The organism is Bacillus massiliigorillae (genome assembly GCF_000380245.2).
Lineage (GTDB): Bacteria > Bacillota > Bacilli > Bacillales > DSM-1321 > Bacillus_AD > Bacillus_AD massiliigorillae.
In genome coordinates this window covers 627,897-685,567 of record NZ_HG428741.1, presented here as the reverse complement: position 1 = coordinate 685,567, position 57,671 = coordinate 627,897, and the positions used below count along the sequence as shown (strand labels likewise).

50 protein-coding genes, 3 pseudogenes and 1 other annotated feature (2 of these 54 cut by a window edge) are annotated in these 57,671 nt (G+C 35.6%); of the genes and pseudogenes, 9 read left to right on the top strand and 44 right to left on the bottom strand.

Translation table 11 applies throughout. The features are described from left to right. The 3 genes in view from TX86_RS03150 to TX86_RS03140 are tightly spaced (at most 28 nt apart) and all read right to left on the bottom strand, a layout consistent with a single transcriptional unit that may run on beyond the window. A protein-coding gene (locus TX86_RS03150) for a hypothetical protein (RefSeq protein WP_042346176.1) crosses the window boundary here: on the bottom strand, positions 1-429 show its 5' portion. Its footprint begins 72 nt before the window's first position; 429 of the gene's 501 nt are visible here — the first part of the coding sequence; its start codon is at positions 427-429; its stop codon lies off the left edge, out of view. A gap of 28 nt (positions 430-457) precedes the next feature. Beyond that, the gene (locus TX86_RS03145; protein ID WP_042350120.1) at positions 458-1,249 is read right to left on the bottom strand and encodes an SDR family NAD(P)-dependent oxidoreductase; all 792 of its coding nucleotides are present in this window, start codon (positions 1,247-1,249) and stop codon (positions 458-460) included. Positions 1,250-1,267: 18 nt separating this feature from the next. Next, complete coding sequence (locus tag TX86_RS03140; RefSeq protein WP_042346174.1) at positions 1,268-2,230, bottom strand: MBL fold metallo-hydrolase; 963 nt, start codon at positions 2,228-2,230, stop codon at positions 1,268-1,270. A gap of 179 nt (positions 2,231-2,409) precedes the next feature. Continuing rightward, positions 2,410-2,627, top strand: a binding site (T-box leader). An 88-nt stretch (positions 2,628-2,715) separates the two neighbouring features. Between TX86_RS03140 and proC the strand changes: the two genes are divergently transcribed. The 4 genes from proC to TX86_RS03120 all read left to right on the top strand — a co-directional run bounded on the left by proC (position 2,716) and on the right by TX86_RS03120 (position 5,527). After that, a complete protein-coding gene (gene proC / locus TX86_RS03135) occupies positions 2,716-3,561 on the top strand; it encodes a pyrroline-5-carboxylate reductase (protein ID WP_042346172.1) in 846 nt (281 codons plus the stop codon). A gap of 190 nt (positions 3,562-3,751) precedes the next feature. Continuing rightward, complete coding sequence (namA, locus tag TX86_RS03130) at positions 3,752-4,768, top strand: NADPH dehydrogenase NamA (protein ID WP_042346170.1); 1,017 nt, start codon at positions 3,752-3,754, stop codon at positions 4,766-4,768. A gap of 108 nt (positions 4,769-4,876) precedes the next feature. Further along, complete coding sequence (locus TX86_RS27120) at positions 4,877-5,203, top strand: hypothetical protein (protein ID WP_052343521.1); 327 nt, start codon at positions 4,877-4,879, stop codon at positions 5,201-5,203. A gap of 12 nt (positions 5,204-5,215) precedes the next feature. Next, on the top strand, positions 5,216-5,527 hold the full coding sequence (locus TX86_RS03120) for a spore coat protein (RefSeq protein ID WP_042346168.1): 312 nt from the start codon (positions 5,216-5,218) through the stop codon (positions 5,525-5,527). 54 nt (positions 5,528-5,581) lie between these two features. On the opposite strand, the gene rnz is transcribed toward TX86_RS03120, so the two are convergent. Next, a complete protein-coding gene (gene rnz, locus TX86_RS03115; protein ID WP_042346166.1) occupies positions 5,582-6,499 on the bottom strand; it encodes a ribonuclease Z in 918 nt (305 codons plus the stop codon). 208 nt (positions 6,500-6,707) lie between these two features. On the opposite strand from rnz, the gene zwf reads away from it, so the two are divergent. The 3 genes from zwf to TX86_RS03100 all read left to right on the top strand — a co-directional run bounded on the left by zwf (position 6,708) and on the right by TX86_RS03100 (position 11,427). Then, positions 6,708-8,219 (top strand): glucose-6-phosphate dehydrogenase, encoded by a 1,512-nt coding sequence (zwf, locus tag TX86_RS03110; protein ID WP_081707545.1) that lies wholly within the window; start codon positions 6,708-6,710, stop codon positions 8,217-8,219. 249 nt (positions 8,220-8,468) lie between these two features. Next, a complete protein-coding gene (gabP, locus tag TX86_RS03105; RefSeq protein WP_042346165.1) occupies positions 8,469-9,863 on the top strand; it encodes a GABA permease in 1,395 nt (464 codons plus the stop codon). Positions 9,864-9,900: 37 nt separating this feature from the next. Continuing rightward, a complete protein-coding gene (locus TX86_RS03100; RefSeq protein ID WP_042346163.1) occupies positions 9,901-11,427 on the top strand; it encodes a CoA-acylating methylmalonate-semialdehyde dehydrogenase in 1,527 nt (508 codons plus the stop codon). A gap of 468 nt (positions 11,428-11,895) precedes the next feature. Here the strand turns inward: TX86_RS03100 and TX86_RS03095 are convergent, their stop codons facing one another. The 18 genes from TX86_RS03095 to mce all read right to left on the bottom strand — a co-directional run bounded on the left by TX86_RS03095 (position 11,896) and on the right by mce (position 32,536). After that, complete coding sequence (locus TX86_RS03095) at positions 11,896-13,251, bottom strand: aspartate aminotransferase family protein (RefSeq protein ID WP_042346162.1); 1,356 nt, start codon at positions 13,249-13,251, stop codon at positions 11,896-11,898. Positions 13,252-13,459: 208 nt separating this feature from the next. Next, entirely contained in the window at positions 13,460-15,067 is a 1,608-nt protein-coding gene (locus TX86_RS03090) for a PucR family transcriptional regulator (protein WP_042346159.1), read from the bottom strand. Between the two features lie 96 nt (positions 15,068-15,163). After that, a complete protein-coding gene (locus TX86_RS03085; protein ID WP_042346154.1) occupies positions 15,164-16,408 on the bottom strand; it encodes a Zn-dependent hydrolase in 1,245 nt (414 codons plus the stop codon). Between the two features lie 189 nt (positions 16,409-16,597). After that, positions 16,598-16,819: a hypothetical protein gene (locus tag TX86_RS03080; protein WP_042346152.1), complete on the bottom strand. Its 222-nt coding sequence runs from the start codon at positions 16,817-16,819 to the stop codon at positions 16,598-16,600. Between the two features lie 20 nt (positions 16,820-16,839). Continuing rightward, entirely contained in the window at positions 16,840-18,312 is a 1,473-nt protein-coding gene (locus TX86_RS03075) for an NCS1 family transporter (RefSeq protein WP_042346149.1), read from the bottom strand. Positions 18,313-18,458: 146 nt separating this feature from the next. Next, complete coding sequence (gene hydA, locus TX86_RS03070) at positions 18,459-19,877, bottom strand: dihydropyrimidinase (RefSeq protein ID WP_042350116.1); 1,419 nt, start codon at positions 19,875-19,877, stop codon at positions 18,459-18,461. A 30-nt stretch (positions 19,878-19,907) separates the two neighbouring features. Then, positions 19,908-21,191, bottom strand: a complete 1,284-nt coding sequence (preA, locus tag TX86_RS03065) for an NAD-dependent dihydropyrimidine dehydrogenase subunit PreA (protein ID WP_042346147.1) — start codon at positions 21,189-21,191, stop codon at positions 19,908-19,910. A gap of 25 nt (positions 21,192-21,216) precedes the next feature. Further along, positions 21,217-22,587: an NAD(P)-dependent oxidoreductase gene (locus TX86_RS03060; protein ID WP_042346146.1), complete on the bottom strand. Its 1,371-nt coding sequence runs from the start codon at positions 22,585-22,587 to the stop codon at positions 21,217-21,219. A gap of 577 nt (positions 22,588-23,164) precedes the next feature. Then, on the bottom strand, positions 23,165-23,335 hold the full coding sequence (locus TX86_RS26565) for a hypothetical protein (protein ID WP_154663039.1): 171 nt from the start codon (positions 23,333-23,335) through the stop codon (positions 23,165-23,167). Positions 23,336-23,493: 158 nt separating this feature from the next. Continuing rightward, a complete protein-coding gene (gene gnd / locus TX86_RS03055; RefSeq protein ID WP_042346144.1) occupies positions 23,494-24,897 on the bottom strand; it encodes an NADP-dependent phosphogluconate dehydrogenase in 1,404 nt (467 codons plus the stop codon). A gap of 128 nt (positions 24,898-25,025) precedes the next feature. Continuing rightward, positions 25,026-26,288 carry a DNA polymerase IV gene (locus TX86_RS03050; RefSeq protein ID WP_042346141.1) on the bottom strand — a complete coding sequence of 421 codons (1,263 nt, stop codon included), beginning with the start codon at positions 26,286-26,288 and terminating at the stop codon, positions 25,026-25,028. A gap of 63 nt (positions 26,289-26,351) precedes the next feature. Continuing rightward, positions 26,352-26,867 carry a GNAT family N-acetyltransferase gene (locus TX86_RS03045; RefSeq protein WP_042346138.1) on the bottom strand — a complete coding sequence of 172 codons (516 nt, stop codon included), beginning with the start codon at positions 26,865-26,867 and terminating at the stop codon, positions 26,352-26,354. Between the two features lie 134 nt (positions 26,868-27,001). Then, positions 27,002-27,598 (bottom strand): hypothetical protein, encoded by a 597-nt coding sequence (locus TX86_RS03040; RefSeq protein ID WP_042346137.1) that lies wholly within the window; start codon positions 27,596-27,598, stop codon positions 27,002-27,004. A gap of 122 nt (positions 27,599-27,720) precedes the next feature. Continuing rightward, on the bottom strand, positions 27,721-28,215 hold the full coding sequence (locus TX86_RS03035) for a GNAT family N-acetyltransferase (protein WP_042346135.1): 495 nt from the start codon (positions 28,213-28,215) through the stop codon (positions 27,721-27,723). 152 nt (positions 28,216-28,367) lie between these two features. After that, positions 28,368-28,859, bottom strand: coding sequence for a GNAT family N-acetyltransferase (locus TX86_RS03030; RefSeq protein ID WP_042346132.1), 492 nt, complete (start codon positions 28,857-28,859; stop codon positions 28,368-28,370). A gap of 253 nt (positions 28,860-29,112) precedes the next feature. Further along, entirely contained in the window at positions 29,113-30,231 is a 1,119-nt protein-coding gene (locus tag TX86_RS03025; RefSeq protein WP_042350114.1) for a M20/M25/M40 family metallo-hydrolase, read from the bottom strand. Between the two features lie 335 nt (positions 30,232-30,566). Continuing rightward, positions 30,567-32,117 (bottom strand): acyl-CoA carboxylase subunit beta, encoded by a 1,551-nt coding sequence (locus TX86_RS03020; RefSeq protein WP_042346127.1) that lies wholly within the window; start codon positions 32,115-32,117, stop codon positions 30,567-30,569. Then, positions 32,117-32,536: a methylmalonyl-CoA epimerase gene (mce, locus tag TX86_RS03015; protein ID WP_042346124.1), complete on the bottom strand. Its 420-nt coding sequence runs from the start codon at positions 32,534-32,536 to the stop codon at positions 32,117-32,119. Before mce ends, TX86_RS03020 begins: the two co-directional genes overlap by 1 nt. Before the next feature lie 293 nt (positions 32,537-32,829). Here mce and prli42 point away from each other — a divergent pair, with 293 nt between their 5' ends. Next, entirely contained in the window at positions 32,830-32,925 is a 96-nt protein-coding gene (gene prli42, locus TX86_RS26560) for a stressosome-associated protein Prli42 (RefSeq protein ID WP_154663038.1), read from the top strand. Between the two features lie 86 nt (positions 32,926-33,011). Here prli42 and TX86_RS03010 read toward each other — a convergent pair whose 3' ends face one another. The 11 genes from TX86_RS03010 to TX86_RS02960 form a co-directional block, all read right to left on the bottom strand. Then, positions 33,012-33,527 carry a L,D-transpeptidase gene (locus tag TX86_RS03010; RefSeq protein ID WP_052343520.1) on the bottom strand — a complete coding sequence of 172 codons (516 nt, stop codon included), beginning with the start codon at positions 33,525-33,527 and terminating at the stop codon, positions 33,012-33,014. A 29-nt stretch (positions 33,528-33,556) separates the two neighbouring features. Further along, positions 33,557-34,543, bottom strand: coding sequence for an aromatic acid exporter family protein (locus TX86_RS03005; protein ID WP_042346123.1), 987 nt, complete (start codon positions 34,541-34,543; stop codon positions 33,557-33,559). Positions 34,544-34,800: 257 nt separating this feature from the next. Then, positions 34,801-35,238 carry a BrxA/BrxB family bacilliredoxin gene (locus TX86_RS03000; RefSeq protein WP_042346120.1) on the bottom strand — a complete coding sequence of 146 codons (438 nt, stop codon included), beginning with the start codon at positions 35,236-35,238 and terminating at the stop codon, positions 34,801-34,803. 112 nt (positions 35,239-35,350) lie between these two features. Further along, positions 35,351-36,388, bottom strand: a complete 1,038-nt coding sequence (meaB, locus tag TX86_RS02995; RefSeq protein WP_042346118.1) for a methylmalonyl Co-A mutase-associated GTPase MeaB — start codon at positions 36,386-36,388, stop codon at positions 35,351-35,353. Beyond that, positions 36,388-38,574 (bottom strand): methylmalonyl-CoA mutase, encoded by a 2,187-nt coding sequence (gene scpA, locus TX86_RS02990; protein WP_042346115.1) that lies wholly within the window; start codon positions 38,572-38,574, stop codon positions 36,388-36,390. The genes meaB and scpA overlap by 1 nt, the downstream gene beginning before the upstream one ends. Then, positions 38,575-40,446 (bottom strand): methylmalonyl-CoA mutase family protein, encoded by a 1,872-nt coding sequence (locus TX86_RS02985; RefSeq protein ID WP_042346112.1) that lies wholly within the window; start codon positions 40,444-40,446, stop codon positions 38,575-38,577. 439 nt (positions 40,447-40,885) lie between these two features. After that, positions 40,886-42,163 carry a dihydrolipoamide acetyltransferase family protein gene (locus TX86_RS02980; RefSeq protein ID WP_042346109.1) on the bottom strand — a complete coding sequence of 426 codons (1,278 nt, stop codon included), beginning with the start codon at positions 42,161-42,163 and terminating at the stop codon, positions 40,886-40,888. Between the two features lie 26 nt (positions 42,164-42,189). Continuing rightward, positions 42,190-43,173, bottom strand: coding sequence for an alpha-ketoacid dehydrogenase subunit beta (locus TX86_RS02975; RefSeq protein ID WP_042346107.1), 984 nt, complete (start codon positions 43,171-43,173; stop codon positions 42,190-42,192). Positions 43,174-43,190: 17 nt separating this feature from the next. Then, the gene (locus TX86_RS02970) at positions 43,191-44,180 is read right to left on the bottom strand and encodes a thiamine pyrophosphate-dependent dehydrogenase E1 component subunit alpha (RefSeq protein WP_042346105.1); all 990 of its coding nucleotides are present in this window, start codon (positions 44,178-44,180) and stop codon (positions 43,191-43,193) included. A 21-nt stretch (positions 44,181-44,201) separates the two neighbouring features. Beyond that, a complete protein-coding gene (gene lpdA / locus TX86_RS02965; protein WP_042346103.1) occupies positions 44,202-45,626 on the bottom strand; it encodes a dihydrolipoyl dehydrogenase in 1,425 nt (474 codons plus the stop codon). A gap of 334 nt (positions 45,627-45,960) precedes the next feature. Beyond that, entirely contained in the window at positions 45,961-48,030 is a 2,070-nt protein-coding gene (locus TX86_RS02960; protein ID WP_042346100.1) for a sigma-54 interaction domain-containing protein, read from the bottom strand. 731 nt (positions 48,031-48,761) lie between these two features. Here TX86_RS02960 and TX86_RS02955 point away from each other — a divergent pair. Further along, positions 48,762-48,995: a DUF2627 domain-containing protein gene (locus TX86_RS02955; protein ID WP_042346098.1), complete on the top strand. Its 234-nt coding sequence runs from the start codon at positions 48,762-48,764 to the stop codon at positions 48,993-48,995. Positions 48,996-49,080: 85 nt separating this feature from the next. Here TX86_RS02955 and TX86_RS27715 read toward each other — a convergent pair. From TX86_RS27715 to TX86_RS02915, 11 genes and pseudogenes are all read right to left on the bottom strand, one after another. After that, positions 49,081-49,716 (bottom strand): annotated as a pseudogene (locus TX86_RS27715) (methyl-accepting chemotaxis protein); the annotation flags it as partial. Positions 49,717-50,025: 309 nt separating this feature from the next. Next, positions 50,026-50,676 (bottom strand): annotated as a pseudogene (locus TX86_RS27710) (HAMP domain-containing protein); the annotation flags it as partial. 118 nt (positions 50,677-50,794) lie between these two features. Continuing rightward, positions 50,795-51,547, bottom strand: a complete 753-nt coding sequence (locus TX86_RS02945) for a glycerophosphodiester phosphodiesterase (protein WP_042346092.1) — start codon at positions 51,545-51,547, stop codon at positions 50,795-50,797. 258 nt (positions 51,548-51,805) lie between these two features. Continuing rightward, the gene (locus TX86_RS26555; RefSeq protein WP_154663037.1) at positions 51,806-51,967 is read right to left on the bottom strand and encodes a hypothetical protein; all 162 of its coding nucleotides are present in this window, start codon (positions 51,965-51,967) and stop codon (positions 51,806-51,808) included. 70 nt (positions 51,968-52,037) lie between these two features. Beyond that, positions 52,038-52,103 (bottom strand): annotated as a pseudogene (locus tag TX86_RS26550) (sporulation initiation factor Spo0A C-terminal domain-containing protein); the annotation flags it as partial. Between the two features lie 233 nt (positions 52,104-52,336). Beyond that, the gene (locus TX86_RS02940; protein ID WP_042346090.1) at positions 52,337-52,960 is read right to left on the bottom strand and encodes a hypothetical protein; all 624 of its coding nucleotides are present in this window, start codon (positions 52,958-52,960) and stop codon (positions 52,337-52,339) included. A gap of 76 nt (positions 52,961-53,036) precedes the next feature. Beyond that, entirely contained in the window at positions 53,037-53,384 is a 348-nt protein-coding gene (locus TX86_RS02935) for a hypothetical protein (RefSeq protein WP_042346089.1), read from the bottom strand. A 62-nt stretch (positions 53,385-53,446) separates the two neighbouring features. Further along, complete coding sequence (locus TX86_RS02930; RefSeq protein ID WP_042346087.1) at positions 53,447-54,082, bottom strand: hypothetical protein; 636 nt, start codon at positions 54,080-54,082, stop codon at positions 53,447-53,449. Positions 54,083-54,216: 134 nt separating this feature from the next. Further along, entirely contained in the window at positions 54,217-54,948 is a 732-nt protein-coding gene (locus tag TX86_RS02925) for a DUF4145 domain-containing protein (RefSeq protein WP_042346084.1), read from the bottom strand. 622 nt (positions 54,949-55,570) lie between these two features. Further along, positions 55,571-56,902: a phage portal protein gene (locus TX86_RS02920; RefSeq protein ID WP_042346082.1), complete on the bottom strand. Its 1,332-nt coding sequence runs from the start codon at positions 56,900-56,902 to the stop codon at positions 55,571-55,573. A 77-nt stretch (positions 56,903-56,979) separates the two neighbouring features. After that, positions 56,980-57,671: the end of a terminase large subunit domain-containing protein gene (locus TX86_RS02915; protein ID WP_042346079.1), read on the bottom strand. Its footprint extends 904 nt past the window's final position; the window shows 692 of its 1,596 coding nt (coding positions 905-1,596); its start codon lies beyond the right edge, outside the window; the stop codon is at positions 56,980-56,982.

Genomic DNA, 57,671 nt, shown 5'->3' with positions numbered 1-57,671 from the left:
TCTGCGCATAACGTCCATCTCATACACGCCGTCTTCATGCACTACATTCGTAATAATGAAGTGTTCATCCTCATTATGCTTTAATTGATGTAATACATTAATCATCATAACGCTTTCTTTCTGACTTTCATCATCCACTGATACACGCAATAGTTTCGCGTCGCCTCGGGCTGGAAATGTTTCTTTAAGAGTATCTTTATAAAACGGCTGAACTTTCATACCAATTTTTAAATCATTCTTCTTCAAAGCATCACCATCAGTAGTTTGAATTTGTGTATCACGATTGATTTCATAGATGGTATCACCAATTAACACTTTATCATCACTAACAAATTGTGTAATAAACCCCTCAGTTCCTCCATGCACGGACTTATTCTCACAGCCAATAAGCAAAATAACGATTACAACTAAAGGTAGTAACCATTTCATTTTCTTCACCTCAATGTGACAATGGAACTTATTTTTTGAAGAAAAACTTCTGTCCTAATGCCTCAAACATGCGTGGAAATACTGCATAAAAAACCGCTCCAGCATTCATCCATCCTGGCAAATTAATTTCTCGCTTATTGGTTAACATACAAGAAACGACTTTCGCCGCTACTTCTTCAGGACGAAGCATATATTTCTTTACATTCTTTACATACGTTCCAGAGGTATCTGCTGTTTCAAAAAAATTCGTCTCAATCGGACCAGGATTTACAGTTGTAACAAAAACATGATGCTCCGCTAATTCCAAGCGTAAAGCGTTAGAAAAACCGAGAACAGCATGCTTGGTAGCAGCATATACACTTGATTTCGGTGTAGCCACTTTTCCAGCTTGAGATGCAATATTGATAATATGACCTGACTGCCTTTCAATCATGGTATCAATAGCCATTCTTGTACTAGCCATTAGACCAAAAACATTTACATCTAACATTCTTTTTGTTTCTTCTAAATCCATTTCGCGTGCTTCTTCAAAGATACCAAATCCAGCGTTATTCACTAGAACGTCAATATTTCCTACCTTATGTACTATGTCGGTAAATACTCGCTCCAATTCCGATGCGTCAGAAACATCCAATTGAAAAGAGTATACTTTAACACCAAATTGATTAACCAACGTTTGCTCTAATTCTTTTAATCGATTCATACTTCTTGCAATAAGAACTACATTCGCTCCACTCTTCGCCGATTGAATAGCTATTTCTTTGCCTAATCCACTTGATGCTCCAGTAACTACAACTGTTTTATTATGTAATCTATTCAGTCTCTCCACCTCAAAGCCTTACTTCACAGAATAAACGATTCCATGTTCTGTTTCTTCTCCTTTAATTTCTCTTAAATCCTCTAAATAGTCAAGTTGTGCTAACGTTTCGGAAATCGTTAAAGGAAATTGTTGCTTATATACTTTAGGAAAAAGTTGCTGACAAATACCAAACACTGTTGTTGGCTTTTCATTTAACATATCCTTCACTTTCATTGCTCGATTATGTTGAGAAGCTAATCGCTTATGAATTAACGCTTCCGGCTCTCTAATAACTTCTCCATGGCCAGCATAAACAGATTGAATAGGCATTTGTAAAAGTCTACGCAATGATGCATTTAAAAGAAGTTGAGCCTTTGGCCGACTTTCGCCTTCGGTTAACGGTGGCTCAATAATTGGATTAGGTGAAACATGTTGCAACAACAAATCTCCCCCAATTAAAGCACCATCTTCTTCTCTTAATAAAACAATATGCGTTCCAGCATGACCAGGCGTTTCATATACGGTCCAACCAGGTAAACCAGGCACGCTGTCTCCTTCTTTTAATGCATGTGTAATAGAACGGTTACACCCTAGTTTTAGAGAGTTTTTTAGCGAGCCTATCTGATTGATAAAATCATTTGGTACTCCCATATCCTTAGCTAAATCAACAAAGAATTTTTCATATTTATCCATTTTTTCTTGTGTCATATTAAACCAAAACTCATTTTCCGCATGACCGAGTAATGGAATATCAGAAGAAAAAAACTCCACTCCTCCAACATGATCAGGATGATGGTGAGTGAGAAGAATTTGATCAATATCACTCATTTCTAAATCCAATTCTTTTAGCCCTGCTTGAATCACTTCTTTTGTAGCTGGTATTTTCGTTCCAGTATCTACTAGCGTTAATGCATCTCCTTTAATGAGATAAGCATTAATATCTCCTACTGGAAAAGGAGTTGGAATAGCTATTTGTGCAATATTATTTTCCCAATTTATCATTGTTCTCACCTTATTCACGAATTATGAATTATCATTCATTTTGATTATTACAAGTTTACTACTATTATATACATATTGTCATTATTTTAATGTATTAAAATGTAAATATTCAGACATATCAACGCTTGACTATTGACATATACTATTCCTTTCATTCATAATCTAAACATATATTTTATAACATGGCGTTAGAGTAAGAATAGTAAATAAAGTATAGCTAGAAGAGAGTGAAGTTCATTGGCTGCAAGACTTCACAGCTCCATTCTTTATTGAACCTACCTTACGAGCTGTTAGGTAAACCTAACCGTTTCCCAACGATATAGGGTGAATAAGTGCATCTCTTTTCAAGGAGATGAACAAAGGTGGTACCACGGAAGCAAAATCTTTCGTCCTTTTCTTAAGGATGAAAGATTTTTTTATTTGGATACCACTAAATGCGAATAATTAAACAAATACATTATCCAATTCTCAAGGAGGTAAAATCAATGAATAAAATTGCATTCGTCGGTGCTGGTTCAATGGCAGAAGCTATGATTTCTGGAATATCATCAAGAAGCAATCAGTCAGCAAATGAAATTACCGTTATGAACAGAAGTAATAAGGAAAGACTAGCATTTTTACATTCAACATATGGCGTTCAAACAACACATGAATATGAAGTTTTATTGAAAGATGCTTCCATCGTATTCCTTGCTATGAAACCAAAGGATGTATTCACCGCACTATCTGCTCTAAAACCTTATTTACGTGTAAATATGCTACTCGTTTCTGTCGTTGCTGGCGTTTCCATGGCTAGCATAGAAACAATCATCAATAAGAAAATAGCCATCATTCGTTCAATGCCGAACACATCTGCAACGATTGGGAAATCAGCTACTGCAATTGCTCAAAATCAATATGTGAACAATGAGCAATTACAAATCGTAACATCGCTACTCGAAACAATTGGCGAAGTAACACTTGTTCAAGAAGAACAATTAGACGCTGTTACTGGGCTTTCTGGAAGCGGTCCGGCTTATATTTATTATATTGTCGAAGCTATGGAACAAGCAGCTGAGAAAATCGGTCTAGAAAAAGAAGCATCAAAAGCATTGATTTTACAAACGATAATCGGTGCAGCCGAAATGCTTCAAAGCTCACCAAAAACACCACAAACATTGCGAAAAGAAGTTACGTCACCTGGTGGTACAACAGAAGCTGGCTTAAATGTTCTTCAAACAGCGCAAGTACAAGAAGCAATAATGAATTGCATTGTCGAAGCTACAGCACAATCAAAAAGACTTGGAGAAAAGATCGACCAAGAAATCCAAGAAAAATCATTACTTATTTAAATAACTCTGTACGCTCAGAAAACACCGGATATTGATTTATTATTCTGGTGTTTTTTGTATTCATCTATTTTTTCAAAAATGTGATAATTTGTTATACTTAGTAAATCGAAATAAAATGAAACTTAGCTCAGTGGAGCTTACTTTATCCATCACTGAGTATTAGTTAAACCAGATAAAAGGAGCGAATGTTATGAGTAAAAAACTGTTCACCCCCTTTACATTAAAAAATGTCATTATTAAAAATCGAATTGTCATGTCACCGATGTGTATGTACAGTGCGAAGCGTGAAAATGGCGAAGTCGAGAACTGGCATAAAATCCATTATGGCAGTCGTGCTGTTGGTGGCGTAGGAATGGTTATGTTAGAAGCAACCGCCGTTACTCCACAAGGTCGAATCAGTGTGAATGATTTAGGCATTTGGGATGATACTCATATTGCTGGGCTAGCAGAACTTGTATCACTTATTAAAGAGCACGAATCTGTAGCTGCCATTCAAATAGCTCATGCTGGGCGTAAAGCAACCGTGCCTGGTGATATAATTGCACCTTCTGCTATTGCATTCGACGATACTAGTAAAAAACCACAGGAAATGACAATTGAACAAATTAAAGAAACCGTTGCAGCCTTTCAAGCAGGCGCGAAACGGGCTAAAGAAGCAGGCTTTGATGTTATTGAACTTCACGGGGCTCATGGGTATTTAATTAACGAGTTCCTGTCACCTCTTTCAAATCAAAGAACTGATCAATATGGTGGTACAGCAGAAAATCGTTACCGCTTCTTACAAGAAATCATATTCGCTGTTAAACAAGTTTGGGATGGACCACTAATTATACGTGTATCGGCAAATGACTACCACCCCGAGGGTCTAACTGTAGAAGATTACATAACATTTGCTAAATGGATGAAAGAGGATGGTATTGATTTAATTGATGTAAGCTCTGGCGCTGTTGTACCTGCACCAATTAAACCTTTCCCAGGTTATCAAGTTCCATTAAGTGATAGCATTAGAAATCATGCTGATATTAGTACGGGTGCTGTTGGTTTAATTGTAAATGCAATGCAAGCCGAAGAAATCCTGCAAAACGAACGTGCTGATTTAGTCTTTATCGGCCGAGAATTATTACGTGATCCTTATTGGGCAAGAACAGCAGCCATGCAATTACGAACAGATATAAAACCACCAATACAATATGAGCGTGGATGGTAATTTTCTATACCTTTAAATACCATCTATTAATACATTAGAATTCCGAATAAAAACCTCCTCCCTATACGATTCTAAACAAGAATATATGTGTAAGGAGGAGGTTTTCTTTTGAAACCATTAACGGGTAAAGAACTCGAATATATTGTAGATTGTATGTCTAATGAAGATTTATTAATTAAGCAGTGTGTAGCCGCTGCAGCACAAACCCCTACTCCCGCTGTCAAACAAATATGTGAACAGCTATTACTACAGCATAAGCAGCATTATCAAGGCTTACTTACCTTGTTACAGCAGCATTCATCAATTGCACCGAAAACAGTAGAGGAAGCAACTGCAATGGAGCAAAAGCAGCAAGCACAAACCGCTCAACAGCAAACCCAACAAATTATCGCTCAGCAACAAGCTCATCGAGAGTTTCAGCAAGGCTTACATTAAGGAGGTACATGTATGAACCAACAAACACCAATACTAGCAGATGAAGATTTACTTTACACAATTTTAGCTGACTTAAAACGTTCTTGCAGAGAATATACTACAGCTACAACAGAATCTAACTGCCCATCTGTTCGACAGCACTTCCTTTCACTCACTCAAAGCAGCTTGGATTTACAAGGAAAGCTCTATAATTTTATGTCTCAACAAGGCATGTATAGCACATCTTCACCAACGCTTGAAAATGATATTACAAAGCAAATTACAGAGTATGGACAAACACAAATTCAAACTAATCAATTGATTCAACAAAACTTAGGGCATTAAGGTTGATATAACAAAGAGGAGTAGAAAATTCTACTCCTCTTTGTTATATCTTGATTACTTAATAGCTACTTTCAAAAAATCTTCTGCAATAATAGTGTTAGGGAAAATTTCAATCGCTTCCTGTTGTAATGCTTCCACTTCTTCACTCAAATAACGAGAGCTTATATGTGTTAATATAAGATTCTTCACATTCGCTTCTTTAGCAATCCGTGCCGCTTGTGTAGTTGTCGAATGATTATACTCCGTAGCCATCTCTTCAAAATCACCAGCAAACGTTGCTTCATGAATCAAATAATCACAATTTTGAGCTAGTATCTTACTATTTTCACATACTTTTGTATCTCCAAGAATAGCCAGCATCTTTCCACGCTTTGGCTCACCCACATAATCTCTTCCATCAATAACCGTGCCATCTTCTAGTTCAACTGTTTCACCATTTTTAATTTTTTTATATAATGGTCCTGGTTGCAAACCAAGTTTTTGTAAAGCCTCAACTTGCAATTCGCCTGGACGTGATTTTTCCACAATTCGGTAACCAAAGCATGTAATACCATGTTCAAGCTTTCGAGCTTCTACAACGAAAGACTCGTCTTCAAATATAATTCCTTCTTCAATTTCTACAAAAGATAAAGGATATTTCAAGAATGTTCCACTAATTTGCAAAGAGGTTTTTACATATTCTTCAATACCTTTAGGTCCATAGACAATCAGTTCATCTGTCCCACCTTGAAAAGAACGACTGCTGATTAAACCAGGTAAGCCATATATATGATCTCCATGTAAATGCGTAATAAAAATCTTCTCAATTTTGCTTGGCTTTACGTTTGTATGTAAAATTTGATGCTGAGTTGCTTCTCCACAATCAAACATCCAAACAGCACGACGTTCTTCGAGAAGCTGAAGAACAACGGAAGAAACATTTCGAGCCTTCGCCGGAACGCCCGCTCCCGTACCTAAAAATACTAAGTTCACACAAAATCCTCCTAATTAACGGTTCACTTTACAGTATGTATATTGTAGCAAACAAAAGTTAAGCAATGTAAATTTCTTTTCTGTTCACAAAGTTATATAATAAGATTGTAATGTTCTATACAAACATTTATCTATATGTATACTATGAAATAAGAAAAATCACAAATCATACATATAAACTGCAACTTTTTAGAAATGAGGTTCAACAGTGAATAACAATCAAAGACCTACAGCATTAATTATGCTTTTTGGAGCAACAGGTGATTTAGCAAACCGTAAGTTATATCCTTCACTATATCGCCTATATAAGAAAGGTAAAATCACAGAACGATTTGCTGTAATCGGCGTTGCGAGACGCCCTTTAACACAGGAACAATTCAAAAGTAATATTAAGGACTCAGTCCTTTCAGCAATAAAAGACGTAGATGAAGCACAGCTTGATACATTTGTCACACATTTCACTTATCATTCTCATGATGTGTCTAATAAAAGCTCTTATGCTGAATTAAAAGCTTTAGCAGAAGAAATGGATGCGGAATATGGTTTAGAAGGTAATCGCTTATTTTATTTAGCAATGGCTCCAGAATTCTTCGGTCCTATTACACAGCATTTAAAAGCTGAAGGCTTAACCGATACGAACGGATACAAACGCGTTATTATCGAAAAACCATTCGGAACGGATTACGAAACAGCTGAAAAGTTAAACAACATGATTCGTGCTTCTTTTGAAGAAGAAGAAATTTATCGTATCGACCATTACTTAGGTAAAGAAATGGTACAAAACATCGAAGTAATTCGTTTCTCAAATATGATGTTTGAACCATTATGGAATAATCGTTATATTTCTAACATCCAAATCACTTCTAGTGAAACATTAGGTGTAGAAGAACGCGGAAGATATTATGATAAGAGTGGTGCGTTGAAAGATATGGTACAAAACCATATGTTACAAATGGTTGCTCTTCTTGCAATGGAACCACCAATTAAATTAACAACTGATGAAGTACGTAGTGAAAAGGTACGAGCTCTTCGTTCATTAAGAAATTATTCAGAAGAGGAAGTACTGAAAAACTTTGTCAGAGGGCAATATGGCGAAGGTACTGTAGGAGATACAGTTGTTGCTGACTACCGCAAAGAGCCAATGGTTGATCCTAATTCGAATACCGAAACATTCGTAGCTGGAAGACTTAAGTTTGATAACTTCCGTTGGGCTGGTGTACCTTTCTATATTCGTACTGGAAAAAGTATGGCAGCTAAATCAACAAAAATCGTTGTTCAATTTAAAGATATTCCAATGAATCTTTATTACAATCCAACTGAAGAATTAAGCCCGAACTTATTAGTAATTCACATCCAACCAGATGAAGGTGTAACACTTCATTTAAATGTTCGTAAATCAGGACAAAAAGGATTAACGACACCAATTCGTTTAAGCTATTCTAATAAAAGTGTAGACCGTATGAACACACCTGAAGCTTATGAAAAGCTTATGTATGATTGCATGCGTGGGGATGCTACTAATTTCACACACTGGGATGAAGTGGCACTATCTTGGAAATTCGTTGATAGCATTTCAAAAGCTTGGAAAGAAAAATCTGACACAGATTTTCCAAACTATAAGGCTGGTACTATGGGACCTAAGAAAGCGGATGATCTATTAGCAGAAGATGGCAACGAATGGTGGCCAATTGAAGATTTTGATATTGAAACATGTTCATAATTTTTTAACAACAGCTCCAAGATCCTTCTTGGGGCTGTTAGTTTTTTCTATTAATTGAAAGGTCTTTTATATTCCACATTTTATTCTCCAACTCATGAATTTCAAACATCGCTATTTATTCACGCCATCTTTTCACAAAGTGTAAAAGAAAATCTATAATTTCTTTACTGACTGTCTATACAAATAAAAGAATGGATAATGATACAGTTAGAATAAGATAAACAAAATCAGAAGAATAGGGGTGATAATATGCACAATAATGAGCCGGAACTTCAAAAAGGGTTAAAAAAGCGCCATATGACGATGATTGCCATCGCTGGGGTAATTGGAGCCGGCTTATTCATGGGGAGTGGATCAGTTATACATCTTGCAGGCCCAGGTGCTGTTCTATCATATGCTTTTGCCGGATTAATTGTCATATTTGTCATGCGTATGCTCGGCGAAATGGCAGCAATAAATCCTACTAGCGGTTCTTTTGCTCACTATGCCCATGAAGCCATCGGTCCTTGGGCTGGCTTTCTAATAGGCTGGCTTTACTGGTTCTTTTGGGTGATAGCCATTGCATTAGAAGCTACCGCTGCTGCGGCCATTATTCAGTATTGGTATAATGGCATTCCACTTTGGCTCCTCAGCCTTATCTTGACGGTTGCATTAACGCTAACAAATGTCATTTCTGTAAAGTCTTTTGGAGAATTTGAATATTGGTTTTCCTTGATAAAAGTTGGGAGTATCATTATCTTCTTAGCTTTGGGTGGCTTTTATATATTTGGCTTAGTACCAAATGTTGATTCAGTTGGTGTTACAAATCTAATTGGACAGGGTGGCTTTTTTCCAAACGGTTTTGGTGCCGTACTAATGGGAATTGTAATCGTTATCTTTTCATTTATGGGAACTGAAATTGTAGCAATTGCCGCAGGAGAATCAGCTGAACCACAGAAAGCTGTTACACGTGCGACGAATTCTATTACATGGCGCATTTTGATTTTCTATGTAGGATCTATAGCTGTGGTCGTAACATTATTACCGTGGGATTCATCTAGTATTTTAACGAGCCCTTATGTAGCTGTACTCAATTATATCGGGATTCCTGCTGCAGCCCAAATTATGAATTTTGTAGTCCTCACCGCTGTTTTATCTTGTCTAAATTCTGCCCTTTATGCAACTTCACGTATGTTATTTTCTTTGGCTGAAAAAGGCGAAGCACCAAAGCGCTTTACCAAGCTAAACAAACAAGGTGCTCCAGTTCAAGCTATATTAGCAGGAACATTCTTCTCGTATATTGCCGTCATTATGAATTATATTTCTCCCGATAATGTATTTATGTTCTTACTTAACTCATGTAGTGCAATAACACTCATCTTGTATCTAATAATTGCTGTTTCACAATTACGCATGAGAAAAAAAATCCAACAAGAACAACCAGAGCTATTAACGGTGAAAATGTGGTTATATCCATACTTAACCTACCTCACTATTATCGCTGTAGTAAGTTTATTAATTGCAATGCTTCTGATTGATTCAATGCGCTCTCAAATTATTTTTACAACTATTATTGCAGGGGTTGTGATGATTATGTATTTCATAACCCAACGCAATAAAGACAGAAAGCCACCTAAAGTTTCTACAATAGAAGAACGTTTGTAACAATATGTTTAAAAAATATGAATAGGGGTGTCTATCAATGGTAGTTAATCAAAGTGTCAGAGAATTACATCATTTTATCGGCGGAAAAATGGTTACTGGAACAAGTAGTCGTTTCGCAGATGTATATAATCCATCAATCGGTACTGTAATAGCAAAAGTTCCTCTTGCCGACCGTGAGGAAGTAAAAGCAGCAATCGATGCTGCAAAGGCGGCTTTTCCAGCTTGGAAAGCAACATCTGTTGGCAAGCGAGTAGAAATTATTCATCGTTTTCGCAATCTATTAGTCGAGAATCTAGATGAATTAATAAATACAATTTGCGAAGAAAGCGGCAAGACAAAAGAAGATGCAAAAGGTGAAATCACAAGAGGACTCGAATCTGTTGACCTTGCCTTGAATGCACCACATTTGTTAAAAGGAGAATACTCAGTAAATGTTGGTGGTGATATTAATGCACTTTCAACGAAATCACCTCTTGGCGTTGTAGCAACAATTGCTCCCTTTAACTTTCCTATCATGGTACCACTAGCAATATCAAGCATGGCTGTAGCTGTTGGTAATTCAGTTATACTAAAGCCTTCAGAGCGTGTTCCTATTTCAGCACTTTATCTATCAAAACTATGGCAAGAAGCTGGTTTACCAGATGGAGTTTGGACAGTTGTCAACGGTGACAAAGAAGCTGTCAATGAGCTTTTAGAAAACCCTACCATTCAAGCTATTTCATTCGTTGGTTCTACACCTGTTGCCGAATATATTTATCAAACAGGAACAAAACACAATAAGCGTGTTGCAGCATTTGGTGGCGGTAAGAATTTCATGATTGTTATGCCTGATGCAAATCTAGAGCAAACAGCCAATGCATTTTTAGGAGCTGCATATGGTGCTGCCTCTCAACGCTGTATGGCTATTTCAGGCGCAATTCCTGTAGGCAAAGAAACCGCTGATCGTTTTGTTGCCATTCTAAAGGAAAAAGTAGCAGCATTAAAAGTTGGTCCATATACAGACGACTCTAGCGATTTTGGACCTGTTATTACTGAACAATCTAAAAACGCTATTATTGAACATATAAATACCGCTATTACAGAAGGAGCGCAAGTGGTAGTAGATGGTCGAAATCCATCTATTAGTGCAAATTCTAACGGCTTTTATTTAGGACCTACTTTACTTGATCACGTAACTCCTACTATGAAAGTATATCAAGAAGAAGTATTCGGACCAGCACGTATTATTGTTCGTGCAGAATCATTACAAGAAGCCATTGATTTAATTAATGATCATGAGTTAGGAAATGGCGTTACCATGTTCACTAATAATGGCCTTGCGGCTCGTAAGTTCCAAGAGGAAATTGAGGTTGGTATGGTGGGAATTAACGTTCCTATTCCTATTCCTGTAGGCTATCACAACTTTGGCGGTTGGAAACGTTCCAAGTTTGGTGAAGGTCATATGTTTGGGCCAGACCAGGCACGATTCTTCACAAAAAGCAAAACTATTTCTGAAAAATGGTTAAGTAATGATGAAGACAATGGATCATCATTTGCTTTCCCAAGTAATAATACAATTTCATAATATTTAAGATAACAGTAATTGATCCTTTTGGGCGAATTGATTTCTATAATTCTACCCGCAAGGATCAATTGTCATGTTAATGGTTTAAAACTTTTATATTCCGTAAGAAAAGCGCAAGCGCCCGTTTTGCGACGTATAGATTGGAGCACTTCGACTGAGATAAAGGAAAAACCGAAATGTGGAGAACGCCAGTTTATCGGTGACAAGCATAAGGCAAGCTGGCAAGAAGGTCGCTTTTAACCTTCTGGACTGATTGACTTATGACCTCGAGCCGATGGCGTTCGGAACTAGACAACACGAAGAGGCGGTAGCCTTTTTCGTGTTGACTTATCGTAGGGAGATGGGCGAAATCTACTAGTCGCTGGGCGCTGGAGCTAGACACAGCATAAAATTATATACTTTGTTATCATTTAAAAAAGAGCTGATTCAGAGGATATACATCCAATGAATCAGCTCTTTTCTTGACTATCAAGCTAAAGCTAAAATTTCTTCCGTTAAAACTTTAATTGTAAACTCCAGTTCTTCTTCAGAAATACTTAGTGGTGGAGCTAACGTGAGTACATTATTGTAACCCGCTACAGTTGCTCCATTTTTACCAATAATCAAACCCCTTTGTTTACAGCTACCTATCACTTTATTAACTAAATCAGCAGCAAGAGGTTCTTTTGTTTCCTTACATTTAACTAATTCAATTCCTATTAATAAACCTTTTCCACGTACGTTACCAACGTATTTGCTATCTTTTAAAATGGACGTTAATGTAGCTTTTAGTTCAGCACCCACTTGTTTGGATCGATTAAAGAGCTGCTCATTTTCCATTATCTCAATGTTTTTCAAGGCTAACGCACAAGCAGCTGGATTCCCACCAAATGTATTTACATGACGAAAATAATCATATTCTTCCGCCCCTTTAAATTGCTCATACACTTCTTTTTTCACCGCTGTTGCAGATAGCGGCAGATACGCACTTGTTATCCCCTTTGCCATTGTTATAATATCAGGCTTCACATCATAATTCATGAAACCAAATGGCTCGCCAGTACGACCAAATCCACATATTACTTCATCAACAATAAGAAGAGCACCGTGCTTTTCACAAACTTCTTTCACACCTTTCATATATCCTTCTGGTGGAACAATAACACCACCACCCGTAATGATTGGCTCCATAATGACTCCGGCAATCGTATCACTCATTTCCCATGTCATTACGCGGTCGATATCTTGAACAGAACGCAATTCACTAGGCTTAGTTTGATCATCTTCATATTGTCGATATTGGTCAGGAGGAGAAACATGAAGAAACCCTGGTGCAAGTGGCTCATACTTGATTTTGCGTTCGGATTGCCCCGTTGCAGAAAGTGAACCCATACTACTTCCATGATATGCTCGATATCTAGATATAAATTTATATCTACCTGGATTACCTCTCTGTTGATGATATTGTCGTACTATTTTAAAAGCAGCTTCATTTGCTTCTGATCCACTATTCGAAAAGAAAATCACATATTCTCCTTTGAGCATCTCATTTAGCTTCTCTGCTAGCTTAATTGCAGGAGAATGACTTTGTGTCATTGGAAAATAAGCCATCTTTTTCAGCTGTTCATAGGCAGCATCAGCGAGTTCAGTTCTACCGTAACCAACATTTACGCACCATAGGCCTGCCATAGCATCCACATATTTATTACCTACATGATCAATAACTGTTGCACCTTTCGCTTCTTCTATAACCATTGTTGAATCTGGATTATACGGTTTCATCGAATGCCATACATACTCCTTATCCTTGGCTAATAAATCAACTTCTTGGCTTACATTACTCATAATATTCCCTCCTCTAATTAATACCTACCTGCCAAACATATTCATAGAGAACGATGACTATTAATTTCGTGACTGCTTCTAATTATTCGTATATTAATTATCACGTAAAAAGAGACCTTATTCATTAGACAGAATGTTAAATACCTTCCTATAGTTTTCAGACATAATGAAAACCCTACCAATTTCCAGTAGGGTTTCATTTGCACAATTATATTTTTTTAACTAAATTCCGTGATGCTTTTAGAAATTCATAAGACATGATCATAAATTCAATCGTCAATCTTTTCTCATAATCCATGAAATCATGGCCTAATAATGACTCAATTTTTTGTAAGCGATGATAGAGTGTTTGTCGGACGATATATAGCTTTTTCGCTGTTTCTTGCTTTGAGCCCTGACAAGATAGATACGTTTTTAATGTTTCAATTAAATTGCCGTTATATTTCTCATCATAACTTATGATAGGCTCTAAGTATTCATTAACAATTTCCTGTAAATCTGTATGACGATTTAAAAGTGAAATCAGTCGATAAATATGTAAATCATCATAGAAATAATCCTCGTTCATATTTGATAAGCGCTCCTGTATAGCTATAGTTTCCAGCGCCGTTTTATAACTTAAATGAATATCCCCTAACTCTTCAACATATTTACCAACACCGATTAATAACTTCTTTTTATTCTTTCCAAGCTTTAAATCTGAATTTATTAAACGTACAATGCCTTCCTTCATACGATTCTTCCATGAATCGCTACTTCTTTCATTAAGAAGGATAAAGATAATGGCATTACGCTTCTCAATAGAAAAAAAAGAAAAGCCTCTTTGTTCAAGAATGGCTCTAAAATATAATTTAAAATAGGTTAATTCAATTGGTGAAAACTGCCCTACAAAAGGGATTTTGACTAAACAAACTGCAGCTCCCTTTGGTTGGCTTTTCGGAAGATGAAATGCGATATATTCAGTTATTTCCTCCGTGTTCTGCTCACCATCCAGCCATCCATTAATCCATTCTGTTTCTTCTACTCTTCTTTTCTCATCAACATAAAGTTCTCGCATAAAAAATTGAGCGAGCGCTGTAGATGTCCGGTCAAGAATCAAATGATCATATTCTGTTAACTCTCTTTCATTTGAGAGAAATCGTAATTCCGCATACGTTTCTCCTAATACATTGATTTCGTTGGTTGCTACTGAATAAGATGGGGTAGATAGGTGAGTGTCATTTAAAGCTTTCTTCAGTTTCTCCTGTTCGGTTACATGTATAGATGGATAAACTTGACTTTCATTATTCTTATACGTAATTACGACCGTTAATTGCAAATATTGTTGAACAAAGGTAAGTATTTCATCAGCATGCTCAACAGTTAGTAGCTTTTTATTTAAAACTTCCGAGTAGCTTTCTAATTTTGAAATCATTTCATATTGTCGATTAATTAGGAGAGTATGAATATCTTGTGTGATTTCTACAAATGGTACCTCTTGATGAAATAATATAATGGGAAATTTATTGAGATTAGCAATTTCAATAATCTCTGAAGGAATTGGTGAAGTATTCTCAATAAGCTCAATGCATAATCCTGAAGCATTTGACTCAATCAGTTGTTGTAAAATCGATATAAAGCGTTCTTTATCATCTTTCCAAGCAACAGCAGTTGAAAGGATCAGTTCATTTCCTTTTAAAAGGTTTCTAATATTCACCACTTCAACGATATGAACCCATTTTACTAAACGATTTAGACCGTTCTTTCCCGCTATAATTTGAATTTGATCAAAATGCTTTCTACTCAATATATCCTCTACAGTAATATAGGATTTCAATTCTTCATCCCCCTCCTTAAATAGAAAGTATACCTTCTATTATAAGGAAAGAAATAACAATATTCTAACTTTATTGATAATTACTTTTAAAAAGTATTACTTACTACTCAATGTTTTCAGCATAGAAACGACCGTCTCCAATAATACATTCACTCCATTTGTACAATCTTCCCAAGTAGTAAGTTCATCCTCACTATGACTTTTGCCATTAATACTCGGTACGAATACCATAGCCGTCGGAATATAACTTGCGATAAATTGAGCATCATGACCTGCCCCACTAACCATTCGCTTATACGAGTAACCCAAAGATTCTACCGATTGTTCTATGGAGTTTACTACATTTTGATCAAACCATACTGTTTCTCGATCCCATAGTTTCCTAATATCAACGCTACAATTTGAATGTATGGAATCATCTTTCATGCTATGAATAATAGTTTCAACTTGCTTAACCACTTCTGGATTCTTATGTCTCGCTTCTAAAGAAAAGATAACCTTATTCGGAATAACTGTATGAATGTTAGGAAACACATTCATTCTACCAAAAGTATAAACTAGCTCACTATCAAGTTTATCTAATTTATCACAAACTTTAGAGATGGCACTAATTGCTGCTTGAAGAGCATCTTTTCTCATATTCATCGGTGTTGTACCGGCATGGTCCGAGTCACCTGTTACCTCTATCTCATAACAAACCATTCCAACAACACACTCAACAACTCCAATAGACAAGTTTTCTTTTTCAAGAATAGGTCCTTGTTCAATATGCAATTCTACAAATGCTTCTCCTTCTTTCAAACGATATTCTTCATCACCTGCGTACCCACTATACTTTAAGGCTTCTCCAAAAGAGATTCCATCAACATCTTGTTTTTGAAACATGACGGATTTGTCAAACTTGCCACAAAGCACACCTGATGACATCATAGACGGCTCAAATCTAGCTCCTTCTTCATTAGTAAAATTCACAATCATGATCGGATGTGTAGGCTTAATATTATTTTCTACAAGAGTACGAACAACTTCTAATCCAGCTACCACTCCAAGTACTCCGTCGAAACGTCCACCTTTTTTCACAGAATCCAGATGCGATCCCAATATTATTGGTTTCTTATTTTCTTCTCCTTTTAAAGTCGCATAGATGTTACCTAGATCATCAATCGTGACCATCATGCCAATTTCTTCACAACAGGAGCAAAAATAATCTCTAACTAGACGATCTTCTTCTGATAATGATAAACGAGTAACTCCATTGTTCTCAGTTCTACCAAAATCAGCGAACTGCTCAAGGGTTCGTTTTAAACGAGCACCGTTAATTTTTAATTTTTGCTTTTCCATAGTAACCAAAACTCCTTTACATTCTTGTTTGTATAAAGTGAAACTTTGCTCGGTAGAAGTCATCCTCCACAGAGCATTAGTTGAACCAACCTTAGTTCTTACTAGCGCTTAATCTCCCACTTAAACGTCTCTGCTTATGCTTACGTTTTGAAGTGGAAGTCTTAGCGCTAGTTTGAACGGGATAAACCATTACTTTATAAATGATTGCTCTATTAATTTCACAGAAAAATATTTTCGTGCATTAGCTGTTGTCAGATGAAGCCTCACCGTTTCTTCAGATAGCTTGTCATCCGACTTCAATTCAATAAATGTACCGCTGAGATTCTCCATGACATTTTTGATTTTATAGCCTTTCTCTAGCAATACATCTAAACGATTCTTTTCGTCTATAAAAATTTGATGTTCTGACACTCGACTCCTCCCCTTTTCATTCAGGTTATGCTTTCATTTACTTCCTTCTGACTAACTTCAATATCGCTCTCAACTTCAATAACCCAATCACGCCCAACTGTAATACCTAGATATTGTTCATCACTAGGATTCTCAATCTCTTCTTGTTTGTATCTTTTAAACCACCAATATTTCGCCAACACATAATATAGAATTGCTCCAACAGCAAATCCAACAATAGATGAATACGCAGGTAGTAAATTAGCAACAATGCCTCCGATAACCCAAGCAATCATTCCGGCCATATTAAAACCACTCATATATTTATACTGACCATTTAGTTCATAAAGTTCGTGTACATTCACTCGTCTTTTTCTCAATAAATAGTAATCTGCAAAAAGAATACCAACAATAGATGTTAGAATTCCTCCGATAATAAGTAATACGGTGTTCAGAATATCAAACAAGCTCCAAGGTTGAGCAAGTGTTCCAATAATACCAGCAATAACAACCCCTACCCAAAATGGCACTTTCGGTCCGCCAACATTCGAAAAGATCGTAGCTGCCGGAATAACGTTTGCAGATGTATTCGTTGACCATTGTGCTAAGACAATCATCAGCAATAGAATTCCTAAAATAAACCCACTAGCGGCTCCTTGTAAGGCAACAATTGGATCCGCATTAGAAACAGCTATATATGATACTGCTCCTATCACAATCATAAAGGTATTAAAAACAGGCATAATAATTAAGTTTCCTACCAGTTGTGTTTTATTTCGTTTAAGCCAGTTTCTTTCATTTTTAGGAGCTTTGAAGAATCTAGATAAGGAAGGCATATCCGCTGCTAATGTAGCCCAGAATCCCATATTCGCCATTACAACGACCATGAATGCTGTAAAAGCAGCACCTCCTGTAGTTGGACTTTCCACCCATGACCATATATTTTTCCCTTGTTCCGTTGCTTGATCTGCTAATGTGACATACATCCAACATGCAATAAGAATAATAATCGGTGCGGCTAAATCAGCAAAGCGCTCAATCGATTTAATACCCAATGATGTATTAACCAACTGAAGAACAGCAAATAATAAAAAGCATACTAGCCAATTATCAAAATCAAATAATAAATTTAAAATAGCATTGATTGCAGAAGCTCCGAAATACGTATTAATACCGAACCAACAAGATGCTGTAATCCCCCTAACAACCGATGGAATATGCGTACCTATTGTCCCAAATGGCGCCCTCATATAAACAGGAAAGGAAAGACCATGTTCAATTCCGATATCGCCTATAATACTCATAAATATCCCTATTGCTACCGATCCTATAACAGTTGCGAGGATAACCATTCCTAATGATAAATGTTGAATACCCCCACCACCAATAGCAAAGGCCGCTAGAACAATAGCCATTCCAACCCAAATCACTGCAAAACCAAACGTACCAATATTGCGTTCATTCTCTTTAATAGGAAGTAAATCAGGAGACTTTAGATAATTATTTTTATTCATAAAAAACACCCCTCATTTATTGAATATTCAATCAAATGATACTCCACTTATTCACTACCCTCTCTCCTTTTCATAAGAGGTGCTTCACGGTTCATTGTTCTCCCTTCGAAACAATTGAAAATAATAATTATCTACAAACTTCCCTGTCAATGAAGTGTGGCAGAAACATCTTTATCGACTTTTCGTTCTCCGAATTTAGCCCTTTTTACAAATTCACCCACACCTGGCTTTCCAACAAATTGATGATTTCGAATGACAAATTCTCCACGAGATAACACAGAAACTGGTTCTCCAGTAACTTGTAATCCCTCAAAAGGATTATAGTCTACAGCCATGTGATGATTCTTAACAGAAATTGTTCTTTCAATGGTAGGATCAAAAATGACAATATCTGCATCTGCTCCAACTGCAATAGTTCCTTTTTTCGGATATAATCCAAATAATTTAGCTGCTGCTGTTGATGTTATATCCACAAATTGATTTAAAGAAATTCTTCCTTTCGCTACACCTTCTGAATATAAAATGCTAACTCGATCCTCAATTAGTGGTCCTCCGTTAGGTATTTTCGAAAAATCATCTTTCCCTAAATCTTTTTGCCCTACGAAATCAAATGAGCATTGATCCGAACCAATTGTTTGGAGCTGACCAGTTTTTATAGCATTCCATAATATATCCTGATTCCACTTTTCTCGTAACGGAGGTGACCAAACATATTTTGCTCCTTCAAAGTTTGGTTTTTCTAAGTAGGTCTGGTCAAGAACTAAATATTGCGGGCATGTTTCACCCCAAATATTAATTCCATTATTTCTAGCCTCTGCAATTTTTCTTGCTGCTTCGGCACAACTTACATGAACGACGTATAACTGTGAATCTGCAAGTCCAGTTAGTGTAGCTGCTCTTCCTGTTGCTTCCCCTTCAACCTCAGGTGGTCTTGTCAGAGCATGATAAATCGGTTCGGTTTTGCCCTCATTAATGGCTTTCTTAACTAAATAATCAATAACATCACCATTTTCAGCATGAACCATTACAAGTGCTTTTAGTTCTTTAGCCGCTACAAGTGTTCGAAATAGCGTTTCATCATCTGCTTGAAACTGATTTTTATATGCCATAAAAACTTTAAAAGAGGTAATGCCTTCTTTTTCAACCATCTCAGGAAGCTCATTTAATACTTTGTCATTCATTTCTACAATTTGGAGATGAAAGCCATAATCAATTACTGCTTTTTCTTTTGACTTCCTATGCCATTCTGCAAGAGAGCTACTCAAACTTTCTCCTTTTTTCGTTAAACAAAAATCAATAATTGTTGTCGTTCCCCCAAATGCCGCTGCCTTTGTACCGGTTTCAAAATCATCTCTTGTAACCGTTCCTCCAAATGGCATATCTAAATGCGTATGTGGGTCAATCCCCCCTGGAAATACATATTTTCCTGTTGCATCAACTACTTCTGCATCTACCTCAGATAGGTTCATACCAATTCCACTTATTACACCATTTTCGATACATACATCTGCACGATACGTATCTGTTGCTGTCACAATTGTCCCGTTCTTAATAATTTTTTTCATCATAATCCACCTCTTCTTTAAATTGAGTAGTTAATTATTTAATTCCAATTCACAAGTGACAGCACCCAATGCAGCTTGACGCTCATTCCAAGTCATTGGAGGTAACTGATTAGCAACCTCAACCATATCAATTGCCCCGTCCACTGGACAAACAATAGAACATAAATTACAACCAACGCAATCCTCTTCCCTTACTTTCAGAATAGGATTGCCACTATCATCAGTAAGCATATCTATGCACTGGTGAGAAGTATCTTCACAAGCTATATGACATTTATTACAGTTAATACAAACATCATTGTTTATTTTTGCTACGATATTATAATTAAGATTTAAATTCCCCCAATCAGAGTACTTACTAACAGATTTCCCAACGATTTCTTGAACAGAAGCTATTCCTTTTTCATCCAAATAATTATTTAAACCTTCAATCATGTCTTCTACAATCCTAAATCCATGATGCATTGCAGCAGTACAAACTTGGACTCCAGTTGCTCCCATAAGCATAAACTCGACCGCATGCTGCCAATTTCCAATACCACCTATACCTGAGATTGGTACATTGATTCTTGGATTTCTTGCACAATCTCCAACCATATGAAGAGCAATAGGTTTAACCGCAGGACCACAATATCCACCATGAGCACCTTTCCCTCCAACATGAGGAATAGTATCCCAAGTATCAATATCCACTCCTGCCAAACTGTTAATTGTATTAATCATACTGATAGCATCCGCCCCACCATTGGCAGCAGCCTCAGCTGTCACCGTTATATCTGTAATGTTAGGAGTAAGTTTGACAATGACTGGTGTTTTAGCGACTTCTTTGACCCAGTATGTTTGTTTTTCTACTAAAGATGGTACTTGACCAGATGCAGATCCCATGCCGCGTTCAGCCATACCATGTGGACAACCAAAATTCAATTCCAGGCCATCTACACCAACATCTTCTACACGCTTTACGATTTCATGCCATTTGTCTTGCTTAGGCTCAACCATTAACGATGCAATAATTGCATGATTCGGGAAACGCTTTTTCGTTTCGTATATTTCCTTTAAATTCACTTCTAAAGGACGATCCGTTATTAATTCAATATTGTTAAACCCAGCTACCCTTTGCCCATTAAAACTAACCGCTGCAAACCTTGAGGAAACATTTAGAATTGGCTCACCTAGCGTTTTCCAAACCGCTCCTCCCCACCCTGCTTCAAATGCTCTTTGAACTTGGTAACCCGAATTAGTTGGAGGTGCAGAAGCTAACCAAAAAGGGTTGGGTGATTTAATTCCGGCCAAATTAATACGTAAATCCGCCATTGTATTCCCTCCTAAATGGAATTTATTACGCCATTTCCAATTCTGTACTAGTAGCTAACTTATGAATTGCATATGCACTATCCTTCCCTTGCTGAGCAGCGGAAACAACCATTGCTTCTCCTTGCCCTTTACCAAAAATCGCGTCTCCACAAGCGAAAACCTTTGCTTTTGATGTTTGATACGTTTCTTGATTAATTTTGATTACACCGCCATCATGCAGTAGCTCGAACTGTTCAATGAGCTCTATATATCTCGTTTGACCAATCGCTTTTATGACCGCATCAGCTTCCATGATAAATTTCGAGTCTTGAATAGGAACAGGACGTCTTCTACCATCATCTCCTGCTGAATCTAATTTCATCTTGATACACTCAATTCCAGTTACATTGCCTTGCTCATCCCCAACAATTCGCACAGGTGCTGTTAGCCATCGGAACTCAACACCATCTTGCTTCGCAAATTCATACTCGAAATCATAAGCAGTCATTTCTTCCTTCGTGCGTCTATATAATATTTTCACATTTTCCGCACCTAGACGAACCGAGCATGTAGCCGCATCAATAGCTGTATTACCAGCACCAATTACCATCACTTTCTTTCCCATAAATCGATCCGTAATCGGTTTAACTTTTGTCTCCTTTACAAAATCAATTGCATCGTAAACACCAGCTAGCTCTTCTCCAGCAATACCGATATTAGGAACTTTAGACATTCCTATAGCTAAAAGAATAAAGTCAAAGTTATTCATTACATCTTCTACAGATAAATCTTGGCCAATTCTAGTATTATATTGGATTTTGACACCTAACTGCTCTACTTGCTGTACTTCCCAATAAGACACTGCTTGCGGAAGCCTAAAGGAAACAATTCCATATGTATTCAATCCACCAGCCTTTTCTTCCGCTTCAAATATCGTAACCTGATATCCTAGCAATCGTAATTCTCTAGCTGCAGATAAGCCAGCTGGACCACCACCAATGATTGCAACTGACTTCCCATTTTCACTTCCTGGTTCAAACAAGACTTGTTCATTCTGAATAGCCCAATCTGTAGCATAACGCTGCAAGTTTCCAATCATAATTGGCTTAGTTGAATGATTGAGCACGCAAGCTCCTTCACATAATTCCTCTGTTGGACAAACCCGTGAACAGCTAGCTCCCACCGGATTAGCTTGCATAATTGTCTTAGCTGACCCTTTTACATTCCCTGATGCAATTTTCTTAATAAAGGACGGAATATCTATACTTGTTGGACATGCATTGATACAAGGAGCATCGTAACAATAAAGACAACGATTTGATTCCTCAAGTGCTTCCTGCTTCGTTAAGCCTACTTGCACTTCCTGAAAGTTCTTCATTAAACCTTCAACTAAACTCGATTGATTACATCCGCTCATTACTAAAAACCTCCTTACAAAAATTTAAAAATGTAATAGCAATAGTAATGCGACAAAATGAATGAATAATATATTAAAATGGAAATTATGTTCGTAATAAACACTCTGGTAATAAAGGAATAGACTGTAAGAAGAAGGAGGACTTAAACTTTTGGATTTTTTGTGAAGTAACATTTATATACAATAAATTATGACTAAGAGTCTCATATAATAAAATGTGTAGGATTCAAGATAAAAGGAAATTGTAAAGACATGGAGAGTTAAGTTAAAGTAATAGCAAAAAATTATAAAAGTAAACTATGGTAAAAATAAAGAAAATAATATTTTTATAAAAAGCACCCCCATATAAAAAATGATAATAAAACAATTATAAAAGCCTTATTATCTTTATTTCATTAGACAATCTGTAATAAATATTCAACAAAAACGAGACAATCATTATACTGTTTGTGTGGAATTAGTCTATCTGAACTATGTTTACATAAATTTCCCCCTTCACTCCATACTAACTAAGCAAAAATTAGCAAAGGATTCAGAACAAAAAATTCTGAATCCTTTTCAAACTTAAATTTCTTACTTAAGATGCGTTATGTGTTTTAACACGCTTAAACCATTTAGGAAATGCCCACTCTTTCTTTACTTTCTTTTCTTTCTCTCTTCCCTTATTAATAAACAAACTTACACCTATTTCAGTAGCAACATATACCACATATATAATAGCTATTGTAATCAACAATATTTTCACCATATACATCTCCTCTAAAAGGTATATCTTTTTAATCATTTTCCCTAACCCGCATTTAATAAAACTAGAATTGAGTACTAAAAAATATTATGAAAACAAAGCTCTTTGTATGACAAAAAACACCTAAAACAATGAATCGTCTTAGGTGTTTTAAACTTATATTATTTTAACCACTCAGTGTGGTAAACTCCTTCTTTATCTACACGCTCATATGTGTGAGCTCCAAAGTAGTCACGTTGTGCTTGCAGAAGGTTTGCAGGTAATCTTTCAGAACGATAGCTATCGTAGTATGAAAGTGCAGCTGAGAAACATGGTACTGGAATACCGTTTGTCACAGCAAGTGCAATTACTTCACGTAGCGCACTTTGGTAGTTTTCAACGATGTCTTTGAAATATGGATCTAATAGCAGGTTCTTAAGCGCTGGATTACGATCATACGCATCTTTAATGCTTTGTAAGAAACGAGCACGGATAATACAACCACCACGGAAAATCATTGCGATTTCGCCGTATTGAAGATCCCAATTGTATTCTTCTGAAGCTGCACGCATTTGAGCAAATCCTTGTGCATATGAACAGATTTTACTCATATACAGTGCTTTACGTACTGCTTCAATTAGTGCTTTCTTATCTCCAGTATATTCTTTCGTTTCTGGGCCAGAAAGAACTTTACTTGCTTCTACACGCTCTTCTTTAATTGCTGATAAGAAACGAGCGAATACAGATTCAGTGATGATTGGAAGTGGAACACCTAAGTCAAGTGAGCTTTGGCTTGTCCATTTTCCAGTTCCTTTTTGACCAGCGCGGTCTAGGATTACATCAACCATTGGTTTACCTGTTTCGTCATCGTACTTCTTGAAAATATCAGCTGTGATTTCAATTAAGTAGCTATCAAGTTCACCTTTATTCCACTCTGAGAACACTTCGTGAAGCTCTTCTGCACTTAAACCTAATACATTCTTCAATAAGAAGTATGATTCAGAAATTAATTGCATATCACCATATTCAATTCCATTATGAACCATTTTCACATAATGACCCGCACCATCTGGACCAATATATGTTGTACATGCTTCACCATCTACTTTAGCCGAAATTTCTTTAAAGATCGGTGCAACTAGCTCATAAGCTTCTTTTTGTCCACCAGGCATGATTGATGGTCCTTTTAATGCACCTTCTTCTCCACCTGATACACCAGTTCCGATAAAGTTGATGCCTGCTTCACTTAATTCTTTATTACGACGAACTGTATCTTTGAAGAATGTATTTCCTCCGTCGATTACGATGTCGCCTTTATCAAGAAGTGGCTTTAATTGTTGAATTGTTGCGTCTGTAGCAGCACCAGCTTTAACCATTAATAAAATTTTACGTGGTTTTTCTAATGAATTTACAAACTCTTCAAGCGTATATGTAGGAACAACTTGCTTTCCTTCTGATTCTTTCATCATTTCATCTGTTTTCTCACGAGAACGATTATACACTGAAACAGAATAGCCTCTGCTTTCAATGTTAAACGCTAAGTTCTTACCCATAACAGCAAGACCTATAACACCAATTTGTTGCATATTGTAACGTCCCTTCTGTAGTCAATCTTCATAAGTATTATATATAGCATTACTTACTGTACCAGTGATTAAAGCTATCTTCAACTTAAACCACTTCATTCCTATTCTATACTATTTTCCAAAGTAAATCATTCTTTCATTAAATCATCAAAAACATCTTTACTAAAACTCGTTTCTGTGAATGTTGATTTCTTCTTCACTTCAGCACCTTGAGCAGCTTTATGAATAATATTCTTCCCAAATTTCTGCTGTAATGCTTCTACTGTTTTTAATAAAGGTTCTTCCTTCGCATCTTTTTCAAAAGAAAACAAGTCCAACTGTTTCACAGCCTCTTGTTCTTCAATCACATCAAAAGCCGTTACACCAAGAAGACGTACGGCGTTACCATTCCAATGCTTCTGAAATAACTCTTTCGCTTTGTGATAAATATCCTCTTTCTCTACAAAAGGATTTAAGACTGTCTGACTTCTATTAATTGTTTTCCGATCTTGATAACGAATGGTTACACCTATTTTTGTACCGAGTAACTTTTTCGTTTTTAGCCGTGCAGAAACTTTGTTTGATAACTTCTGCAAAACATCAAACAATTCTCGCTGATTTGTAATATCCTTCGGTAAGGTGGTAGAGTTTCCAACACTTTTAAAATCATAGATTGATTCCGGATCAACCGGGGATATATGATTACCATTTGCTTTTTCTTTAAGCCGCAAACCATTAATTCCGAGCAACGCCTTCAACTGAATCTCGTTCGCTTTCGCTAAATCTCCAATTGTATAAACACCGATTGTCTGTAATTTCTCTGCTGTTTTTTGCCCAATACCGTGCATCTCAGCAGTTTGTTTTGGCCAAAGTATATGAGGAACATCTCTTTTACGTAAAATCGTAATACCCATCGGCTTCTTCATATCTGAAGCTGTTTTTGCTAAAAATTTATTCGGAGCAATACCTATACTACATGGTATATCCATCGTTTCATAAATACGCTGTTGTATGCTATGGGCAATATCCAAGGGTGAACCTAAATGACTACACTCCGTAATATCTAAATACCCTTCATCAATTGAAACAGGCTCAACCAATTCTGTATATGTTCTCAACAACTGAAAAATAGCAATCGACATCGTCCGATATTTATCAAAATCTGGTTTCATTACAAGAAGATTTGGACATAGTTTCTTTGCTTCCCAAAGAGACATCGTTGTTCGAACACCGAACTTTCTAGCCTCGTAGCTACATGTGACAATAATGCCTCTCCTCTCTTCAGGATTCCCCGCAATCGCTAACGGCTTACCTTTTAAGCGAGGATTATATGCCATTTCAACAGAAGCATAAAAACTATTCATATCAACATGCAGAATGACTCTACCGTTCACAGGATACATATTACTCATAACCATCACCATTTTTTAAACTTGATTCTTATATTTTATCAGAAGGCTAACATCAAAGTCCCGTTATTTATCTAACAGTAAACCCATCACATATAAATCATAGTATTCTCCATTTAATAACGTAGAATTTTTCAAGCATCCTTCGATTTCAAAACCAAATTTCTTGTAAAGCTCTACTGCTCCTATGTTATCACATCTCGTATCTAATTGAATTCTTGTCGTAATTCCATTAGATTTAGCCCACTCAATCAATTGCTGAATAATTTGACTCCCTATTCCTTTTCCATGATACATTTTCTTCACTACTATACCTAATTCACCTGAATGGCGAGATTTAATCTTATTACTAGAATTGATTGTACCAATGCCAACTATTTCGTCATTCTCAAAGGCAAGAATCATTACGCTGTTTTTTTGTTCAGCTACTGCCTTAATAGATTGCACTTGATCCTCAACATTTAATGGATATTCATCTTGTTCAAAACTTAAAAAGGTTGTTTCACCACCGACAATATTATAAAAATCAACTATCGCTTGAGCATCATCTATTGTTGGTTGTCTAAATATAATCTCTGGCATTTTATGTACACTCCATTCATAACCATATTAATCAAATATATAACACGTTTCATATATAGCTTTTTGGAAACTAGTATAACACAGCGTGAAAAAAAGGAGCTGAAATTATTCAGCTCCTAATACTAGAAAGTATATTACTTTGTATTTTCTTGTAATGCATCAGGGTACACTACAGTGTCGAAAACCTTTGAAGTTGCTTCATCTTTCAAATGAAACGTAGCTTTGTATTCATCAGGTTTTACGCCGTCAAATAATTGATAAAACATGGATTGCATCGCTAAACCAAAGATTGCAAAACCATCCATACTATTCTCATAAGCTGCTTGATCAACTACAATTGTGAATTCTGTAAACTTTTTATTATATTCTACACCTTTAACAGAAGCTAAATCCTTATTTGTTTCAAGCTCCTTTATAGAATCTTTAATAGTCGTCTCCATCTCTTTCATCATTTTGGTATGTTGAGATTTAGACATTTTATAAGTAAGAGAGCCGTCCTCATTCTTCGTAACTTCTTTAACTCCATCTTTTTTAGCTTCAGCTATTACTTTATCAATGTCTTCGCCTTCAAAGAATGATGCAGGTAATGTTACTTCAACGTTCAACAAACCTTTATCGACTTCTACAGCGCCCTTCTCTTCACTTTTCTCTTTTTTAGAATCATCATTTGATGAGCATGCTACTAGTGAAATACTTAATACTAATAGCAATAATAATTTGATAGATTTCAATGTATATCCTCCTAAGCATAAATAAATACATCATTGAGCCTATCAAATTACACAAAAACATGTCTATAAAAACGCTTAATTGTCATCAAATTTTACTTATTTTACAATAACTATTTTGTGCATTAAACTCTAGTCTTCAATGTATAATGCAAAATCTTCTCAGCACCATCTGGACCTTCTCGCTTAATGCCTCGATAATCATAACCTGCTTTCAAGTAAACACGTTCTGCTCTAGCATTGCCTAAATTAACGACCGAGAAAAGTTCCAAAATATGCGGATAATGTACCCTTACAAACTGTGGTAGCATACACATTGCTGTTTGAGCAAAGCCATTACCTTGATATTTAGGATTAACAGATAATGATCGAATTAACATCGTATGCTCCACTTCGCTGTCATGTAAGGCATCCTTTGCATCGTGAAGGACAAATAAACCAATAGGATTTTGCTGAAGTAACATGACAACTGGATCAGAGTATGAATTACTAGCAAATCTAGCAATTGCCTCGCTTGGCATAAGCGTGTACACACTCTGAGTATCATCTAATTCATAACTACAAAGTCTCTCCCGATATTTCTCTTCATAAAATGCTAATTTAATATCACTTGAATTCAACCTATTTTCCCCCTTTATCATACTATATACATCCAAAATCACACTTAATAGTTATATATTACTAGAAAACACAAATTAAACCAACAAAAGAGGTTGCCAGAGAATTTTTCTCTCAAGCAACCTCTTTATTCATTCATTTGTATTTAAATACCTCAATGTAAAACATAATGAAGAATTTTTTTAAATCCACTAGGGTCTTGCCTTCTAATTCCACGATCAATATAACCTGCTTTGATATACACATGTTCTGCCCTTTTATTCTTAAAATTAACAATGAGAAAAAGCTCCAAAACACCTGGATAATTCTTCTTCACAAACTCAGGTAATAATTTCATTGCATCTTGTGCATAACCTAAACCTTGGAAAGAAGGATTAACAGATACAGAACGAATTAACATCATATTATCGAGCTCCGTAAGATAACGAATTGCTTCACCAGCCTGCAATACAAAAAAACCAATAGGCTGTTCATCCTTCAATATTACAATAGGAAAACTAAATGCATCATTCTCACAACTAGTAAGTGCTTCACAAGGTAATGTTGTGAAATTTCTTTGGATTTCATCTAATTGATAATTACATATTTTTTCTTTATATTTTTCTTCATAAAAAACTAACTCTATTGTCCCTATTCCCTTTGCCATCTGCTCTTTGTCCCCTTAAAATGTTATACATTAATAACAAATATCCCTCTAATACAAAAGCCGAATAATTAATAATAGCATATATTTTAAATTTTCAGTAATTTGTTTACGTCTATTTTTAGCTAGATAACGAGAATATTATCACAAATAATAGAATTTTAAAAATACAAAACCTTACATCATTTACAGATGTAAATCAAAAAAGGATGTACAAAAGTGAAATTCAATCACTTTTGTACATCCTTACCTTATATTATTCTGCTACAACTTGAACGATTGAAACAACCATTTCCGCAATTTTCTCTAATTCTTCAACTGGCATTTTTTCGTTTGTAGTGTGAATGTCTTCGTAACCAACAGCAAGGTTTACAGTTGGAATACCGAATCCAGCAATTACGTTTGCATCACTACCACCACCGCTGTGTTGTAATGAAGAAGTACGACCGATTTTTTCAGCAGCTTTTTTGGCTACTTCTACAACATGGTCTCCATGACCATATTTGAATCCTGGGTACATGACTTCAATATCAACAATAGCTTCTCCACCCATTTCTTTGGCAGTTGATTCGAAAGCTTCTTTCATTTTTGCCGCTTGAGCTTCCATCTTTTCACCGATTAATGAACGAGCTTCAGCAAGAATATCTACATGATCACAAACGATATTTGTTTGCTTACCACCTTCGAAACGACCAATATTTGCTGTTGTTTCTTCATCAATGCGTCCTAAAGGCATTTTCGCAATTGCTTTAGCTGCAATAGTAATAGCACTAACACCTTTCTCAGGAGCTACACCAGCATGAGCTGTTTTTCCTTTAATAGTTGCTGTAATTTTTGCTTGAGTCGGTGCAGCAACAACGATTTCTCCTACTTTACCATCACTATCTAATGCATAACCATATTTCGCAGTAATAAGAGATGGATCTAATACTTTCGCACCTACTAATCCTGACTCTTCACCAACTGTAATAATGAATTGGATAGCTCCATGAGCAATGTTTTGTTCCTTTAATACACGAATAGCTTCAAACATAGCAGCTAGACCTGTTTTGTCATCTGCACCAAGAATTGTTGTACCATCTGTAACAACATATCCGTCTACAATTGAAGGTTTTACACCTTTACCTGGAACTACCGTATCCATGTGTGAAGTAAAGTAAATTGTATCAACGCCGTCTTTTGTAGCTGGTAATGTGCAAATTAAGTTACCTGCACCAAAACCTGTTTTCGCAGCTGCATCATCTTCAATAACTTCTACTCCTAATGACGTAAACTTTTCCTTCAATACTTTAGAGATTTCTGTTTCATATCTAGATTCTGAGTCAATTTGTACTAATTCTAGAAACTCATCAAGCAATCTTTGTTTATTAATCATCATTTATTAAACCTCCATCTATGTACTACTCCTTTAGTATACCCATTGTAAAAGCTAAGTGGCAAATCCATTTTATACAAAGAAAAACCATCACCGGTTCTTTTTACTGATAGAATAGCTGCTTGTTTTACCTCAAAGTAAAAAGAAGCCATACGGGAGGCATAAGACGAACTGTTCTTGGAAACCCTCTTTTGGTTTCCAAAACAGTTTGGCTTATGACCGAGTATGGCAGGTGTAAGGTTGGACAAAGAAAAACTGACACCGGCTCTTTTTGCTGCCATTAAACTACAAAACAAAAAGTCTGAAGCTATGAAAACTTCAGACTTTTTTGTTTATTATAACGGAATATTTCCGTGTTTTTTATATGGACGATCTTCTTTTTTGTTACGTAACATATCAAGAGCTTGGATAATCTTAATACGTGTATCACGAGGATCGATAACATCATCAACCATACCTTGACTAGCAGCAACATATGGATTTGCGAATTTTTGACGATATTCTTCGATTTTCTTCGCTCTTGTTTCTTCTGGATTATCACTATTTGCAATTTCACGAGCAAAGATGATATTTGCAGCACCTTCAGAACCCATAACAGCGATTTCTGCATTTGGCCATGAGAATACAATATCAGCACCAATTGATTTACTGTTTAGTGCAACATATGCTCCACCATATGCTTTACGAAGAATAACTGTTAATTTAGGAACAGTTGCTTCTGAATATGCATAAAGGATTTTTGCACCGTGACGAATAATTCCACCATGCTCTTGTTTAACTCCTGGGAAGAACCCTGTTACATCTTCAAATGTAATTAAAGGAATATTGAAAGAGTCACAGAAACGGATGAAACGCGCTGCTTTATCAGATGAATCAATATCCAATCCACCAGCAAGGAATTTAGGTTGGTTACAAACTAAACCAACAGATTGTCCTTTAATACGAGCAAAACCAACAACCACGTTGCGTGCAAAATCTTTATGAACTTCAAAGAAGCTGTCTGTATCTACTACTTGTTCTACTACTTTACGAACATCATAAGGTCTAGTACCTTCAATTGGTACAACTTCTGTTAAGTCTGGACGATAATCATCTTTATCATCATAAGGCTCAACATGTGGCTTCTCATTATTATTTTGAGGTAAATAGCTTAATAATGTACGAACATTTTGTAATACTTCTTCTTCAGATGGAGCTCTAAAGTGAGCAGCACCACTAATACTATTGTGTACTTTCGCACCACCAAGACCTTCCGAGCTGATTTTTTCACCAGTTACTGTTTCAATTACCTTTGGTCCAGTAATGAACATTTGACTTGTCTTCTCAACCATGAATACAAAGTCAGTAATCGCTGGTGAATACACTGCACCGCCTGCACAAGGTCCCATGATTACAGAAATTTGTGGAATTACTCCAGAATAAATCGAGTTACGATAGAAAACATGACCGTAACCATCAAGTGAAAGTACTCCTTCTTGAATACGCGCTCCGCCTGAATCATTTAAACCAACGAATGGTGCACCATTCTTAGCTGCTAAATCCATAACATTCGCAATTTTCTTAGCATGCATTTCTCCAAGCGCTCCACCGAATACAGTAAAATCTTGCGAGAATAAATAAACATCGCGACCATTTACTTTACCATAACCAGTTACTACGCCATCTCCAGGACCGTCTACTTGATCAAGACCAAAATCTACACAACGATGTTCAATGAATGGTCCAATTTCAACAAATGTACCTGGGTCTAAAAATAAATCAATTCTTTCACGAGCAGTTAGCTTACCTTTTTCATGTTGTTTTTCAATTTTCGAATCGCCACCGCCAAGTTCTACCTCGCGCTTTCTATCATACATATCATTAATTTTATCATAAATATCAATCATCAGTGTGCCTCCCCTTGTTCGTCTCGTTCGCAAAATTCAAACAATACTCCGCCTGTTGATTTAGGATGTAGGAATGCTACTTTTGCATTATGAGCCCCATTCTTTGGTTCATCATTAATCATCTTAATCCCTTTAGCTTTTACTTCATCAATACGTCCTTGGATATCCTTAACACCAAGCGCTAAATGATGAATTCCTTCACCACGCTTACTAATAAACTTAGCAACTGGACTTTCTTCAGATAAAGGTTGAAGTAGTTCTAATCTTGTGTTGCCAGCATTCAAGAATGCTACAGTTACACCTTGACTTTCTACTGTTTCGCATCCTTCTAATTCCATACCTAGAACATCACGATAGTATTCTAAAGACTGATCGATTGACTTTACCGCGATACCAATATGGTCGATTTTCTCTATCATTGACCTTCCCCCATTTTCCCCCTGGTTATTGCAAACAATATACAATTCTACATCATTCGCAATATTCCTTCTTTTTTTCTTTATTTTTTAAAAATTTAATTAATTACATAGACTATTATAATACAAGACACTTCATTATGAAACTATTATAATACAATATTTTTAAATATCAAAATAATATGCTTATATATCTTCGTCTAAAGTTCATCTATAAACCAATTTAAATCACTTGTTTTGTTTTTGTAGAGAAGGTAGAATGAATCTAAATAATTAACTTATAAAGGAAGGTCTAAATGAAGGCAAAAAAAATCCAAAAAATTGCTGTATATATGATGATAATTATGATGCTACTATCTACGGTACTAGCGGGGATTTCATTCCTTTTTTAATTTAAACGCGTATTTATGTGAAAAAACAGCCTATAATAACAAAACCTGCTGGCAATCTTCTAAAGATTTGCTAGCAGGTTTTTTCTCTATTCTTCTATAGCTCCATATTCTTTTGCAATTTGTTTAAAGCTTTTAGAAGACATGGTAACAAGAATCTTGCTTTGTAATGGTATTAATTCATATAATCTTTCCACATCACTGTTCTTCATACGAATACAACCATTCGAAATATATTTTCCAACTGACCAAGGCTGATTCGTTCCGTGAACACCATACGTTCTACCATCTGTGCCTAAAGCATCAAATCCTAACCAGCGGGTTCCGAGTGGATTTCGTGGATCACCACCAGGAATATTTTTTTTGCGGTAGTAAGGGTTTTTCGCCTTTACGATGAATGTAAATAATCCTTCAGGAGTTAATTCGTTACTCTTGCCTGTTCCAACTGGAAAGATTTCTACAACCTTCCCATCCTTAATAAAAGCAAGCTTATTATTCGCTTTATTAACAATCACAAAAGGATTTTGTTTTAACGTTTCCGCTTCTGCGACAGAAGCGGGATATAAGAAAGAAAACATTAATAAAAAAGACAACACTACTTTCAAAGACAATCACCCTAAACTTTTTGCTTAGTTTAGGCTAATACTTTCTTTTTCATTCCTTCTTTCTCCCTTGAAAATCCTTTATACACACTTTTCAAAATTAAATATTTTTCTAGTTCTTTAATCGTTCCCATCATAGCAACTTGTACATCAAATTCTTCTCTTGTTTTAGGTAAGTCCATTGCATGAATTTGCCCCAACATATCTTCCAGCTTTTTCAAATAAATATGTGAAGTATTATACGGATGAATATGAAGACTTAAATCATCAATAAAATCGGCAATTAAATGACTATACGGTGAAGTGGATGGAATCGAAGCAACGAGCGGAAACAATCTTTCAATAATTTCAAACTGCTTCTCCCTCATCTTGAAATAGTAATAATATAAATCATCATGACGAGTCACATGATTTTCCACATCACGAAAAGCTAATGATTTTGCCTCTGTAATCATATCATAAACAACCATAATTTCTTTTCCATCCCAATTGCTCTCATTCGTACGAATATATAATGCCATTTTCTGAAATATAAACGAAAAGTTCTTTTCAATGTTTTGTTGATATTTTTTTAATTCTGCTTCCATACTTGGCATGTACATATTTATAATAAGTGCAACCGTCATTCCAACCACTAATAAAGCGATTTCGTTTAATAATAAATTCAACGTAACATGACCTGCAGAATAAATATGTAGAATAATGACACTACTTGTTACAATACCTTCTTTCACATTAGCAGCTACTACAGTAGGAATAAAAACCAGTAGCATTAATCCTATGACAGCTGGATTAAATCCTATTCCCTCAAAGAATATCGTCGAATATAACATTGCAATTAAACACGCTATTAAACGACTAAACGCAGCCTTTATTGATTTCTTCTTCGTTACTTGCACACAAAGTATTGTAATAATTCCTGCCGAAGCAAAGCTATGAAGATTGAGTATCTGAGCAATGTAAATAGCGATCGCTACACCTATAGCTGTTTTAAGTGTTCTGTATCCTATTTTTATCATAAATTCCTTCTTTCGCTCCATATTGGAAAATAATAATGTAAATGGATCATCTCTATACTAATATTTAAAGTATGGCATTTGAAAACTAACTTTTCAATAAACATTACCAGTTAATTGCATAATTAACATAAAAGACATAGTGGTTTTATTTCACAACTATTATTTTAATAATAAAAATATAAAACCATACAATCATTATTCATAAAGTTATTTAAAAACAAAAAAACAGACCCAAATTGGATCTGCTTTCTTTATGATTAAACTTCTTCACAATACTCATCGAAGTATTGTTGTAACTTACCGATAACTGACATTGGATCATGACCTTCGATTTCATGTCTTTCTACCATTGTGCAAATCTTTCCATCTTTCAATAATGCAAAAGATGGTGAAGATGGTGGATAACCTTCGAAATAGCTTCTAGCTTGTTCAGTTGCTGCTTTATCTTGTCCAGCAAAAACCGTTACAAGTTGATCTGGCTTCTTATCATAATGAATGGCATGAGCTGCAGCAGGTCTAGCAATTCCACCAGCACATCCACATACCGAGTTAATTAATACAAGTGTTGTACCTTTCTTTGAGAATGCTTCAGTTACTTCTTCAGGTGTTGTTAATTCAGTATATCCAGCAGCTTTCATTTCATTTCGAGCTGTGCTTACAACATCATTCATGAAAAAATTAAAATCCATATTCATTGGCGTATCTCTCCTAAAATAATCTGTCATTACCAACATAATAACAATAGTAAGCTCCGTATTCAACCAATAAAGACACGAAAGTAGTTGAACACGGAGCTTAATTATTACTCTATTTATTAAGATTATAAAGGAAAGTTTGAATAGCTTCCATTACTGCCAAACTTACCGTTTTATCACCATTCATCACTTCTTGTTCTAATACAGGAAGCAATGAACGCATTTGTTGATTATCAAAGAATACTCGGTGAAGCTGATGTGATAGTGATTGATTCATCCATTCTTTCGTTTGGAATCTTCTTCTCTCATTAAATACACCACTTTGCTTTCCTTGCTTCATAAAGTCTTGAATGACTTCCCAAATTTCTTGAATACCATCACCTTCAATGCTAGAGCAAGCGTACGCTTGTGTTTGCCACCCTTGCGTAGCTGGTTGAAGGAAATGAAGAATGCGATTATACTCTTCTTTCGTTACCATCGCATTTCGTTTATTATCGCCGTCCGCTTTATTTACAACGATGGCATCAGCTAGCTCCATAATACCTTTTTTCATACCTTGTAATTCATCGCCCGCTCCAGTGATAGCGAGTAGCATGAAGAAATCCGTCATACCACGAACGATGGCTTCGCTTTGACCAACACCAACTGTTTCGATAATGATGACATCGAAACCAGCTGCTTCACAAAGTAACATGCTTTCCCTTGTTTTTCGATGTACACCGCCCAAGGTTCCCTCTGATGGAGAAGGACGAATAAAAGCATTTTCATGTCCAGATAGCAATTCCATTCGTGTTTTATCACCAAGAATACTACCACCTGTAATAGTTGAACTTGGATCAATAGCTAGAACGGCTACTTTATGGTCAGAGTTACATAAATCTGTTCCAAATCGTTCAATAAACGTACTTTTACCTGCACCTGGCACTCCAGAAATCCCTATACGAATAGACTTATTCGTATAAGGTAGTACTTTCTGAAGTAACTCTTGTGCACTTTCAAAGTGATGCTGCGCATTGCTCTCAATTAGTGTAATACCTTTCGCTAACATTGCACGATTACCTGCTAAAATTCCTTGTAGAATTTCATCAGTATTTATTTCACGTCGATTCTTCTTCACAAATTTTGTATGCTTCTCGTTATTGTTCTTCATTATGAAGACACTTCCTCATAACCAAGCGCTTTATAAATAGCTTGCATTAATGTTTTAGCTGCTTCTGGAATAACAGTACCAGGTCCAAAGATTGCAACTGCACCATTTTCACGTAAATAATCGTAATCTTGTTGTGGAATAACTCCACCAACAATAACTAGAATATCTTCACGTCCCAATTTCTTAAGCTCTGCAACTAGCTGTGGTAATAATGTTTTATGTCCAGCAGCAAGTGAACTCATACCAACAACGTGTACATCATTTTCTACAGCTTGTTTTGCAGTTTCTTCTGGTGTTTGGAAAAGAGGTCCGATATCAACGTCAAATCCTAAATCTGCGAATGCAGTAGCTACAACCTTTACGCCACGGTCATGACCATCTTGTCCCATTTTCGCCATTAAGATACGAGGTCTTCTTCCTTCATTTTCAAGGAAGTCCTCAGTCATTTGTAGAACTTCTGAAATATCAACTTGGTCGCCATAAGCTGTACTATATACACCACTAATTGTACGAATAATCGCTGAGTGTCTTCCTGATGCAAGTTCAATAGCCATAGAAATCTCTCCTAATGAAGCTCTTTCTCGTGCTGCCTCAATAGCAAGTGCTAACAAGTTTCCTTCTCCCGTTTCAGCTGCTTGTGTAATAGCCTCTAACTTCTCGATAACTCTCTCTTCATTGCGTTCAGCACGTAATTGAGCTAATCTTTCAAGTTGGCCTTCACGAACAACTGTATTATCTACTTCAAGAATATCAAGCTCTTCTTCTTTTTCTAAACGGTATTTATTTACACCTACAATTGTTTCTAATTTAGAATCGATTTTCGCTTGGCGTTTTGCAGCTGCCTCTTCAATTCTCATCTTCGGTACGCCTGTTTCGATTGCTTTCGCCATTCCGCCTAAAGATTCGATTTCTTCAATATGTTTCCAAGCCTTTTCGATTAATTCATTTGTTAATGATTCTACGTAGTAAGAACCAGCCCACGGATCAATAACTTTCGTAATACTTGTTTCTTCTTGTAAGAACAACTGTGTATTACGAGCGATACGAGCTGAGAAGTCTGTTGGTAATGCAATAGCTTCATCAAGTGCGTTTGTATGCAGTGATTGTGTATGACCAAGAGCTGCAGCATGTGCTTCGATTAATGTTCTTGTTACGTTATTAAATGGATCTTGCTCTGTTAAGCTCCATCCAGATGTTTGTGAGTGAGTACGAAGCATTAATGATTTCTCATTTTCTGGTTCGAATTGACTCATTAATTTCGCCCAAATAAAACGTCCTGCTCTCATCTTCGCTACTTCCATGAAGTAGTTCATACCAATTGCCCAGAAGAATGATAAACGTGGAGCGAATTTATCGATTGGAATACCTGCTTTTAGACCTGTACGAACATACTCTAATCCATCGGCAATTGTATATGCTAACTCGATATCAGCTGGAGCTCCCGCTTCTTGTAAGTGATATCCAGAGATTGAAATGCTGTTAAATTTCGGCATATTCTTCGAAGTATATTCGAAAATATCAGCAATAATTTTCATACTCATTGTTGGTGGATAGATGTACGTATTACGTACCATGTATTCTTTTAGAATATCATTTTGAATCGTTCCTGCTAGTTTATCTTGTGAAACACCTTGTTCCTCAGCCGTTACGATGAAGAATGCTAAGATTGGAAGTACAGCACCATTCATTGTCATAGAAACAGACATTTGATCCAATGGAATACCATCAAATAATTGTTTCATATCAATGATACTATCGATTGCTACACCTGCTTTACCAACGTCACCAACAACACGAGGATGGTCGGAGTCATAACCACGGTGTGTTGCAAGGTCAAATGCTACTGATAAACCTTTTTGACCCATTGCTAAGTTACGGCGATAGAACGCATTTGATTCTTCCGCAGTAGAGAAGCCTGCATATTGACGAACTGTCCACGGTTTATTTACATACATAGTTGGATAAGGTCCACGTGTAAATGGTGCCGTACCTGGTAGGTCATTTAATTGTGGCATACCTTCTACATCACTCTTGTTATATAAAGAATTAATTTTAATTTCTTCATTTGTTTCAAATAATAAATCTTCCATTTCTGCATCGCTGATTTTCACTGCTTGTTCCCAATCAGCCTTAGATGCAGCAGTTGTTTTAGATGATAATTTAGTAAAATCACGACGAGTAGACAATTACATCACCTCCAAATCTTTTAATACATTTGTAATAACTTCAATAGCATTGCTTTGAACAGAAATGAAATCTTTCAATCCAGCTTGCTGAAGTGCATTCGCTAATTCTTGCGATTGCTTACCAGCTAAGAAAATTGATACGCCGCTTTCCTCTAAAGCCTGTACCCAAGCTACTGCGTTTTCTTCATAATCAGCATCGCTACCGCAAAGAACGATATGTTTCACCTTAGATTCTGCAATATATGCTTTTGCTACTTCAGGAGACTCACAAGGTTTCATTATGCCTTCCACACCACCAGCAGCGAAAAAGCCTTTAACAAAATCTGCTCTTGGCTTATAAGATTTCAAGCTTCCTAAGCACACTAAACCAACAGCTGGATATGCACCTTTTTGCTCTTTGTATTGAAGAGAAGCTATTCTTAATTGTTCAAACTCTTCAGCTAAACGCACTGCAGTTAGAGGAGCAATATCCACACTATTAAATGGAACTGTATTTTGTTCTGTTTCGAGTGCTCGCTCATGCACATTCACTGTATCTTCTAGATTTGGATACACATTCGTTCCAATTAAACTATCTTTACGTTTTGCAACATTTGTTTTCTTTTGCTGCAATACTTGAGAGATTGCTTCTTGAATCCATCCATCTCGTAAAGAAGCAATTACTCCTCCACGTTTTTCGATTTCTAAAAATAAATTCCATGCTTGATCAGCTAACTCATTCGTTAATGTTTCTACATAATAAGAACCACCAGCTGGGTCTACTACTTTATCAATTAACGTTTCTTCTTTTAAAACTAAATGAATATTACGAGCTATTCTTTCTGAGAATGCAGTTGTTTCATTTGTTGCAGAATCGAATTCTTTAACCTCTAACGATTGTGCTCCACCAACTACTGCAGCAAATGCTTGGTTTGCAGCACGCAATAAATTTACGTAAGGATCAAATAAAGTAGCTGTAAACGATGATGTTTCTGAATGAATAAACATTTTAAACGTACTAGCATCACCTGTATATTCTTCACCAATTAATGACCATAAACGTCTTGCTGCTCTTAATTTAGCTACATTCATAAAGAATGAAGAGTCAATCGCAAAAGAGAATACGACATTTTTCGACATTTTTTCTGCAGTGTAGCCATTTTCTTCACCGTGTTGTAAATATTCAACAGCTGTTGCTAATGCGAAAGCTAATTCTTGAACTGCATTTCCACCTGCATTATGAACAGAAGTAGACTTTACTAAAATCTTCTTCACTTCAGGCATAGCAGAATCCATGGATTGTAATTTTTCAAACCATGTTGCAAAGTATTCCTTTGGATTTTCAATTCCTTTACCTTGAATAGCACCTTCAGCAATTGGGTCTTCAGCAAGAACCCCTTGTAGCTTCACAAGTTCATCACTAGATAAAGCTTTAAGCTTTGAAACAATTTGTTGTTGCTCACCTTTTGTATCTACGAATAAAGGTTGATTTTGTTTAATGACTTCTTCGACGAATTTCACTAATTCCTCTTCACTCATTGAAGTCAGTTGACTAGCATCAAGTGCAACTGTATTTTGACCACGACTCTTTGCTTCTTCAAAATCTGCTAGAATGTTCGTGGAACTATGACCTGATAACTTTTGTGAAATAAGCCAAGGCTTTTCTTGATAACCTAGTGCACTTGTCCCCCTAGTATAAGGAGCAAAACCAGGCCACTCTTCTTTAATTACAGTACTTTGATTGGTGTATAAAGGAGTTAGCTCTATACCCTCGTAAGTAGACGTATGCAATTTAGCTAGCGGTTTACCTTTTAAGCTTTTCTCAGCTTTAACTTCCCATTCAGCAACTGTTACTTTCGGGAACTCAACCGCTTTCGTTTTCTGTAGATCCATATTTTGGCGCCTTCTGCAAGCATTTTTCTACGATAACACTTTCTGTTTATTCGCAGGCTCTTAGAAGACTTCCACCTCCCCCTATAAATGATGAATCACAATTGTTTTATTTATTTGAAAAATCAAAACTATTCAACTCTATTCTAGTACAGCACCCCTCTTGTTGCAAACAAGGAATTCAAAAATTCTAAAAAAAACTTTAAACAAAGGTTATTTTATACGCCCAATTAACGACATTTTTCTTGTTATTATATAACAGTTTCTCTATCAAAGAGCTAATTAGTGGCATTTGGTAGTAAGAACTAAAAACATATGTCTAGACATCATACCCATCTAAACAGCTTGGTAAATTACACAGCACCTACAACAAAAGGTAAAAAGAAAAAGGCTATCCAAAAAGAGATAGAAAATCACTTTTGAATAGCCTTTATTCATTATTTCAATAAATTGAAGTTTTCTCACTAGACATGCTTTCTACTATTTCTTTAACCCTAGCTAAAAACTTTCCGCACACATATCCATCAAGCACCCTATGGTCAAGTGATAAGCATAAATTCACCATATCACGTACAGCAATCATCCCGTCAATTATTACAGGTCTTTTCACGATTGCTTCAACTTGTAAAATAGCGGCTTGTGGATGATTAATAATCCCCATCGATTGTACAGATCCAAATGACCCTGTATTGTTGACAGTAAATGTACCACCTTGCATTTCTTCCGCTTTCAACGTTCCACTTCTCACTTTATGTGATAGCTCTGTAATCTCTCTTGCAATGCCTTTGATTGATTTCTCATCTGCATGCTTTATGACAGGAACAAATAAAGAATCTTCTGTTGCAACGGCAATATTTAAGTTAATATCGTGTCTTTGAACAATTTTATCTCCTGCCCAAGTAGAATTAATTTGTGGATATTCCTTCAGAGCTTGAGCGACAGCTTTCACAAAAAAAGCAAAATATGTTAAATTATAACCTTCTTTTTGTTTGAAATTCTGCTTCTCTTTTTCACGCAATACTACTAAATTTGTAGCATCAACTTCCATCATCATCCAAGCATGTGGAATCTCTTGCTTACTGCGTAACATATTAGCTGCGATAGCCTTTCTTACTGGCGTAATTGGAACCTCAACATCTCCAGTTTGTGAAGTAAATGTTGGTGAATGAGTTATAGTAGGTTGCTCTTCAATCGGAGAAGAAATAGGAGATTGCTGAATTTCTTTTCGTTCAGAAGATGATATTTGTTCTCCAACACCGTTTTCAACCAGCTTCATAATATCTTTCCTAGTAATTCTTCCACCTGCTCCTGTACCCTTTACAGATGTTAAATCTATATTATGTTCTTGTGATAAATGTAAAACAGCCGGTGAGTATCTTGCACCCATATTACTTTTAGCAACTGACTGATTCGTTTCCGCCCTACTCTTATTATTGATAGGGTCATCTGATGACTTATTTGGCTGATTGTTCATCGTTCCAGCTACTTCAATTGTACAAATCACTTCTCCAACCGCTAGAGTCTGGTCTTCTCCTGCCTTCAACTGAGCTATTGTTCCAGTGAAAGAAGAAGGAATTTCAGCATTTACTTTATCTGTCATGACTTCAGCTATTGGATCATACTTATTCACATGATCTCCTGGAGATACTAGCCATCTACTAATTGTTCCTTCTGTAACACTTTCTCCAAGCTGAGGCATTGTAATCGTTTCTATCGCCACTTTGGAAAACCTCCTTTATTTCAAATTTAAAATTCAGCAAGTTCTCTCATTGCCTGTTCAATCTTCTCACTATTTACCATAAAGAATTTTTCCATTGTAGGTGCATATGGCATAGCTGGTGTATCCGGACCAGCTAAACGCTTAATCGGTGCATCTAAATCAAACAAACAATTTTCAGCAATGATTGCTGCAACTTCACCAATAATACTTCCTTCTTTATTATCTTCAGTTACTAAAAGCACTTTACCTGTCTTTGAAGCAGATTTAATAATCGTTTCCTTATCCAATGGATAGATGGTTCTTAAGTCCACTACGTGAGCAGAAATACCGTCACTTTCCAATCGTTCAGCTGCTTGAAGTGCAAAATGAACACATAATCCATACGTAATCACGGTTATATCTTCGCCTTCACGCTTCACATCTGCTTTACCGATTGGTAACACATAATCATCTGTCGGTACTTCGCCTTTAATTAGGCGATAAGCTCGTTTATGTTCCAAGAATAGAACTGGATCATCATCTCTGATTGCAGCCTTTAATAACCCCTTCACATCATACGGAGTAGATGGCATAACAATTTTCAATCCTGGTTGATTAGCGAATACAGCTTCTATAGATTGTGAATGATATAATGCACCATGAACACCACCACCATATGGAGCTCGAATAACCATTGGACAAGTCCACGTATTGTTAGAGCGATAACGAATTCTCGATGCTTCTGAAATAATTTGGTTAACTGCAGGCATAATAAAATCCGCAAACTGCATTTCTGCAATTGGACGCATACCGTACATTGCAGCACCAATTCCCACGCCTGCAATAGCCGATTCAGCTAAAGGTGTATCAAGTACTCTCGCTTCACCAAATTGGTCATATAAGCCTTGTGTAGCCTTAAATACCCCACCTTTTTTCCCAACATCTTCACCAAGAACGAATACTTTTGGGTCTCGTTCCATTTCTTCACGTATAGCCATAGTTACCGCATCAATATATGAAATAACAGTCATTATGATTCCCTCCTTACTTATTCACCGTACACATATTTCAAAGCATCTTCAGGAGCTGCATAAGGAGCATTTTCTGCATAATCCGTTGCTTCATTTACAATTTTCATAATTTCATTATTTATTTCTTGTTCCGTCTCGTCCGTTAAAACTCCAAAATGCTTCAAATATTCTACAAATGTAGGAATTGGATCTTTTGTTTTTGCTTCGATGATTTCATCTTGAGCGCGGTAAACACGATCGTCATCGTCACTTGAATGAGGGGTTAATCTTTGAACGAGAGTTTCGATTAAAGTAGGACCTTCGCCTCTTCTCGCTCTATCAGCTGCTTCTTTAACCACTTTATAAACAGCTATCGGATCATTTCCGTCTACTGTGAATCCTGGCATACCATAACCAATTGCTCGGTCTGATACTTTTGAACAGCCTAATTGCTTTTCAACTGGAACAGAAATCGCATATTGATTATTTTCGCACATTAAAATAACAGGTAACTTATGCACACCAGCAAAGTTAGCTCCTTCATGGAAATCACCTTGGTTACTCGACCCTTCACCGAAAGTCACGAATGTAACCAAATCCTTTCCTTCCATTTTTCCAGCTAAAGCAATCCCAACTGCATGAGGTACTTGTGTTGTTACTGGAGATGAACCAGTTACGATACGACAGCTTTTCTTAGAGAAATGACCTGGCATTTGACGACCAGCTGAGTTAGGATCTTCTGCTTTCGCAAATGCTGATAACATTAAATCCTGAGCTGTCATACCGAAAGCGAGAACAACTCCAACATCACGGTAATAAGGTAATACATAATCTTTCTCTTGGTTTAATGCGAAAGCTGCACCAACTTGAGCTGCCTCCTGCCCTTGACAAGATATAACAAATGGAATTTTACCAGAACGGTTTAATAACCACATCCGTTCATCAATTCTGCGAGCAAGTAACATCGTTTTATACATTTCTAGAAGCTTTTCATTTGATAGTCCAAGCTCTTTATGGCGATTTTCCATATTATTTCCTCCTTTTAAACCTTAAGAATGTAAAGCCCTTCCGTCTACTGCAAGTGCAGCTTCACCAATAGCTTCAGATAGCGATGGATGCGGATGAATGGTATGAGATATTTCCCACGGTGTCGCATCTAATACTTTTGCAATCCCTGCTTCTGAAATAAGATCTGTCACATGTGGTCCAATCATGTGGATGCCAAGAATATCATCTGAATCTTGATCTGCAATGATTTTCACAAAGCCATTACTATCACCTAGTACCATGGCCTTACCTATCCCTTTGAAAGAAAACTTTCCTACTTTGATGTTGTAACCTTTTTCCTTTGCATCAGCTTCTGTTAACCCAATGCTGGCAACCTCTGGTGAAGAGTATACACATTTAGGCACTTGTAAAGGATTCAGTGCATACGGTTGCAGATTAGCAATATGATCGACGGCTATAATTCCTTCATGAGAAGCAACGTGCGCAAGCTGCAGTCCTCCAACACAATCACCAATTGCATATATATGTGATTCTTTCGTTTGATAAAAAGCATTCGTTTCAATGACACCATTACGTAAAACAATTTCTGTATTCTCTATGCCAATACCTTCAACATTTGCTTTTCTACCTACACTTACTAGTAATTGGTTAGCAGTAAAAGTCCGCTTTTCACCTTTTACATCCGCTGTTATAGACACTCCATGATTGCTACGCTCACAAGTTTCCGCTAATACTTTTGCATTTGTAACGATTTGGACTTTTTTCTTTTTAAGTAATCGTTGTAATTCTTTCGTTATTTCTTGATCCTCCATTGGTAGTACCGTCGATGCATATTCAAGTACTGTTACTTCCACGCCAAAATCACTTAGCATAGACGCCCATTCAATACCAATGACACCACCACCAATAATGATGATGCTCTCTGGAAGATTTTCCAGTTCCAGTGCTTCATCGGAAGAAATAATTTGTGTACCATCTATTTCTAAACCTGGTAGTGATTGTGGCCTTGAACCAGTTGCCACAATTACGTTTTTAGGAATCAGCATTTCATTTTCACTACCATCATTCATTTCCACTGAAATAGTTCCCGGCATTGGTGAAAAGATAGATGGACCTAATATACGACCAATTCCTTCATATACATCTATTTTTCCTTTTTTCATTAAATGTTGAATACCTTTATATAAACTAGTAACAATTCCATTCTTTCGTGCTTGCACTTTTGAAAAATCTAAAGCAATCTCATTAGCGATAATTCCATAATCACTACTGTGAAGAGTTTGTTGATATACTTCTGCACTTCTAAGTAGTGATTTAGAAGGAATGCATCCTTTATGCAGGCATGTTCCCCCTAGCTTTTGCTTTTCTACAATTGCTGTCTTTAATCCTAATTGTGAAGCTCTAATAGCTGCTACATAGCCACCAGGCCCCCCACCTAAAATCACCAAATCATACTCTTTAGCCATGTTCTACCTCCTTTATAGCTTTTCTCTAAATTTATTGGCATAGCTATTAATCACATAGCTTTCATATCGAATAATACATTCCGTAATAGAGAATTCATTATGGGATACATCGGTTTTTTCATTAAGAAATTTGTCATGTTTAATTTAACAGTATTAACTACAAGTTTAAGAAATAAAAGGGACCAATCCCTTTTTATAGTGACTAACACTTAATAATGCAACTTCCATGCCAAACACTACATATATTATTAATTCCCATGATACACTATTTTATGACCTAGTCCTAACCCCAAATACTAATTCAGACTCTGCATTTTTTTGCAGAGTCTGAAATTTATTGCATGAATTTTTTTTCAAGGTTATATTTTTCAGCTTTATAATACAAACTTCTCACTGAAATTTCCAATTCTCTTGCACTTGCTGTTTTATTCCCTTTATTTCTCTGCAAACACTCTTCAATAAGCTTCTTCTCATACAGATTCATTTTTTCTAAAAACGATAACTCTTCATTATTCTTTTCATAAACTTGTTCCTCTCGCTTTTCCATAATAGAATGTGGAAAATGAGGAATATGATGAGCTTCTATCATCGTTTCATTATATTTCATGAAAATAATCGCTCTACCTAAAATATTTTCTAGTTCTCGAACATTACCAGGCCAATGATAGCTTTGTAACTTTGCAATAGCCGAATCGGTAACTCCCTCTATATTCCTACCATATTCTTGGTTCAACTTTTGTAATAAATAGGACGCCACCAAAGGTATGTCACCAATACGTTGTCGGAGAGAAGGAATATAAATCGGCATTCGATTTAGCCGATAATAGAGATCCTCGCGAAATCTACCTTCACTAATTGCTTTTTCTAAATTCACATTTGTAGCAGCAATAACTCTTACATTAATCGGAATAGCTTTAACACCGCCGACTTTTACTATTTCATTTTCTTGCAGAACTCGGAGAAGTTTGACTTGAATGTGTAAACTCATTTCACCAATTTCATCCAGAAAGATACTTCCATTATCCGCTTCTTCAAAAAGGCCCTTCTTTCCGCCCCGCTTAGCACCTGAAAAAGCACCTTCCTCATATCCAAATAATTCACTTTCTAATAAATTCTCAGATATCGCACCACAATTCACTCGAATAAAATGATTAAACTTTCGATCACTAGCATTATGAATCGCATGTGCGAATAATTCTTTTCCTGTACCAGATTCTCCTCTTAATAAGACTGTTACTGGAGTAGTTGCACTTAATTTCGCTTGATCTATTGCTAGCTTCATTTCTTCGGAACTACCAATAATATCTTCAAATTCGTATTTTGCTTCGAGTGTTCGAATAATTTGTCTAGCACGATGTAATTCATTGTTTAATTCTTTCATTTCTGACATATCATGAATAACACCGACACTACCTTTTAACTTACCATTCACAATAATTGGAGCAACATTTACGATAACTTCCTTCTTATGGGGTCCTACCAACATTTTCACACCACGCACAGGCTTTCTGGTCTGCAAAACTTTCATATGCATACTTTCACCTTCATAAATGTCTGTTGTCGCAGGCTTTCCAATAACTTCTTCTTCACTTAATCCCGTAATTCGCGAATAGGCAGGATTAATGAGAATACCTTTTCCATATTCATCTACAACAGTAATAGCATCATTACTAGATTGAATAATAGCTTCTAGCATTGTTTGTATTTCTTTCAAATTAGTTATCTCTTCAGCAAGATTAACAACTTCGCTTATATCTTTAAAAACTGCAAATGCTCCTATTATTTCATTGTTTTCATTCAGCATAGGAAAACGTGTCGTAATTACCTTTAAACCATTGTTCAAGACATGTTCTTTATTCGCTTCCACTCTTCTACTAACTAGTAAATCCGGTAATCGACTATTATGTATAATATCCTTAACATGCGCACCTATCGCTTCTTCTTGCTGTACACCAATCATCTTCTCAGCACTTCGATTAAACAATATAATCGTTCCATCTCCATCAATAACAACCATACCTTCATCTGTTGAATTGAAAATTAGATTTCTTCGATGTGATTCACCTTGTAATTTTTCTATTAATGATTCTTTTTCTTCAAGAAGCCGTGCAATAATAAAGGCAACAGTACCTGGAATCAGTACTGTATGAGGACTTTTGACGCTGCGTATTTCGTGGAATGTTGTTTGACAACCAGTTACTTCTATAATAATATCGTACGAATAATCAAGGAATTCCTTCCAATCAGTCCCATAGGCTACTCCCAATTGTTTAGCAAGCTTTAATCCACTCGCTTCTTCATTTAAATCAATCACTGCGCCAACTTGTAAGAAATCTATTTCATTTAATAGCTTCAAAATAGACGTTCCACCTTGTCCAGCACCAACAATCATGACTTTTTGCACATTTTCACCCTCTTCAAGTAGTTTTTCAGACCAAACGTTGTAATCGATATTATCATAATGGATACCACACTATAAATGTTAAAAATATCCATATTTTCTTTCATATTACGATAATGTAAGTTTCTTGATAAACCACAATAATATTTTATGCTACAATTAAGAAAAGCGGAAGCAACTGTTTAGCTCCGTATGGATTGGAGCCCTTCGACCGAGATAAAGGAAACACGAAGAGACGTAAATCGATTCGATGTTGGACTTATCATAGGGAGGTTGGCGAAATCCACTAGGAGCTGGGTGCTGGAGCTAGACAGTAAGAAAAACCATCACCAATCTTTTTTGATTAATGTTTATGCTTCTTGTACTACTTCAAATCAAAAAAGAGCTATGCGGCAATATTGAAATGCTGAAGTGACCCGTTTAGCCCCGACCAGCATAAGACGGCTCGCTTAAGAAATACGCTTTTAATTTCTAAAGTGAGATGGCTTATGACTCGAGGGGCTGGTCGCTGAAGCTAGACACCATTGGTAAGACGAGCTGTTCTTGAAAGCCCTCTTTTGGTTTTCAAAACAGATTGGCTTATTTCCGAGCATAGCAGGTGTAAGGTTAGACAGAGAAAAAACAGCACCAGTCCTTTTTGATGAATGCATATACTCCTCTCTTTACTTCCAATCAAAAAGGAACTATAAGATATAACAAGAAGTAACTTTTGACTATTAAAAAGGGGACTTATGATGGGAAGATTAATAGCATTTATCATTCTATTTATACCGGGTGTTTTCGCTGCTATGGGTATTAAATTTATGCGCGATATGATTTTCGGAATACTACAATTCCCTTTTTCATCTCTAATGGTACAATTCATAGTCGGTATGTTTCTCATGGTGGGAGGCGTAGGATTTATTGCCGGCTTTATCCTTCATAGAGACCGAAAACGCAATAAAGTTCAGAAACGATTTAGTAAGTAACACTAGAAAAAATACTTATTATTTCCACATCAAAAGGAGGATGTTAAACTAACATCCTCCTTTTGATGTATTATAAAATATAGTGTTATTTCAAGATAAAATGATTCACTTCACTTTGAAGTTTCTCAGCCATACTCGTCAATACATGTGACGCCGCATTAATCTCTTCCATCGTTGCCATTTGTTGTTCAGCTGCTGCTGCTACTTCTTCCGTATCCGCTGCTGCTACCTCTGCTAGATTTGATATAATATCCGAATGCTCAACAATATCTCTGGAATTACCTTGTATTTGAGTAATCGCTTCTTTTAAACTATTCATCTCATTGTTCACATCATTGACAGCAGTTTCAATTTTTTTGAAAGATTCACTTGCACTTAATACAACAACCTCACCGTCTGAAACAGCTTGACTGCTTTCTTCCATCATAGCTGTTGCTTGAATAATTTCATCATTGATTGTCACTATTAAACTTGCAATATCTTGAGCTGATTTTCCTGATTGTTCAGCAAGCTTTCTCACTTCATCTGCTACAACCGCAAAACTTCTTCCTTGCTCTCCAGCTCTTGCCGCTTCTATTGCAGCGTTTAGAGCTAATAAATTCGTTTGCTCACTAATATCTCGGATTACTGTAATGATCCCCATGATTGATACCGATTGTTTACCAAGTTCTCGAATAACATTCTCTGTCTTACGTACTTTCACAACAATATCATTCATCTCATCAACTACTTTATGAAGGTTCTTTACACCTTCTTGTGAATAATTATTAGCAGTTAATGAATCTTCATTAACTTTATTAACATTATCAGCCGTTTGCTCAATGGATTGAGATATAGAATGAATAGAACCTACTACACTCGAAACTTTCTCCACCTGTTCTTGAGATCCTCGGGATATTTCTTCGGCTGCTTTCGCTATTTGTTCAGAAGCTCTTGTATTTTCATCAGCACTTGCCGTTAATTCTTGAGATGAAGCCGCTACCTGCTGTGAAGCTTCTTGGATACTCAATAAGATTGACTTCAAGCGATTCATCATTTTATTATACATAATGGATATTTGACCAACTTCATCTTGAGAGTATACTGGCACCTGTTTAGTTAAATCTCCATTTTCGGCTTTTTCCATAGCTGCGACCACATTCATTATTGGTTTAGTTATGCGCGATACAATAAATGCACCTACCGCTAGCGCTGCTATAGAACCAAGAATACTAATAATAAATACATATTTCTTAATAGGGCTAACTACTTTCATCATGTCTTCTAAGTAAGTGGACGTCGCATAAATCCACCCGTTAGGGAGTTCTTGATACACTGCGATTTTTGTTTTTCCTTCCCAATCATACTCCGTATAACCATGTTTCTTCTGCATCATTTCTTTAGCAAATGCTTGATCAGATAAATTTTTACCTACCGTTTTTGAATCAGGGTGATACACAATTGTTCCATCTTGCTTCATAATATATCCGTATCCCTCTTGATTATTACTTTCGTATAATTTTGCTTTTAACAGTTTCAATTCTTTCTTTATAAGATCATCTTCTTTAGGTGTGATATCATCATCTTGTAAATATTGAGCAAGTAAATCTCTTTCTAAATCGACAATATAAATTAAATCATGCTTTGTTTCATTATAAATTGCACTATAAGAAATCTTATATGCTAAAAAACCTGCAATCATTAAAGGAAACAATGTAACCGCCAAGATTGTACCTAGAAGCTTTACTTTAATCGAAACATCATTAAGTTTTCTCATCCCCATATACCTATCCCTTTTTTACTTTATATATATTTCAACCTTATTCAAGTTTATTGGAACCATTTTCTTTATTCTTCAAGGAGATTGCCTTTTGTGGATAATCTGTAAAAATTGCAGAACAATTTATTTTGAATAACATGCGCATTTGCTCTTCACTATTTATAGTGTATGGTCGAACAGCAACCCCAGCTGCCATAGAAGCTTTGATGATTTCATTTGGTGCCGCTTTAATACTTGGATGGATTGCTTTCGCATGAATAGCTTTTGCATAAACCCATGGCATGTATAAACCATCCCGATACAAAGGTGCAGTTTCAATATCAGGAGCTAAACGGTAGCAATACACTAAGCTATAATGATTAAATGAAGACAAAATAATACGGTCTTGTAGATTATATTGCTTAATTAAAGAGATAACTTTTTCTTCAAGTCCCGGATACAGAAACACACTATTCTTCAGCTCAATATTTAAAATCATAGAATTATTCAATAACATTATAAATACTTCTTCTAAAGTAGGTATTTGGACAGATGTATTTGATTGAGGAAACTTATAGCTAGCATCTAAGGACTTTAATTCTTGCAAAGTATAGTCTTTTACATTCCCTTTGCCGTTTGTAGTCCGATCAAGCTGCTCATCATGTATTACCACAACTTCACCATCTTTTGATAATTGAACATCTAATTCAATTCCATCAGCACCTACTTTTTCTGCTTCTAAGAAAGAAATCATTGTATTTTCTGGATGTGTACCCGCCGAACCTCGATGGGCGAAAACTTTCGTTGTAATCATGAACATTCCTCCTTTAATGTAAGACTTTTCTATTATGTAACTTTTGTCACTTACTATTTTGTCAGACTACATACCTATGTTTCAATCCTATTTATTAAACTATTCAAAAATTTCACAAAAAAATTCACAAAAAAGCCTATATTTCACAAATTTATCCATTTATCATTTTATTTTTAGCTATTTTCTCCTATAGCAATAAGTGTTACTTACAACCTAAGCTATTATTAAAAGAAATACTACATACCCGTAAATAATTGTTCAACTCCCATTCTGATTCAAGTATATGTACTTCACTGTTTTATATTCCGAAGCCACTTTTTTAGACAACAAAAAAGTACCAATAATTTTTTTCAAATTCATTGGTACTTTTCCAAAATACGCATCAATATCTAATTGATTATATTTAACTAACTTATTCAAAGCTCTTCACCTTTCAGAACTTTTCATTATTCAAACTGAACCCATACTAATTTTGGATTCCCTAACCTTCTCAAGAAGCTTTATGTTCTAGCCTTAGCTTATCAGCGACCATCGCGATGAACTCACTATTTGTAGGGAAAAACTTCATTATAAGCTTTTAGAAAGGTTGATATACAAGGTATATAAACATAATTAAGTATTTAATTATACGTTATTTATTGGTGTACATTTAGTAAATTAGTTGGTAACTATTCACTAATAATTATAGTATAAACGCACTCAATAAACAGGTCAAATAAAACTTTCATTTTTTTACAATTTTACGATTAATCATTCATCAACTAGTGGCTACCAAAGAATAATATAACATTAGCTACCACTCGTAGTAAATTCACCAGTTATAATAACAAGCCCTCTTTGTATTAGATCGTGGTCAATAATTTTATAATTTTTCCCTAGTATTGGCTTAATTGAACCTACTTTAAAATCTGTATCGTAGCCCTCATATGCAGGAATTGTAATTAATACTTCCTCTTTAGGAACTCTAATTGCTGTGTTGTCTGAAATTGTAATATCTTTCTGTTTATCAATAATACAATGGATAACCTTATCAGGCAGTTGTATCCATTTTTTGGGATTTCCAAACCTATCCCATTCAATAGCAATTTTTTCACCTGGGGATGTAAATGTAAGGTTTATATAACGCATTTTACCTTCGTACATTAGTGGCTTAGTTGCCATTGATTCACTAACAACTAGATAATTAGCGTTCCTATACTTAATAACATTTCCTCTTTTAATCTCATGTAGAGCAGATATTTCCATATCCTCATGTAAGCTAGGGGCATAGTCTCTTACTATTGCTTTAAATTTAATAATATTCTCGCTTATTGTTCCGTCTTCAATCGTTACTTTATCAGTAATGGATACTTCTTCCCCTACTGCATCCATAAAATAATTCATATCAGTTAGTGTGCTTTGTATTCTATCCATGTGATTACTCCTTTCTATATTTACTAAGGGAAACAAGCTTCAACCTCATGTATTTCTAATATGCATAGTGTATCTATTAAGAGTTAAATAACATAAAGGTATTGCTGCTCACGTCTTCTCTATCAAAATTAGTTTTCATTTCACGTACCTTTCTTTCTAACTGGTCAATACGTGCCATTAAAGTATCGTGAAAACTATCTAGAGTTGTATCTTTATATTTAATTGTCTTCATTAATTGAGGATTATTAGCGATAGATTCTAGAATTGATAATGCAGTATTGTAGATAGAAAGTTTATCTTCTTTTGATTGAGGATTATATATAATAGAAGGTTCTAGGTTGTTTTCTTGTATATAGATTGTCAATTCCTCATCGGTAAGTGTAATACCTTGTACTTCAAGTTTAAGACGTTCTAAATTATTCATTGTGTTTCTCCTTTCTTAGACATAATAAAACACCCTGCCAAGTAGCAGAGTGTTAGGTATTATTAATCTTGTATAGACGTCAATACGCCATTCTCAAAATATAAATATTTATAATTTGAATAAACCCATTGTTCATCTATACCATATTCAGTAATAGTTCTGTTGATGTCATTCGGTCTACCCCAACCATATCTTAAGACCTCATCTTTTGTCATGCCTAGCCTAACTGGTTGAGGATTACTAACTCGTTCATTCATATCTCTTTTTCTTCTAAAACTTTCAGTTTGCGTATCCGCTTGTCTTCTTAACTCAGATTGCTTTATTTCTTCCTCATCTTTTTCTTGCTTACGGGATAAAGAATCATTATATATTCCTTTTAATTTTTCTTTTAGATCATCAGGAATACTATCTATACTTTTATAATTATCAATTATATCTGCATCCAATTTAGATAGCTTATTAGTTCTCGAAGAAATATACTTTTCATTTTTAATAACATCGTCAACTTTTTGCTTATCAATTAAAATAGATGCAATTGAATAATAGTTTGATTGTAAATCACCAGATTTTTCTTCTGTAGCCTTGAGTAGATTTTCATACTTATTATCTTCTATTAACTGAAGATATTCTTTTTCTTTATTAACGTTACATCCAACAAGCAATAAACAAATTAGTGAAGCCAAAATAGTCCGTATCATCAATAAATCCTCCTTATATCTACCAATTTCGACACAAAAGAGGAATATCCTTCCAACTATACAAATATTAACATTTCAACTTATGAAAAAGACACTCAAATTAATTGAATGTCCTTTAACCAAAATATAGAATATTATTCATCTAATAATTGATGATGCTTCAACTCAAAAACATCCTCAAGTATCCCCTCTAAAATTCTAATAATCTCCTTTAAAGTTGTATGTTTAGGTATCACGATTGAATGTACTGCATCATTACCTATTTTCACAATCTCCTGAAGAATTAATGCTTTAGGTAATATTATTTTCCCATTTTCATACAAACCAAAAATCTTTCCACCCAAGGTTTTATGTTCTCTCGGATTGTCCTCATTATTTACACTAATTCTATTCCCTTCATAATTGTAAAGGTAACCTTTTTTTATATTTAAATGTAAACAGATTCCTTCAATCAATGTTCTTAATCCTGCTGCACATAGAATATAATGAGTCATATTAAAGGATTCAATTGTTTGAGTATATAATTCTTGTATATTTTCAGGTGAATTATGAAAAATCTTTGGTTCTAAATGATATTTCCTCCTGTAAGCTTCTAATTCTATTTCATCTTCATTAGGTTGTTCTGGATATACTTGAAAAGTATCAAACCATTGTCTATCACCACTTATATAATCCCAGTCATCCTCTGTTCCATATTGTTTTACAAATGCTATAGTGTTACACCCCATACATTTAACAATATGATATGTATCATGCCATTGAAACTCATCTTCTGGGTTAGAAGTTTCCTTATATGTTTTTATAATCCAATGATTTGTCTTACCATTACACTTTTTACAATAAACTGGCTGTTTTAATGGTTCCATATTATTCTCCCACTACTCAAATTTGTATAAATTATATTATTTTTTCGTGGATGTGTAAATTGACATGCGGGGGACTGAATTTAGCACTTAGGGGTATCGGGTTATTGGACAAAATTAATATATTACTAACAATTGCGTCTATCAATCATCTTATTACTCACAATTATAAATGTATATCGCATGAATAATTATAGGTTATACTCATCATATAATTTAATTTATATGCTTAGTTAAACATATTGAAACCCTGATATATCAACGTTTATACTCAACACCAAATATTATGATATACAGTATTTTATACATTGTTGATATACCAACGTTTCTAAGCATCTATAAATTTAATGATACGATAGATTGTTGAATAAAATGAATAAACATAACCAGTTACCAATGCATTATTATATGTTATCCTACGCAAGCTTAATTCAAAATAGTGTCAAGATAATTTACTTTACAGTTTAAAAACACAGTAGATTATTACCTAAATTTACACTGTATCATTATTGTATACCCCCATGCGGTATAACAGGTATACGGTAGGTGGCATAACATCACAAGTAACTAACCCTTATGAATACTATGTTTCCACTAACCTTCCCACCCTATAAAACTACTTGTATTACACAACTACTTTGGTTTCTATTTCACCATCAGGAACAACTCCACTACTATTATCATTCCCTATTCTTAATAGTTCCGTTCTGACATCACTGGTGAATGGACTATTCTCTAACAATGACTCTAACGAGATACCACCTTGCTCACGTAATACTTTTAGATTCTCGATTACTTCTCTATCATTAGAAGGTGTTGCATAATGGAAATTAATATCTAAAGAATCATATTCTTCTTCACTTATAGTCATTCCTTTATACTCTTCTAATAAATATTTAATCGTATCGAATCGTTGTTCTAATCCTTCTCTAATGTATTCTTCATTAATGGATGCCTTAATATTAGCTAATTGGAAAAGTAGCTTAATACTCACTTCAGAGAGGTTGCTAATATCTGTCTTACTCATACTAACGGCAGGTGTCTGAGATACGTCCAATAGGGACTGTAGCAACGTCTTGTAGACAGATTCAAATGTCTTATTGTCTAGACCATTACTAACTAGTTTAAACTCTGCTCCATCATCTAGATTCAATCCACCACCGATTACATGACTTGGTATACCATCACCTTTCAGTTGTTGTCCTGTCATTACTGGTATTGGTGTCATATACTTATAGAACGCATCTGTATATTTAGATAATATCTCTTCCATATCGTCAATGATATTAATCCAATCTTCTAATTCACTTCTACCCTCTGTATTAACTATTTCGTTCTCTGTCTTATAGATAATGGGTAGCCCACTAAGATTATTATATTGTTCTTTTTGTCTTAGTTCTCCACCATCATTATCATACAACTTAACTACATCTTCCTCATAAACTGTATAATAACTTATTCCATCATTAACAAATGCTTCTATTACTGCTAACAATGTTCCGTTGTAATCATATACAGGAAAACATTCTACACCATCAATCAACTTAGATTTAATCTTTCCATTCTCTAAGTAAACATATTCGCCAACCATTCCATACTTCAATAGTTTGTCTATTACTTTTAGATTGAATCTGTCATACTTCCCTTGTCTGCTTACCTTTTGAAACTCTGCTACTACATTCTCATCACCTGTTAATGTTACTGGTTTATTCAATAGATAGCTCTTTTGAAAGTTAATCAATGTCTTAGCATATTGCAATGTAACCTTCTTAGGGCTGAACACTTGACCATTGTATTCATATGATTGTAGTTGTCCTATCTTATGCTTACCACTAAGATATTCTTTCAATCCCATTATCTTACTAATCCTTGTTTGATTATCTACACTGTTTACTTCCTCTACAAACCAGTCATGACGGCTGTCGTAGTTATCCTTAATGTATTGCTGTAAGTCCATACTACCCACTCCTTCTATTATTATCTTATTAAAGCTAAGGAACACAATTCCTCTCGTTAAGTACCCATATAGGTATATTAGATGTCAACATAATACTTAGCTTGCTTCAATGCTTGCACACACATAGCCGTACTAATCACAAGGTCATCATGTAGATTGTTACCTCTCTTGTTACCCATCTTACCGTTGTTGTCTTGATATATCTTCATTTCTTCTAGAGTATGAATACACTCAATGTTAATAAATCCTAGTTCAAATGATTCCTTCATATCATTAATCAATGTAGGCTTAGTTGTATTAGTTGTCATAAATCCTAACTGTAATTTCTTCTTACCCTTTTGATCGAATACTTTTTGTTTAAGAAGATTCATGTATTGATATTCTTTTCGTAACTTCTCAATCAATGGCATACCGTAAGAGTTACGTTCCACACAAAGGTAAGCATAATTAAAGTATCGTCCTAGCTCGTTCACCACTTGTGTAAACCTATATACAGGAATATCATTACAATAGAATGAAGCTACTTGTTGACCTTCTGCATCCATAATTGTCATAGTTGAGTTATCTCCACCACTACCACTTGCAACGTCCACCCCACCATAATGTTTAACTTTAGGTTTAGGTAAATGGTAAATGAATAGATTCTTATTCAAGTATCCTTCAAGTAGCGGTGTTAATCCTGTAACCATATTGAATGGCAATGGTTGTGCAGCATACTGTATTCTTTCAACAATTCTTCCTGTTTCAAATACACTCTTATTAGATGTCT

Coding starts and splice junctions, on each gene's coding strand:
- TX86_RS03045 (WP_042346138.1), bottom strand. CDS start 26,867: ATGCCAGAGATTATATTTAGACAACCAACAATAGATGATGCTCAAGCG.
- mce (WP_042346124.1), bottom strand. CDS start 32,536: ATGATAGAGAAAATCGACCATATTGGTATCGCGGTAAAGTCAATCGAT.
- TX86_RS03120 (WP_042346168.1), top strand. CDS start 5,216: ATGAACCAACAAACACCAATACTAGCAGATGAAGATTTACTTTACACA.
- TX86_RS02925 (WP_042346084.1), bottom strand. CDS start 54,948: ATGGAACCATTAAAACAGCCAGTTTATTGTAAAAAGTGTAATGGTAAG.
- TX86_RS26565 (WP_154663039.1), bottom strand. CDS start 23,335: ATGGTGAAAATATTGTTGATTACAATAGCTATTATATATGTGGTATAT.
- TX86_RS03050 (WP_042346141.1), bottom strand. CDS start 26,288: ATGAGTAATATGTATCCTGTGAACGGTAGAGTCATTCTGCATGTTGAT.
- TX86_RS03085 (WP_042346154.1), bottom strand. CDS start 16,408: ATGGAAAAGCAAAAATTAAAAATTAACGGTGCTCGTTTAAAACGAACC.
- prli42 (WP_154663038.1), top strand. CDS start 32,830: ATGAAGGCAAAAAAAATCCAAAAAATTGCTGTATATATGATGATAATT.
- TX86_RS03005 (WP_042346123.1), bottom strand. CDS start 34,543: ATGATAAAAATAGGATACAGAACACTTAAAACAGCTATAGGTGTAGCG.
- lpdA (WP_042346103.1), bottom strand. CDS start 45,626: ATGGCTAAAGAGTATGATTTGGTGATTTTAGGTGGGGGGCCTGGTGGC.
- TX86_RS03060 (WP_042346146.1), bottom strand. CDS start 22,587: ATGAGCGGATGTAATCAATCGAGTTTAGTTGAAGGTTTAATGAAGAAC.
- TX86_RS03000 (WP_042346120.1), bottom strand. CDS start 35,238: ATGAATATGGATTTTAATTTTTTCATGAATGATGTTGTAAGCACAGCT.
- gnd (WP_042346144.1), bottom strand. CDS start 24,897: ATGCAACAAATTGGTGTTATAGGTCTTGCTGTTATGGGTAAGAACTTA.
- TX86_RS02920 (WP_042346082.1), bottom strand. CDS start 56,902: ATGGACTTACAGCAATACATTAAGGATAACTACGACAGCCGTCATGAC.
- TX86_RS03095 (WP_042346162.1), bottom strand. CDS start 13,251: ATGAGTAATGTAAGCCAAGAAGTTGATTTATTAGCCAAGGATAAGGAG.
- proC (WP_042346172.1), top strand. CDS start 2,716: ATGAATAAAATTGCATTCGTCGGTGCTGGTTCAATGGCAGAAGCTATG.
- TX86_RS03020 (WP_042346127.1), bottom strand. CDS start 32,117: ATGATTGATATTTATGATAAAATTAATGATATGTATGATAGAAAGCGC.
- TX86_RS02955 (WP_042346098.1), top strand. CDS start 48,762: ATGGGAAGATTAATAGCATTTATCATTCTATTTATACCGGGTGTTTTC.
- TX86_RS03140 (WP_042346174.1), bottom strand. CDS start 2,230: ATGATAAATTGGGAAAATAATATTGCACAAATAGCTATTCCAACTCCT.
- TX86_RS02970 (WP_042346105.1), bottom strand. CDS start 44,180: ATGGAAAATCGCCATAAAGAGCTTGGACTATCAAATGAAAAGCTTCTA.
- meaB (WP_042346118.1), bottom strand. CDS start 36,388: ATGAAGAACAATAACGAGAAGCATACAAAATTTGTGAAGAAGAATCGA.
- TX86_RS02940 (WP_042346090.1), bottom strand. CDS start 52,960: ATGGATAGAATACAAAGCACACTAACTGATATGAATTATTTTATGGAT.
- gabP (WP_042346165.1), top strand. CDS start 8,469: ATGCACAATAATGAGCCGGAACTTCAAAAAGGGTTAAAAAAGCGCCAT.
- hydA (WP_042350116.1), bottom strand. CDS start 19,877: ATGAAAAAAATTATTAAGAACGGGACAATTGTGACAGCAACAGATACG.
- TX86_RS02975 (WP_042346107.1), bottom strand. CDS start 43,173: ATGACTGTTATTTCATATATTGATGCGGTAACTATGGCTATACGTGAA.
- TX86_RS03100 (WP_042346163.1), top strand. CDS start 9,901: ATGGTAGTTAATCAAAGTGTCAGAGAATTACATCATTTTATCGGCGGA.
- TX86_RS03025 (WP_042350114.1), bottom strand. CDS start 30,231: ATGATTAATAAACAAAGATTGCTTGATGAGTTTCTAGAATTAGTACAA.
- TX86_RS02985 (WP_042346112.1), bottom strand. CDS start 40,446: ATGGATCTACAGAAAACGAAAGCGGTTGAGTTCCCGAAAGTAACAGTT.
- preA (WP_042346147.1), bottom strand. CDS start 21,191: ATGGCGGATTTACGTATTAATTTGGCCGGAATTAAATCACCCAACCCT.
- TX86_RS02935 (WP_042346089.1), bottom strand. CDS start 53,384: ATGAATAATTTAGAACGTCTTAAACTTGAAGTACAAGGTATTACACTT.
- TX86_RS02930 (WP_042346087.1), bottom strand. CDS start 54,082: ATGATACGGACTATTTTGGCTTCACTAATTTGTTTATTGCTTGTTGGA.
- namA (WP_042346170.1), top strand. CDS start 3,752: ATGAGTAAAAAACTGTTCACCCCCTTTACATTAAAAAATGTCATTATT.
- TX86_RS03030 (WP_042346132.1), bottom strand. CDS start 28,859: ATGGCAAAGGGAATAGGGACAATAGAGTTAGTTTTTTATGAAGAAAAA.
- TX86_RS03075 (WP_042346149.1), bottom strand. CDS start 18,312: ATGAATAAAAATAATTATCTAAAGTCTCCTGATTTACTTCCTATTAAA.
- TX86_RS02945 (WP_042346092.1), bottom strand. CDS start 51,547: ATGATTACAACGAAAGTTTTCGCCCATCGAGGTTCGGCGGGTACACAT.